Here is a 55,866-nt window from a genome sequence, read left to right as displayed (position 1 = left end):
CTGGTCGGCCTCGCCTGCGGGGCCGGCAGCTCCGCCGCGCGCGAGCAACCCGCGCCGGCCCAGCCCGCGCCGGTGCAACGGCCCCAGCCCGCTCGCGACGCCCAGAACAGCGTCGAGCTGGGGAAGACCGTCGTCCTCAAGACCGGTGACACGACCGAGGTCGCGTCGAAGGACGTCAGCATCCGCTTCGCTCGCCTGGTGTCCGATTCCCGCTGCGCCACGGGAATGGTCTGCGTCTGGGAAGGGGAGGCCGTGGTCGAGCTGACCTTGGCCGAACCGGGACGCGGCGAGCGGACGACGGCGGCCCTCGCTTCCACCGGACGTGGTGGCAGCCAGTCCGTCGAGTTCGCCGCCTGCCGGGTGGACCTGGTCGCCGTGAGTTCGGGGGGCGACCAGGTCACCCTGCGGGTGTCCAAGCCTTAGAGCGACTCGCCCCAACGGTCGAGATACGCGACTTCGGACAGCGGCACCCGCGCCGCGGGTTTGAAATCCGGCACCGTCGTGTAGGCGACCGGCAGCAGCCCGACCTGCGTGACGTCGGCGGGGATGCCGAGGATTCCGGCCGCCTCCGCCTCGTGGGTCAGGTGGTACGTCGTGAGCGTCGAGCCGAGGCCGCGTGACCGCAGCGCCAGCTGGAAGTTCCACACCGCAGGGAAGATCCCGCCGTAGAACGCGGCGTCGGTCGCGTTGTCGCCGCTCGGCCTGCCGGTCAGGCACGGGATGACGAAGACGGGCACCCGGTCGATCACGTCGATCAGGTGCTGGCCCGACGCGAACGCCCGCGCCACGGAAGGCTCGGTGATCGCCTCGCCCAGCGCCGCCGCGTTCGTCTCCAGGTACGCCTTCCCGACCCGCCGGAACAGCTCGGACAGCCGGTCCTTAACGCCCTGATCCCGCACGACGAGCCACCGCCACGCCTGCTGGTTGCCCGGTGTGGGTGCCTGCAGCGCGAGCCGGAGGCACTCGTCGAGCACCTCGGGTTCCACCGGCCGGTCCAGGTCGAGCTTGCGGCGGACCGCCCGCGTCGTGCTCAGCAGGTGGTCGGTGACCGAGGTGTCCATGTGCCGCCCTTCTACAGATGCTTCGCCAGGAAGCGGTCGATCAGGTCGCTGATCGGTTCGAGGTCCTCCTCCAGCGCGAAATGCCCGGTGTCGAAGAGGTGGACCTCCGCCGAGGGAACATCTTTCCGGAAAGCCTCGGCTCCCGCCGGGACGAAGAACGGGTCGTTGCGGCCCCACACGGCGAGTACGGGCGGCTGGGCCTCGCGCAGCCACGCCTGGAACTTCGGGTACGCGGGCGGGTTGTTCCGGTAGTCCCAGAACAGGTCCAGCATCGCCTCCGCGCGGCCGGGGCGCTCGAGGAAGTACTGGTCCAGCAGGTAGTTCGCGGGATCGATGGTCTCCGGGTCGCGGGCGCCGGTGTACTGGTAGCGGATCTGCTCCGGTTCGAGGATCGCCTCGAAGCCGCGCCGCGCCTCGGTTTCGTCGGTAAGGGAAGGGAAGTCCGGCATCGCCGGGCCGAGCCCCTCGACGTAGGCGTTGCCGTTCTGCGTGATCAGCGCCGTGATCTGGGAGGGCCGTGAGACGGCCAGCCGCAGGCCCGTCGGAGCGCCGAAATCGAAGACGTAGAGCGCGTATCGCCGCAGCTCCAGCGCGTCCACGAACTCGCCGACGACCTCCGCGAGCCGGTCGAAGGTGAACGTGAAGCCCTCGGGCGTGACGGTCTGCCCGAAGCCCGGCAGGTCCGGGGCGACGAGCCGCCACCGGCCGGCGAGACGCCGCATCAGCCGCACGAACTGGTGCGAAGACGTCGGGTAGCCGTGCAGCAGGAGCAACACGGGCGCTTCGGGGTCGCCGGCTTCCCGATAGAAGACCTCGACATCGCCGAGCTTGACGGAACGGTGCCGGATGGTCGCCATGAGCACTCCCTAATGGTTAAAACTGTCTCGAACCATTAGTACCTGATAGTGTCAAGGCATGCTCGATCTCGACTCGCTTCCCGGTGACGATCTCGCGGTGAACCTCGCCGACACGGTCATGCTGGCCGTCTCGCCGTCGATCGACCTGCTCGACGAGGGGCACGCCCGGTTCTGGTCGGCACAGGCTCTGCCGGAAGGCGCCCACGCGCCTTCGCCCGAGCAGACGAGGCGGCTGCGTTCGGCGGTGCGCGAGCTGCTGGAGGCGGTCGTGGCGGCGCGGGAGCCCGAGGCGTGGGCGGTGGAGCGGGTGAACGCGGCCGCGGCCGCCGTCCCGACCAGCCCGCGGCTGATCGACGGGGGAGTGGAGACGTGCTGGCACGGCGAGGACGGCGGGGAGATCGCCCTCGCCGCCGTCGCGGTCGCGGCGATCGACCTCGTGTCCGGGCCGCGCGCGGCTCAGCTGCGGCGATGCGGCGCGCACGACTGCTCGATGCTGTTCGTGGCGGCCAACAGCCGGCGGGTGTGGTGCACGCCGTCGCTGTGCGGCAACCGGGTCCGGGTCGCGCGCCACGCCGCGAAGGGCTAGAGCTCCAGCAGCATCCGGCTGTTGCCCAAGGTGTTCGGCTTCACGTACGGCAGGTCGAGGAACTCCGCGACACCCGGATCCGCCGAGCGCCGCATCTCCTCGTAGACCTCCTGGGTCACCGGCGTCCCGTCGATCTCGACGAACCCGTGCCCGGCGAAGAAATGGGTCTCGAAGGTCAGCACGAACAGCCGTTTCAGCCCGATCTCGCGCGCGAAGTCGATCAGCTGCCCCACCAGCGCGTGCCCGATGCCGCGCCCGCGGGAGTCCTTGTCGACCGCGATGGTGCGCAGCTCCGCGATGTCCTCCCACAGCACGTGGAGCGCGCCGCAGCCGAGCACGTCGTCGCCGTCCTCGACCACCCAGAACTCCTGGACGCTCTCGTAGAGGGTGACGAGTTCCTTCTCCAGCAGCACCGTCCCGGCGTCGGAGTCGACCAGCGCCTTGATCTTGCGGACGTCCGCGATCCGCGCCCGGCGGACGGTGGGGCGGCGGTGCGGGAGGGGGTCTGAGGGCACGTCCACCATTAAGCCATCCCCGGCGCCCGGCCCGGTCGAGGGCTCGCCCGAGCGAGCGATCGCCGACCCCGCGAACAGGCCAGCTACCCTAAGGCACGTGCCTTCTCCCACCACTGATCCTGTCGCCACCCGTCGCGTTTCCTTGTTGACCCTCGGTTGCGCCCGCAACGAGGTCGATTCCGAGGAGCTCGCCGGACGGCTGGCGGCGGGCGGCTGGGAGCTCGCCGCCGAGCCCGAGGACTCCGACGTCGTGGTCGTCAACACCTGCGGCTTCGTCGAGTCCGCGAAGAAGGACTCGGTCGACACGCTGCTCGCGGCGTCCGACACCGGCAAGAAGGTCGTCGCCGTCGGCTGCATGGCCGAGCGCTACGGCAACGAGCTGGCCGAGAGCCTGCCCGAGGCCGACGCGGTCCTGGGCTTCGATCACTACGCCGACCTCGCCGAGCGTCTTGACGACGTCGTGGCCGGCCGCAAGGTCGAGTCGCACACGCCCTCCGACCGCCGCAAGCTGCTGCCGATCAGCCCGGTCCAGCGCCCGACCGCCGCCGAGTCGGTCGAGGTGCCCGGGCACGCGCAGCACGGCTGGGGCCCGCGCGTGCTGCGGACCAGGCTCGACACCTCCCCGGTGGCCGCGCTGAAGATCGCTTCCGGCTGCGACCGCCGCTGCTCGTTCTGCGCGATCCCGTCCTTCCGCGGCTCCTTCGTGTCGCGGCAGCCGGACGAGATCGTCGCCGAGGCGATGTGGCTCGCGGAGAACGGCGTCAAGGAGGTCTTCCTCGTCTCGGAGAACTCCACCTCCTACGGCAAGGACTTCGGCCGTGACGGCGCCCGCGCGCTGGAGCTGCTGGTGCCGCGCCTGGCCGCGGTGCCCGGTATCGAACGCGTCCGCGTCTCGTACCTGCAGCCCGCCGAGACCCGCCCCGGCCTGGTCAAGGCCATCGCGACCACCCCGGGTGTGGCCGACTACTTCGACCTGTCCTTCCAGCACTCCAGCGAGACCGTCCTGCGCCGCATGCGCCGCTTCGGTTCCACGGACTCGTTCCTCGCGCTGTGCGACCAGATCCGGGAGTTCTCGCCGAACGCCGGTATCCGCACGAACGTCATCGTCGGGTTCCCCGGCGAGACCGAGGAGGACGTCGCCGAGCTGGAGCGCTTCCTCAACGGCGCGCGGCTCGACGCGGTGGGCGTCTTCGGCTACTCCGACGAGGACGGCACCGAGGCCGAGACCTTCGACGGCAAACTCGACGAGTCCGTGGTGGCCGAGCGGGTCGCGCGGATCTCCGCGCTGGTCGAGGAGCTGACCTCGCAGCGTGCCGAGGACCGCATCGGGGACTTCGTCGACGTCCTGATCGAGCAGGCGGAGGACGGCGAGGACCCGATCGGCCGCGCCGCGCACCAGGCCCCCGAGGTCGACGGCGAATGCGTCCTGATCGAGACCGAAGACCTGCCCAAGCTCGCGGTGGGCGACTTCGTCCGCTGTGAGGTCGTCGACTCCGAGGGCGTCGACCTGATCGTGCGGCCCGCGCCGCCCGAGGCCGACCGGTGAATGCCGCCCCGAGCGACGCCGGGGCCGGTGAGGGGACGGGCGGTGAGCACGCCCGGGTACCCGAGGCCACCCCGGTCCCGACCCTGAACCTGGCGAACCTGCTCACGATGTCGCGGCTGGTGCTGGTGCCGCTGTTCGTGATGGCGCTGTTCGCCGGCGACGGGGAGGACACGTTCTGGCGCGCGATCGCCACCGCGTTGTTCGCGATCGCGTCGTTCACCGACCAGGTCGACGGCTGGGTCGCGCGCAAGTACGGGCTGATCACCGACTTCGGCAAGATCGCCGACCCGATCGCCGACAAGGCGCTGATCGGCGCCGCGCTGATCGGGCTGAGCGTGCTCGGCGAACTGGGCTGGTGGGTCACCATCGTCATCGCGGTCCGCGAGATCGGCGTGACCCTGCTGCGGTTCTGGGTGATCCGGCACGGCGTCATCCCGGCCAGCCGGGGCGGCAAGGCCAAGACGCTCGCGCAGATCGCGGCCATCACCGCGTACCTGCTGCCCCTGCCCGCGTCGGCCGAGCCGGTGCGCTGGGTGCTGATGGGGCTCGCGCTGGTGCTGACCGTCGTGACCGGTCTCGACTACGTCGTACGCGCGGTCCGGCTGCGCGCGGCGGGACGGCGTGCCGCGGGCGCATGAATGCTGAGACGTTGATCACTCACCTGATCGAGCGTGGGGAGACGGTGGCGACGGCCGAGTCGCTGACCGCCGGCCTGGTCTGCGCGACGCTGACCGAGGTCCCCGGATCGAGTGCCGTCGTACGAGGCGGGCTGGTGGTCTACGCCACCGACCTCAAGGCGAAGCTGGCCGGGGTCGACGAAGACCTCCTCGCCGCGCATGGCGCCGTGCATCCCGAGGTCGCGGCGCAGTTGGCCGCCGGCGCGAGGGACCGGTGCGGCGCCACCTGGGGTCTCGGCCTGACCGGTGTCGCGGGTCCGGACGGACAGGACGGGGTCGCGCCCGGCGTCGTCCACGTCGGTCTCGCCGGTCCCGACGTCCTCACCGTCCGTACGCTGGGCTTGAGCGGTGATCGAGCCTCGGTCAGGGCCGGTGCCGTCTCCGGCGCGTTCGCCCTGCTGGGGGAACATCTCGCATGATCGCCGCGTTCGCCCTTGGCGTATTGCCGTGTCAACACCTGCGCCCAGGGCACCGCTCTGGGTAACGTAGGGGGTAGTCAGTCCTGGAAGGGAGGCGCGTGATGACCGTGCTGTTGCGCGAGGCGATCGGCGACCGGCTCCGACACGCCCGCACGAACCAGCGTCGAACGCTGCGGGACATCTCCCGCGCCGCCAGGGTGAGCCTCGGTTACCTGTCCGAGGTCGAGCGCGGGCAGAAGGAGGCGTCCAGCGAGCTGCTGGCGTCCATTTGCGAGGCCCTGGACCTTCCGCTCGGCGAACTCCTGCACAAGGTCGCGGCGGACGTCTCGGCGATGGACAACGTCGAGGTCGCCCCGGTGGACGAGAAGGTCGAAGCGGGCAAGAGGCGCGCTCCGGAGCGGGAAAGCGCCGAAGCGGGCGAGCTCGAAGGCGGCCGTCTGGTGTCCGAGCTGATCGGCAACGACCTGGCCGACCTGCGGATCTCGCCGCCGCCGCGGATGAGCCCCGCGCTGCGGACGACGATCTCCGCACCGAAGATGGTCGCCGCCTAGCGACGCTGTGAACGGAAGAGGCCCCAGGCAGTCCGCCTGGGGCCTTTCCCGTCAGTTGTCGAACGTGCCCGCCTGGTAGGAGCCACCCTTGGTGCGCGTGATCACGAGCAGCCGGTTGGCGGCGTTGATCATCGCGACCAGGTAGACCAGCGCGGTGACCTGATCGTCGTCGTAGTGCTTCCGCACGCGGGCCCAGGTCTCGTCGGAGACACCCGGGTGCGCGTCGACGATCCGGCTGCCTTCCTCCGCGAGCGCCAGCGCGGCCCGCTCGGCCTCGGTGAACACTGTCGACTCACGCCAGGCCGCCACCAGGTTGACGCGGACCGCGGGTTCCCCGGCGGCCGCCAGGTCCTTGGCGTGGGCGTCGACGCAGAACCCGCAGCCGTTGAGCTGGCTGGCCCGCAGCGACACCAGTTCCTGGGTGACCTTCGGCAGGGTCGAACCCTTGATGCCGACACTGACGTTCGCGAAGCGCTTGCCGAGCTTGGCGCCGAGCTCGGTGCCGTTCAGATCGAAACGGGAATCCATGATCTCGTCCTCTTTCGTGGTCGTGTGCCGAACGACCACCAGACGCCGCCGGTCAGGCGGCGCTGACAGGCTCGGGGCGTGACGAGCGCCACGGCTTCGACATGTCAGGAATCGGGGAGACGCGGCGTCTGGTGGGGGCCACGCGTCGCCGAGAACAGGAGCGAGTCCATGTCCGACACCGCCACGGAAGCGTTCGTCGCCCACCGGAACCTGCTGTTCACCGTCGCCTACGAGATGCTCGGTTCGGCCGCCGACGCGGAGGACGTCCTGCAGGAGACCTGGCTGCGCTGGTCGGGCGTCGACCTCGGCACCGTGGAGAACCCGCGCGCGTACCTCGTCCGCATCACCACCCGGCAGGCGCTCGGCAGACTGCGCACGCTCGGCCGCCGCAAGGAGTCCTACGTCGGTCCCTGGCTGCCCGAACCGCTGCTCACCAGCCCCGACGTGGCCGACGACGTCGAGCTGGCCGACAGCGTCTCGATGGCGATGCTGCTGGTGCTGGAGACGCTCACGCCGACCGAGCGGGCGGTGTTCGTGCTGCGCGAGGTGTTCGACGTGCCCTACGGCGAGATCGCCGAAGCCGTCGGCAAGACCCAGGCCGCGGTCCACCAGATCGCCCACCGGGCGCGGGCGCACGTCGCCGCCCGGCGGCCGCGCGGTGCCGCGTCCCCCGGCGAGACCAAGGACGTGCTCGACGCGTTCCACCGCGCGGTCCGGACCGGTGACCTGCAGGGACTGCTCGACGTGCTGTCACCGGACGTCGTCTTCCTCGGCGACGGCGGTGGCGTGGTGCAGGCCGTGCTGGAGCCGGTGGTGGGCGCCGCGCTGGTCGCGCCGCTGCTGGCCGCGAGCCGTCCGGTCCGCGACGAGGCGGCGACGATGGCCACGGCGCAGGTCAACGGCCATCCCGCGCTGATCCTCCGGCTCGGTGGGGAGGTCGACACGGTCGTCGCGCTGCGGGTCGAGGACGGTCTTGTCACCGGCCTCTACGCGGTGCGCAACCCCGAGAAGTTGTCACGTATGGACCAGGAGACCGTCCTGGGGCGTTGACTCCGGTCGTTTTCACCCACCGTCACCGGCAGGTGAACCCGAAAGGTCGTGGACGTCACAGTCAGGGGTATCCCTGAATTCCGTCGGGGTCGCCTGGAACGCGGGACGCCGACCTGACACGATGGAACTCAACGCCGGGGTCGGGACGTTGCAACATCACAGAGGGGACGCCCCACCTCGAGGTAACAGCCCGTGGGATGCGAGAAGGCAGGCGGAGGAGATGGCCAACCCGTTCGTGAAGTTCTGGAAGTACATGATGGCGGCGTTCTCGTCGAAGATCGACGAGCACGCCGACCCGAAGGTACAGATCCAGCAGGCCATCGAGGAGGCACAGCGCAACCACCAGGCGCTGACCCAGCAGGCCGCCTCGGTGATCGGTAACCAGCGTCAGCTGGAGATGAAGCTGAACCGCCAGCTCGGCGACGTGGAGAAGCTGCAGGCTTCGACCCGCCAGGCGCTGGTGCTCGCCGACGAGGCGCGTGCCAAGGGCGACGAGCAGAAGGCGACCGAGTTCGAGAACGCGGCGGAGAGCTTCGCCGCGCAGCTCGTCACCGCCGAGCAGAGCATCGAAGACCTCAAGACCCTGCACGACCAGTCGCTTCAGGCTGCGGAGCAGGCGAAGAAGGCCGTCGAGCGCAACGCGACCATGCTGCAGCAGAAGCTGGCCGAGCGCACCAAGCTGCTCTCGCAGCTGGAGCAGGCGAAGATGCAGGAGCAGGTCTCCGCTTCGCTGAACCAGATGAGCCAGCTGGCCGCGCCGGGCAACACCCCGTCGCTGGAAGACGTTCGCGACAAGATCGAGAAGCGCTACACCACCGCGCTCGGCTCGGCCGAACTCGCACAGAACTCCGTCCAGGGCCGGATGATGGAGGTCCAGGCCTCCACGACGCAGCTCGCGGGGCACTCGCGGCTGGAGCAGATCCGCGCGTCCATGAAGGGTGACTCCGTCGCTCAGGTGACCGACGGCAAGACCGCCGCCGCGCCGAAGGCGTCGAGCTCCGCGGACATTCAGCGTGAGATCCAGGCACGGGTTCAGGCCGAACAGGGCAAGAACCCCGCCTGACACACCAACTGGAGCCGGTCCCGCACCCCGCGCGGGTGCGGGACCGGTCTCACCAGAAGACAGGGGAGAGGGCATGGGGCAGGGCAGGCGCAAGGACTTCGGGGAGTTCACCGCCAAGCTTGAGAAGCACATCGAAAAGCTGCCCGACTACGCCCAGCGCGCGCAGGAGAAGCTGCAGCGCTACATCCCGCCGTCGGAACAGGGTTCAGCGCGGCCCGCTCAGCCGGCACCGCCCCGGCCGCGCCCCCAGATGCCGCAGATGCCCGCCATGCCGAAGATCTCGCAGCAGCTGACGTCGATGGCCGCCGGGCAGATCCCGGTCGTGGCCGACGCGAAGGCCAAATGGGCGCGCTGGAACGAACCCGCCGCCAAACTGGAGCGACGCAAACGCCGCGCCTCGCGGGCGCTGACGTTCTGGATCCTCCTCACCTTCCTTTGTGGACTGTTCGCCGTCGTCGCGGGCACCGGCCTGTTGAAGAACGGTGAGGCCGACGTCCTCCAGGCCATCGCGGGCGGCGCCTTCGCCGTCATCTTCGGGACTTTCGGGGTGAAGTCGGGGCTGCGGCTGCGGACGCTCAACCGCACGGTGCTGCCCGCCGCCCCCGCCACTCCGCCGCCGCTGCCCCCGGCGCGGTCGGTCGCGCGTGAGCCGATGGAGCGCCTCGCCGAGAGCGAGGCTTCGCTGGCGGAGCTGCTTCGCCAGCTTTCGCAGCCGACGTCGCTCGGCACCATGCCGGTCTCGGAGATCGCCGTCGCGGACGCCCGTACCACCGCCGCCGAGGCGGCACAGGCCCTGCGCGGGCTGGCGGGCCGGATCCAGGCCATCGAACGCGGCCGCGACGCCGCACCCGAGCGGGAACGCGGCGCCCTCGACGCCGCCATCAGGCAACTGCGCGACCAGCTCGAAGACGGTCTCGACGGCTACGGCGGTCTCGTCGCGGCCGCCGGGCACACCGTCGCCGCGAGCTCGGACGGCATGACGTCGTCCAAGGAATCCCTCTCCGACGCGACCGACAAGCTCGCCGGCCTCGCCATGGCCCTGCGCGAACTCTCCTGATCGCGGTCATGTCCGTCTGATCACGCGAGATCGCTGTTCAATCACGCGAGTTCCGCCTTCGATCACGCGAGATCCGGAAACGGGTACGGTCTGAGCAGGCGCTTTCCTGGACCATCGTCTCATTCGTCGTCGCTAATACTCCATTGCGTAACGACCTGCTCACTGTGTGGTACCGAAACGCTCGCGTGACCCGAATCCGCTGGTGACGGCGACCCGCGGTGCCTAACGTTTCTCCCATGCACGCAGTGCTCATCCCAGCCCGGGCCTGAACCCAGCCCGCGTGAGCGGGCGTCCCAGGGTGGCGGACCGGACACAGTGGATCTCGCGCAGTGGTCTTTCTCGTCCCCGCCGAGGAAAGGACGCCCAGTGACGACGCTCCCCCCGGAACCAGAGCCGACCCCCGTCCCGCCTCCCAGCTCCTACCAGCGCGTCATAGCCGCTTACGACCGGATAGCCGAAGTCGACCGCCCCGACGTCTGGATCACCCTCCGCCCGGTGGAAGACGCCCTCGTGGACGCGAAAGCCGTCGATGAACGGCTGCGCGCGGGCGCGGACCTGCCGCTCGCGGGCACCTTGGTGGCGGTCGCGGACGTGGTCGACGTCGCCGGTCTTCCCACGGCGGGCGAGGACGTCTGCTGTACCGGCGCCACCTCGGTGTCCCGGCTGACCGCGGCCGGGGCGGTCGTGATCGGCAAGACCAACTGCGACCGGTTCGGCAGCGACCTCGAGCACACCCGCAGCCCCTATGGCGCCGTGAGCGCGGCGCTGAACACCGCCCGGGTCTCCGGGAGCGCGAGCAGCGGCGCGGCCGTCGCCGTCGCGCTCGGCCTCGTCGATCTCGCGGTCGGCACGGACACGGCGGGCGCGGGCCGCGTTCCCGCTTCGCTCAACGGGATCGTCGGGCTGAAGCCGACACTGGGTCTCGTGCCGAAGACCGGCGCCGCGCCGTGCGGCGGGATCGCCCTGTTCGCCCGCAGCCTCACCTTGGGGCAGCGCGCGCTGGCACTGATGACCGGTCCCGACGGGATCGACCCGCTCGCCCGCGACTGGCCGCCGGACGTCCGGCTGTCGGCGGGCGACCGGCCGCGCGTGGCGATCCCGGGCTCCGACACGCTCACCGGCCTTTCGCTGCAGTCCCGATCCGCCTTCCTCGGCGCGGTTTCGGCGCTGAGGGCGTCCGGCGCCCTCGTGGAGACCGTGGAGGTCTCGGCGCTGCTGAAAGTCGGCGAGCTGATCCACGACGACGGCTTCACCGCCGACAGGCACCGTGTCGCCGAGGCCGGGATGCTCGCGCTCCGGATGCTGTCCGAGTACGACGCCCTCGTGCTCCCGACCGTCGCGGACCATCCCGAAGTCTCCGAGGCGTTGTCCGATCCGGACGGTGTCTCGAAGCGGCTGGAGCGCTTCACGGCGTTCGTCAACCTGCTCGACCTCGCCGCCGTCACGGTTCCGGCGTCACCGTCGGATCTCGGGCCGTACGGGGTGTCGGTGGTGGTGCGGCCGTTCGACGACCAGGTCGCCATCGACCTGGCCGCCGTGCTCACCGACGAACAGGCCGATTTCCCTTACCCCGCACCGGGTGCGGATCTCGTCGTATTCGGCGCGCATCTGCGCGGTCAGCCCTTGAACGGAAGCCTGGTCCGTGCCGGGGCGCGGTTCACCGGGCTGGTCCAGACCGCCGAGGGCTACCGGATGTTGTTGCTGCCCACCGATCCGCCCCAGCCGGGGGTGGTGCCGGTGAGCGCGACGGGCGAGCACACGATGCTTTCGGGTGAACGCTGGCGGCTCTCGCCCGCCGCTCTCGGCGCCTTCGCGGCCACGCTGCCCGCGCCGTTCGTCCTGGGCCGGATCCGGCTGGAGAACGGGGAAACGCCGCTGGCCGTCCTGTGCGACCAGGCGGCCACCGCGACGGCGACGGAGCTGACGCGGTACCAGTGCTGGCGTGCCTACCTCAGGTTCGTCAGTACGGCCGGGCCGCGAGACCTCGGGCGACCCGCTTGACCAGACCGGGACCGTGCAGGGCGAAACCGGTGTAGAGCTGGACGAGACCGGCGCCGGCGTCGAGCATCCGTGCGGCGGCGCCGGCGTCGAAGATCCCGCCGACGCCGATGATCGGCAGCTTGCCGCCGGTTTCGTCGTGCACGAACCGCACCACCTCGACCGAGCGCGCGGTGAGCGGACGGCCGGACAATCCGCCCGCCTGCTCGCCGACGGCGGCCTCGGGCGGGGCGATCCCTTCGCGTGACAACGTCGTGTTGGTCGCGATCAGCCCGGCGACCCCGTGCTCGAGGCAGACCTCCAGCAGTTCCGCGAGCGCTTCGTCGGTGAGGTCGGGGGCGACCTTCACCAGCACCGGCGTCGGCTTCGCGTCGCCGGCGAGTTCGGCCGAGGTCTCGCGCAGCTCGGCGAGCAGTTCGGCCAGCGCGGACTTGTCCTGCAGCGCGCGCAGTCCCGGGGTGTTCGGGGAGCTGACGTTGATCGCGAAGTAGTCGGCGTACGGGTACAAGGCCCGCAGCGAGAACCGGTAGTCCTCGACGGCTTCGTCGAGCGGGGTCACCTTGGACTTGCCGATGCTGACGCCGAGCGGCACCGGCGGCTTCCCGGTCGCGGCGAGACGGGCGGCGAGCGCTTCGGCGCCTTCGTTGTTGAAGCCCATCCGGTTGATCACCGCGTCGGTCTGGGCGAGGGTGAACAGCCGCGGTTTGTCGTTGCCCGGCTGCGGATGCCGGGTGACGGTGCCGACCTCGACGAAACCGAAACCGAGCGCGGGCCACGCGTGCAGCGCGCGCCCGTTCTTGTCCATCCCGGCGGCGAGCCCGACCCGGTTGGGGAAGCGCAGGCCGAGGAAGGTGACCGGATCGTCCGTCCGGTAGACGCGGCCGAGCGCGGCGAGCGCGGGGGAGACCCGGCTCAGCCTGGCGAGCGAGCCGATGGTGCGTTCGTGCACGGTTTCGGGGTCGCTGCCGGAGACCCGGTAGAGAGCGGGGCGGACGATCTTGTCGAAGAGCACGGCCCCATCATGCCTGGTGAGCTCTAGCGCTTCGCCTTCCACTCGTCTTCGAGCATCGCGAAGACGAGTTCGTCGGTCCATTCACCCTTGACGACCTCGTTCTCGCGCAGATGCGCCTCCTTGCGCATGCCGAGGCGTTCCATCAGCGCGGCCGACGCGGTGTTGCGTCCGTCACAGCGGCCGATGATCCGGTGCAGGCCCAGTTCTTCGAAGCCGAGGCGCAGCAGTTCGGTGGCGGCCTCCGCGGCGAACCCCTTGCCGTGGTGATCGGGATGGAAGACGAACCCGATCTCGCCCTGACGGTGCTCGCTGCTGAGGTACTCGAGGTTCAGGTCACCGATCAGCTGCCCGGTCTCGGTCAGCTCGACGGCCACCGCGAGGAGCTGGCCTTCCTTCGACAGGCTGCTGCTGTGCACCCGTTTCGCGAGCGCGGCGGCGGATTCGGCCCGGCTGCGCGGGCCCCAGTAGAGGTAGCGGGCGACGTCGGCGCGGGACTGGAAGGAGTTGAGTTCGTCGAGATCCGCGGAGGTGAAGGCGCGGAGGGTCAGTCGCTGGGTGATGATCGGGAAATCGGGCCTCAGCATGGCGTCAATCTATCCAGTCCGCGGGGTTTCCGGGGGCGGAACCGCGGCGGACGGTCTTCTGGAGCGCCGGGCGGCACCCCGGGAAATAGGGGTACCCCCGAGGCGGCTCCCGGACGCCTGAATCGGCGTCCGGGCCCGAGCCGGACCGGTGCTCGGGAACCTCGGGGGCCCGGTGACTGCCTGGTATTCGCTAGCAGGCATCACGCGAAGCAGAGACGACGAGCCGAAGGTGGCTCCAACTTGCGTTGTATCGCTGCTCTGAAGTCCTACGCGTGGGGTCCGCTAGCGGACAGCCACCTCACGAGTCCTGTTGGAATACAACTTTGGACCACCTCCTCTCTCGTGTACCGCCACGCTATGCGAGGAGTTCGGGGTCCTGCAACAAGATTTCGTCGATCTCCCGCAGCAGTGCGGTCTTGTCCGCCGAGGGCAGAAAAGAGGCTTCCACGGCGTTCTTCGCGAACAGGGCGATTTCGGCCGGCGTCAGCCCGAGGGCCTTGGCCACCGCCACGTACTCGCCGTCGAGGGTGGCGCCGAACATCGGCGGGTCGTCGGTGTTGAGCGTGACGGTCACCCCGTGGTCGAGCAGCCGCCGCACCGGATGCGCCGCGATCGAGGGGAACTGGCCGGTGCGGAGATTCGACGTGGGGCACACCTCCAGCGGTATCCGTTGCACGGCAAGGTATTCCAGCAGCGCCGGATCGGTGTGCGCGCCGACGCCGTGCCCGATCCGTTCGGCGCCGAGATCGTGCACCGCCGACCAGACGGTGGCGGGTCCGGTGGTCTCGCCCGCGTGCGGGACGCTGTGCAACCCCGCCTCCCTCGCCGCGGTGAAGAACGGGGCGAACTGCGCGCGGCCGACACCGACCTCGGGGCCGCCGAGCCCGAAGGACACCAGCCCTTCGGGGCGTTCGCGGAGCGCGAACACGACCGTCTCGCGACCGGCGACGACCCCTTTCTCGCCGGGAATGTCGAAGCACCAGGCCAGTTCCACCCCGTGGTCGGCCCGCGCCGCGGCCCGTCCGGTGGCGAGCCCGGTGAGGAGATCGTCCGTCGACATCCCGTCGAGCACGTGGTTGTACGGCGTCACGGTCACTTCGGCGTACCGGGCGTTCTGCGCGGCCAGATCGGCCGCCAGCCCGGTGACGAGGGTGTGGACGTCGCGGGCGTCGCGCACGAGCGACGTCACCGCCAGGTAGTTGCGGAGGAAATGCGGGAAATCGCGGAAGGTGAAGAACTCGGCGAGTGCCGAAGGCTCGGTCGGCACTCCCGCGGAAGGCCGTCGGCGGGCCAGTTCCAGCACCGTGGGCAGGCTCGCCGAGCCGACGAGGTGGACGTGCAGTTCGACCTTGGGCAGGGCGTGCACGAACGCGCGCAGCGCCCCGCCCGTGAGGATTCCGGGCATGACAAAGCTCCCTGGGAGAAGTGAAAGGTGACGTGCGGAGAAAGCGGACGGCTCAGGGAGCGAGGTCGCCGCGTTCGGTGTCGGCCCCGTAGAGCGGGAGCTTGAACAGCGTCACGGGTCCAGCTTAGCCGCCGGGAGCGGGCCCGGACTGGCATTTCGGGCAGAACCAGGTCGGCCTCGCCTGGTGTCCCGGCCCTTGGGACGCGACCTTGAGCCGTCCGCCGCAGCGGAAGCAGCCTTGTTTGGTCCGTTCGTAGACCCAGTGTTCGCGGCCGCGCCGCAGATCCCCGGTGGTGGTCTGCGAGGTGCGCCAGGCGTTGCTCTTCAGCAGTTTGCGGCCGAGCGCGACCGCTTTCGCCGTGTCCACTTCGGACACCGGTGTCCAGGGCGTGACGCCGAGCAGGAAGCACATCTCGACCTTGTACATGTTCCCGATCCCGGCCATGATCCGCTGGTCCAGCAGGGCATCGCCCAGTTCGCGGTCCGGGTCCGCGGCGAGCGCGGCCGCCGCCCGCTGCGCGAGTTCATCCGTCCATTGTGGATCGAGCAGATCCGGGCCGAGGTGGCCGACCAGGCGGTCTTCCTCATCCGTGGGCACGAGTTCGAGGTCGTGCACGCGGAAGCCGATCGCCTGCAGCTCGTCGGTGGCCAGGATGACCCGCGCCTGATGCGCCGGATGCCGCCAGCGCGCGCCCGCCCGGTAGACGTCCCATTTGCCGTCCATCCGCAGATGGCTGTGCAGGGTGAGGTCACCGGAGAGACGGGTCAGCAGATGTTTGCCGACCGTGCCGACGCCGAGCACGTCACGGCCGGCGAGATCCGTCGTGGCCAGCTGGGGGACCCGGAACTCGCCGCGCAGCAAGGTCTTGCCCGCCAACGCCTTGTCGAGGACCTTGCCGGCGAGGAAGACGGTGTCGCCTTCGGGCATCGGCGGCTATCCCGTGCCGGTGTCGCTCAGCTTGGCGGGCGCCTCGGTGGTCTCGGGTTCTTCCTCGCCGCGGACGCGATGCCGTCCGGCCCGGCTGGAGCGCAGGACCTTCGCCAGCACCATGTTGAAGGTGAGTGCGATCTCTTGCGCGCCGGGGGAGTGCCATTCGTGGATCGGGCTGCACGCGCCCTGCGCCTGCTGCACGGCGAGCCGGTCCGGGATGGCCGTCGGCATCACCAGCGGGCCGAAGTTCTCCCGCAGTTCGGCCACGCGGAACTGGTGCTCGTAGGAGCGCACCCGGAGTTTGTTGACCACGACGCCGATCGGCCGCAACCCCGGGTTCTGCTCCTCGCGGATCTTCTCGATCGCGTCGAGGGCGCGGCGCGCGCCGGAGACGGCGTACATCGTCGGCTCGGTGACGATCAGGGCGCTGTCCGCGGCCACCAGCGCGGAGCGGGTCAGCCTGCCCAGAGACGGCGGGCAGTCGAGGATCACCAGTTCGTAGGGTTCCTCGCGCAACGGGTTCGTGTGCAGCTCGTCGAGCGCGCGGGAGAGGTTCTCCAGGCGGCGGCTGTCGGCGTCGGGCTCGTTGAGCATCTCCAGCTCTTCGGCGCCGACGAGCACGTCGATCTGGTCGCTCCACACGCTGGGCGCGATCGCGCGTTCGAGTACCGAACGCACCGGCGTCTCGAGGACGTCGGCCAGTGTGCGATCGGTGAAGGGCGGGTCCAGCGAGGTGGTGGCGTTGCCTTGCGGGTCGAGGTCGGCCACGAGGGTCCGGGCGCCCCTACGCAGCGCGGCGGACGCGACACCGAGGGCGACCGTCGTTTTACCGACGCCACCCTTCAGGCTGAGAACAGCGACCGTGTGCACTCGATACAGCCTACGGGCAGTCCGCGGGGTGGCCCCTTGGCAAGGTGTCGAACACCGCATCGGACTACACCCGACGGGCCGGCGAAGGCGGGCATTACCCTGTGCGTTTATGAAGACGGACACCGTGGCCACGCGGGGATCGGGGGCGGTTCGCCGGGTTCTCGAAGCAGAACTCCGGGCCGCACGGGCGCGAGGCGCACAACAGCCGCACGTCGTCGACGTCGGCGGCGGCAGCGGCGGCTGGGCGGTGCCGCTGGCCTCGGCGGGCTGCCTGGTGACCGTGGTCGAACCGAACCCCAACGCGCTGGCGACCCTGCGCCGCCGCGCCGAAGAAGAGGGCGTCTCCGGAAGCATCACGGTGATCGCCGACGACTCCGACGCGCTCGGAGCCCACGTCGCCGCCGGATCGGCCGACCTCGTCCTCGCGCACGGCCTGCTGGAGGTCGTCGACGACCCGGCGCTCGTGCTCGCCGCGCTGGCCGCCGCGGTCAAACCCGGCGGCGCGGTTTCGGTGCTGGTGGCGAACCGGCACGCCGCGATCCTGCAGCGCGCGCTGGCCGGACGTCTCGGTGAGGCGCGGGAGCTGCTCGCAGCCGAAAGCGGCGTGCTCGGCGGCGGCCGGGAGACCGTGCTGCGGCGCTTCGACGCCGAGGCCCTGCGCGCCCAGCTGGTCGAGGTCGGCCTCGAGGTGACCTCGCTGCAGGGCGACGGCGTCGTGGCGGACTTCGTGCCCGGCGGGGTGCGGGAAGAGGACCTGGCCGAGTTCGAGCTGGCGGCGGCGTCGGTCGCGCCGTTGCGGGACATCGCGAGCCGGCTGCACCTGCTGGCCCGCCGTCCGGCCTGATCGTCGCGGAGCCCTTCCGGATGTCATGAAAGGGTCGTTCAGGACGAGAAATGTCCTGAACGACCCTTTCATGACACTCGAAGCGGGGAACTGTCGGTGGCCCGGGCTAGCGTCTGCCCGTGGGACGAAACGCTGAACTGCCCGGAGGGATGGCCCGCTACCGCGTGACGACCGGGGCCACCACCTGGCCCGACGACACCGGCTGCGGCCTGCTGCACGTCGACATGGACGCCTTCTTCGTGTCCTGTGAGCTGCGCACCCGCCCGGAGCTGGTGGGCAAGCCGGTGGTCGTCTCCGGTGGCGGCCCGAGGTCGGTCGTCGCCGCCGCGAGCTACGCCGCGCGCGAGTTCGGCGTCCGGTCGGCCATGCCGTTCTCGACGGCCAAACGGCTCTGCCCGCAGCTGATCTGCATTACCCCGACACCCGGGCTCTACGGCGAGGTGTCCCAGGGCGTCATGGGCATCTTCCGCGAGCTGACGCCCCTGGTGGAGCCGCTGAGCCTGGACGAGGCCTTCCTGGACGTCAGCGGGGCGCTCAAACGGCTGGACTCCTCGCCCGCGCGGCTCGGGGCCTGGATCCGCGAGCGGGTGGCCGCCGACTTCGGGATCAGCTGCTCGGTCGGCGTCGCGAAGGTCAAGTTCGTCGCGAAGCTGGCCTCCGGGATGGCGAAACCGGACGGCATGGTCGTCGTCCCGGCGGCCGAGACGCTCGCGTTCCTGCACCCGCTGCCCGTGTCGGCGCTGTGGGGCGTCGGCAAGCGCACCGAGGAGCATCTGCGGCAGCAGGGGCTCGACACCATCGCCGACGTCGCCGCCGCCCCGCTGTCCAGGCTGCGGCGCTCGCTCGGGCGGGCACTGGGGGAGCATCTGTACGCCCTCGCGAACGGGCACGACGACCGCAAGGTCATCCCGGAGTCACCGGACAAGTCGGTCGGCGCCGAGGTGACCTTCGACGTCGACCTCCACGACCGCTCGGCGCTCGGGCTGGAACTGCTCCGGCTGTCGGAGCGCGTCGCCGCCACCTTGCGCCGCCGGGGCCTTCGCGGGCGGACGGTGTCGATCAAGGTCCGGTTCGCGGATTTCAAGACCATCACCCGTGCCAGGACAACCGCCGTCCCGGTGGATGTGGCCCGCGACATCCACCGCACGGCCGTCGAGCTCCTCACCGAGCACGCGCCGACGGGCGCAGTCCGCCTGATCGGCGTAAGAGTCGAGGGATTGGACACGGAGAGTAGTGGAGAACAGCTGCTTTTCGCATCTCCCGAACCCCGTTGGCGGGATGCGGAAGTCGCCGCCGACGTCGCGAGGTCGAAGTTCGGTGCCGCCGCGGTGCGGCCCGCGTCACTGCTGACCCCCCGTGACCAGTGACATCGCCTGCTCGGTCGTCTTCGAGAGAGCCGAGTCGGGTGGTTTCGGCCAATTCGATCCCTTCTGGATACGGGATCGGGTAGTCGGACGAGCGCGGGGCTCGTATCCTGGACAGAGACACCCCGCCTGGGGTTGTCTGTTGGGTCCATGACGTTGCGCGGCCCGGCGCCCGCGACAGCTGTGCCGGAGGAGGAAAGATGCCACTCTCCGAGCATGAGCAGCGGCTGCTCGATCAGATCGAGCGCGAGCTCTATGCCGAGGACCCCAAGTTCGCATCCACGGTGCGAGGCACCCGGTTGCGCCGCCCCGCCCGCCGACGGCGTTTGCAGGGCATCGCCCTGTTCGTAGTGGGCGTCGCACTGTTGGTGCTCGGCGTGGTGGTCAACATCCGGGTGGCCGAGATCCCAGTGATCAGCGTGCTCGGGTTCCTCGTGATGTTCTTCGGAGTCATGATGGCCGTCACATCGATTCGGCAAGGAGCCGAAGCGGAGGGCGGTAAGGACAGCGGTGGCCCGGGTGGCGGCGGAGGTGGCGGCGGTAAGTCGTCCACGCGCCGGAGCTCGTTCACCCAGCGCATGGAAGAGCGCTTCCGCCAGCGCTTCGAGGAGCAATAGCTCTCACACACGCGAACATGCCGGCAGGGCGATGCCCCTGCCGGCATGTTCGCGTTGTCCTGCCCGGGCTCTAGCGCGTGAAGGCCTCCTTCCCTCGGCTCAGCCGAGGGAAGGAGGCCTTCACGCGCACTCGGGTGCTACTTGTCCCGCCGCCGCAGTGAACGCGGGAACAGGCGGCCCTTCCACGACATCGGCGCGTTCCGCTTCAGGCTCTTGCGCACTTCGTCGAAGGCCGGGCCCAGCGTCTGGTCGTCGGCCGGCTTGTCCGAGTACCACGACCGCTCCACGACGCCGATGACCGTCCGCAGCCCGGAGCGGCCCTCTTCGTCCAGCCGGTGCTTTTCGACGACCTTCCGGCCCGCCACGCGCACCGTGTCGCCTCCGGACAGCGGCAGGCCGCGGTCGGCGCATTCGTCCATCAGCTCGCGCCACGCCGCGTCGGCCGCGGCGGGGGAGCGGGACGCGATCTTCTGCAGCCGCAGCCGCCGCTTGATCTCCCGGATCGCCGTCGGCGTCCCGAGCCCGCCGAGGACGACCACAAGCGCCAGCGCGAACCACCACGACACCCACGCCGCCAGGAACGCGAACGCCGCCACCCACAGCGCGATCGCGATCAGCGGCAGCCAGTTCGTCACGTTCTGGTTGTCGAGGAACCCGTGTTCCGGTTCCGGTGCGCCCGGGGAGGACGACGACCTCATCAGCGCCCGGTATCTCAACCGCGACCGCACGATCGCGACCACGGTCAGCGCGGCCGCCAGCCCGCCGAGGATCCCGGCGAGGATCGCGGGCCACAGCGGCTCCTCCTCCTGCTGGCCCGTGCCGCCGTCGGCACCGAGGTCCTCGCCCTGGTCGCGGGGGGTGCCGGTGGCGGGGGCGCTCGACGCGGGCGCGCTCGGCACTTCCTGGGTGTCGTTCGTCGTGGAGCTGCCGGCGTCGTTCTGCAGGTACGGCGGGACGACCGCGCGGCCGTCGAGCAGCGGGGTCGGGTCGAAGCTGACCCAGCCCTTCGTCTGGAAGTAGACCTCGACCCACGCGTGGGCGTCTTCGGAGCTGATCGAGACGTGATCGCCCTTCGGCGTCCCGGAGGTGAAGCCGATGGCGACCCGCGACGGGATGCCGACCGCCCGCAGCATCACGGCCATCGCGGACGCGTACTGCTCGCAGAACCCGCGTTTGCCGTTGAGGATGAAGTCGGCGAGCGCGTCGGAGTCGGTGGCGTCGGCCGTCTTGGTGTCGTACACGAAACCGTTCTGCGCGGTGAAGAACGACCAGAGCGCCTGCGCCTTGTCGAAATTGTTCGACTCGTTCTCCGTCAGCTGCTTGGCCTTCGCGACCACACGGGGATCGACGCGGTCGACCTGGGTGAACTGCGGCGGCACCTCGGCCAGGCGGGGGTCGTCGAGCCGGAGTTCGTCCTTCGACGGTTCCTTGATGGACGCGGTCTCGGTGTAGGCGGGCGCGTTCTGCTTGGTCGTGGTGAACACGGCACCGCCGACCGGGTCGTACAGCCAGTTGTCGGCCAGCCCGTTGAGCGCCCTCGGCGCGCCGTAGATCGGCAGCCAGTTGTCGACCCAGTTCGTCGGCTCGATCCGGATCTCGCGTCCGGGCCCGGCGCCGTCGTCACCCGGAGCGGGCGGAAGCCCCTTGTTGGCCTGCACGCCCTGCTGGGCGCGGCCGTTCTGCGCCAGCCCCCAGCCCTTGTTCGGGGTGTAGGTGTCGAGGGTGAACGCGCGCAGCAGCCGTTTGTCCGCGCCCAGCCCGTAGACCTTGAACAGCTCCACGTTCTCGCCCTGGTCGAGCAGGCCACGCAGCTGGGTGAACGGCTCGACGCCGAAGCCGCCCGCGCCACCGCGGCCCGAACCCTGGCCGCCGGGAAGGCTGCCGACGGTGCCGACCCCGGTGACGGCGGTGCCGATCACCAGGCCCATCGCGATCGCGGCGGCCACCACGCCGACGGGCGCCGACAACGTGCTCGCCGAATTGCCCAGCCCGGGCGCGTCCCGGTTGCGCCAGCGGCGATGGCGGTGGTTGCCGTCGACGGCGAGCAGACCGGCGAACGCGGCCGCGCCGAGCAGGAACGTCCACCACGGCAACATGTCCTCGGCCAGCGCTGCCGGGACGGCGTACACGCACAGCAGGACCAGTCCGGTCGCGGCGGGCGCGGCGGCGGCCACGGCCAGCGTGTCGACCAGGACCGCGACCAGGCCGATCGCGATGGTGATCAGGCAGAGGATCGGCGGGGTGCCCTCGACCGGCGGCAGACCGACACGGATCTGCTCGGCCGCGGCGGCGAGGACACCGCGCAGTTCGTCGAGGGCGTCCGGGCCGGGGAAGATCTTCAGGATCCCGCTGGTGGTGAACGCCCCGGTGATCAGGAGCAGCAGCACCAGCAGCTGCGCCAGGCCGACGACGATGGTCGGCGCGCGCAGCGAGCGCAGGGCGAGGCCGGTCGAGGCGATCAGCACGACGGCGACCAGCAGATAGCCGAACCACGCCCAGCCGGAGACCACGCCGGTGAGCGAGGTCGAGGCGAACAACGTGGCGAGCCCGGCGGCGACCGGCGCGAGCACGCTGCTCGTCCAGACGGGCGGCGGGGCGGCGGGACGCGGTTTGGGGGTGTGCCGCAGGGGCGGCGCGGTCGCGGTCACAGGCCGCCTCCGATCAGCGTGCCCCGGCGGGTGGCCGTCTGGCAGAGCTCGGCCCAGACCTGCGGCATGGGCGATCCGGGACCGGCGACGACGACGCCCCAGCCCGCGGCTCGCAGCAGCGCCACCGACTCCTCGGTGGCGGCGGCACGGTTTTCGGGCCGGTTGACGCCGGACGACCAGCCGGGGGTGTCGAGCAGCACGGCGAGGCTCCGGATCCCGCGCGGGCGGTACCGGGACAGCTCGTGCACGGATTCGTTGCTGACGGTGCCGAGCACCGCGATGAGTTCCTGTCCCTCGGCCGGGTCGTGGCCGAGGGTGATGTCGCGCTGGTGCGCGGGCTGGAGCGCGGCGAGGACGTCGAGCACGACGTTGTCGTAGTGCTCGCCACCCTCGCCGGGAGTGTCGGCCAGGGTCAGGCCGTGTTCGGTGATCAGGCGGACCCGGTGCCCGGAACGCCGCAGGTGCAGGGCCACGGAGGCGGCGAACGAGACGGCCCATTCGAGGCTCGCCGCGGGGCCGGTGCCGTGATGCGCGGCCGCGCGGTGGTCCAGCAGCACCGTGGTGCCGCCGCGCCACGGCCGTTCCTCGACGCGGACCATGATCTCGTCGCGGCGGGCGGTCGAGCGCCAGTGGACCTTCCGCAGGTCGTCGCCTTGGCGGTACTGCCGGACGATCACATCCGACTCGCCCTGCCCGGCGTGCAGGCGGATGCTGCCGTCGTCGCCCGCGCCGATCCCGGCGCCGCTCGGCAGGCCCCACAGGCCGACCACCTTCGGCACGACGACCAGCCGGGAATGCGCGATCAGCTCACGTTCGAACTCGCAGAGCCCGAACGGGTCGGTGATCGTCGCCCGCAGCGGGCCGACCTGCTGGATCCCGCGCAGCACCGGCTGCAGCGGATACCGCAGCGCGACCCGGCGGTCGTGGGGGAGGCGTTCGACGACGAACCGCGGCCGCGAACCGAGCGCGTAGGGCACGCCGTCTTCGAGCAGCACCTCACCGGCCGGGAGCCTGCCGTTCCGCCAGAGTTCGAGCTGGACCTCGCCCGGCGAGCCGACCGAGACCCGCTCCGGGCGCAGCGAGCGGGCCGCGCCCAGCCGCAGCCGGGTCGCCGAGATGAAGAAGGCGACCAGCAGCGGCAGGGCGATCACGAACACCGCGACCCGCAGCAGATCCCGTTCGTTGAGCACGAACGAGCACGCCGCCGCGGCGACGCCGGCGGCGAGGAGGCAGCGGCCGCGTGTGGTCAGGCCGGACAGAGCACGCAGCATGCGCCGTTTCCCTTTGTCAGCGGTTGTTCGAGCCCTGCGGTACGGGAACGCGGTGCAGGATCGCGCGGACCACGTCGGTGGCCGACCGGCGGGCGGCGTGCGCCTCGGTGGTGAGCACCATGCGGTGGGCCAGCACCGGCACCGCGACCGTGTGCAGGTCGTCCGGGACGACGAACTCGCGGCCGGACAGCGCGGCCTGCGCGCGGGCGGCGCGCACCAGCTGCAGGGTCGCCCGCGGCGAGGCGCCGAGACGGATCTCCGGCACCTGACGGGTCGCGGCCACCAGGTCGACGGCGTACCGGCGGATCTCCGGCGACATGTGCACCGAGCGCACCGTCTCGATCAGCCGCTGCACCGACTCGCGGTCGGAGACGGGCTCGAGGTCGGCCAGCGGGTTGTGCCCGGCGTGCTCGTCGACCATGGCCAGCTCGGCCTGCTGGTCGGGGTAACCGATGGACACCCGCGCGGTGAACCGGTCCCGCTGGGCCTCGGGCAGCGCGTACGTGCCCTCCATTTCGATGGGGTTCTGGGTGGCGATCACCATGAACGGCTCTTCGAGATGGTAGGTCGAGGTGTCGACGGTGACCTGGTGCTCTTCCATGCATTCGAGCAGGGCCGACTGCGTCTTCGGCGAGGCGCGGTTGATCTCGTCGCCGACCACGATGTTCGCGAACACCGGGCCGGGACGGAACTCGAACTCGCCGCTCTGCCGGTTGTAGATGGACACCCCGGTGACGTCGCTGGGCAACAGGTCGGGGGTGAACTGGATCCGGCTGACGGTGCAGTCGATCGAGCGGGCCAGCGCCTTCGCCAGCGAGGTCTTGCCGACCCCGGGGACGTCTTCGACGAGGAGGTGGCCTTCGGCGAGCAGGGTCACGAGCGCGATGCGGATGACGTCGGGTTTGCCGACCAGTACCCGCTCCACGTTGGCGGCGATCCGCCGCGCGGTCTCGTGCAGTTCGTCCAGCGACGCTGGGGCTTCACGGCCGTTCTGCCGGCCGCTGACCGAGCCGGCGCCCGTGGGGTACGGGGCCTGCCCGGTTGCCTGCTCGCCCTGGTGTTCGCCGGGCGTCGCAGACTGGATTCTCGACGTCACTCGACCTCCTGATGCCGCGTGGCTGGATTTCCGCTGGGTCCTCTGCCGGACCGTTCAGTCCCCCGGGCAGCGGTCAGCCTCCCACGAAGTGTGTCAAACTCGGGCGAACTCGTGGGGGGAACCCCGCCAACCCCAGTCGATGACTCTGTGCAACCAGAGACCTTACCTCGATCGGGTGAGGTGAGCGCGTTTTCGGGTGCTCCCGCTGACACCTTGTTTTGTCGTATGCTCCGGTGCGAGGTCGCTCGACTACGGAGAGGCGTAATCGCATATGAGCGAGGTGAGTACCGCCAAGCCGAGGTTCGATCTGAGCGGGTTCGCGGTCGCGCCGGAGCTGGCCGCCGACGCCCACGTGAAGATCTCCGCCCTGCAAGACGTGGTCGGCCAGATGGTCCGCGAGGCGAAGGTGCTCGGCCGCACGGTTCCCCTCGGCGGGGGATACGCGGACGAGGTCGGCAAGTTCATGGCGCAGTACGGGATCGGCGCCGAAGGCTCCGCGGTCGAGGCGCTCACCGCGTTCGGCAAGGAACTCGAGGCGCTCAAGAACCGGATCGAGAAGGCGCTGGCGAAGTACACCCGACAGGATGAACAAGCGGCGGCGGATGTGGATTGTGTCGGCGGCTGACCCCATGAAGTCCGGCCTCTCCGCGCTCGGCGTCCTGGTCGTCCTCACAGTGTCCGCCTGCGGGCAAGGGGCCGCGGGCCAGACGCCGGTTCCGGCCGCCGACGGCGCCCCGGCTCCCGTGTCTTCGTCCTCGGCTCCCGCGCCGGATCGCGGCGTGGATCCGTGCACGCTGCTCGACCCGAAGGACAGGTCGACCGCCGGGATCACCGTGCTCGGCGTCGCGAAGGAGATCAACGGCGCCCGCGCCTGCGACTGGACGGTGCCCGCCACGTTCGGCGTCACCATCACCGTGGACGAGAAGAACGGCCTGGCCGATCTCGAGGTCGCGCGCAAGACCGCCACCAAGACCAAGGTCGGCGGCCGGGAGGCGCTCAAGGTCGCCGACAAGAAGGCCGCCGACGGGACCTGCGCGGTCCTGCTCGGCATGGGGGAGAAGGCGAGCGTCCAGATCGACGTGAGCAACACGAACTTCGCCGACACCCCGCTCGCGTGCGAGCGCGCGGTGACGGTGGCGGGATTGGCCGAACCGAAACTGCCTTAGGAGTGACAGTGCCTGATGGAGAGACGCCGGGACGCGAGGTCCCGGTCGCGGCCACGCGGTACGAGGCGTACAGCCACGAAGCGCTGGCAGCCGAGGTCGAAGCGGGCAACGACCCCGAGGCCGCGGGCGGTATCGGCGCCGGCTGGGACGCGCTCGCGCGGCGCATGCAGGACGCGACGTCGGAACTGGCCGGGCTGGTCGGCAGCAGTGAGGAGAACTGGCGCGGGGAAGCGGGCGACGCGCTCCGCGGGGTGCTGGCCACGGCGTCCGGCTGGCTGGCGTGGTCGGCGGACCTCTCGTCCTCGCTCGGGAAGGCCGTGTCCGGACAGGCCGAGGCGGCGGCGCGGGCCCGCGCCGACATGCCGCCACCGGTGGACTACGACCCCGGCGCGATGATTCGCGGCGCCGCGGCGGGCGGGAACCTCGCGCTCCTGGCCGCGCTCGCCGACGAGATGGAGGCCAAGCACGCGGAAGCCGAAGAGGCCCGCCGCAAGGCCGTCGACGTCATGAACACCCGCGATGCCTCGTTGCGTTCGCTGACCCCGCGGGTCTCCTTCGGGAAGCCGCCCGAGCTGGGGCGGTCTTGATCCGCGTTTCCGCGTCGGCGTTCGACGTCCTCTGGACCGATCTGGGACACGCGGCCCCGCCGTGGCCGCTGTCCGTGCGCAGCGTCGGCACCACGGAAGCGGAACGCGCCGAGATCCGCGGCGCGGTCTACGACAACCTCGCCGAACGAGGCCTCTATGACGGGGACCGGCTCGACGCCGCCCTGGAAGCGCGGCTGGACCTGCTCGCGCGCGCCGAGGTCTACGTCGAATGCGAGGCGCTGGCCGACATGACGGCTCCGGCGCCGTTCCGCGCGGTCGCGGCCGCGCGCGGGCGGCACGGCGTGCTGGCCACGCAACCCGAGCAGACCATCGCGCTCTCCGGGATCGGCGACGGCGAGGTGTTCGGCGCGATCGTCGACGTCCTGCCCGAACTGCGGCCCGGCCCCGGTTACGGCATCAGCCTGCCCGCGGCGCGCTTCGGCGACGCCCTGGAGGATCCGGTGTTCGGCGACGGCGGGCGATCGTCGGCTTCGGACAGCCAGCTGCGTGAGGTGCTCGCGATCCAGGCGCGGCCCGTCTACAGCGCGGGCCAGTTCACCGTGCGGACCCGCGACCGCGACGGCCGGGCGCACCGGGCGGGCGGGCTGACCTGGTTCGACACCGACGTCGGCGCGTACTGCGCGGCACGCACCGAGGGCCGCGGCGGGCAGACGTGGGTGAACGTGTCCCCTGTGGACGGTCCCCGGCTGGCCGCGCGACTGGCTTCGCTGCTGGACCCGGACCGCTAAGTTGTGACGAGACGAAAGCCTGAGGGGGCCTTCGGGAAGTGGGGGTTTCGGAATGAGCGTGCCGTTCGGTGGCCACGTGCGGGATCCGCAGGAGTGGATGCGGGAACAGGAGCGGCGCAGCGCCGCTCTGCTCGCCAAGGCGGAACAGGCGAAGGCCGATCTGGAGAACAACGTCGTCACGCTGAGCAGCCCGGACCGGCTGGTCACCGTGACGGTCAACCCCGGTGGGGGACTGACGTCGCTCTCGCTGTCCCCGCAGGCACAGGAGCGTCCGCCCGCCCAGCTCGCGTCGCTGATCATGAGCACCTACCGCAAGGCGACGACGCGCGCGGCGGACCGGACGCTGGAGATCATGGCCGGGCTGACCGGCGAAGACTCCGACGCGGTGGACTTCATCAAGAGCACCTTGCCGCCGAGGGAAGAAACGCAGCCCGCTCCGGAACCGGACGACTCCGCACGCTTCGGCGTCCCGGCCGAACCGCCGTCCGCTCCGCCCGCGAAACCCCGGCCGTCCCGTCCTGTGTCCGATGAGGACGACGGCGAGGACTTCCAGCACGTCGACTGGACCGGCCGCTCGTGAGCGGGCCCGGATACGGCGTCTCGCCGGAACGCCTCAAAGCGCACGCGGACCAGGTCACCGACCTCGCCGACCGCATCCGCGGCGCGGCCTCGGCGGCGAACCAGGTCGGGATGGGCGGCTTCCAGGGCTATGGCCTGCTGTGCGCGGTGCCCGTCGGCGGGGTCCTGCAACTGGCCCAAGGTGACGCGGACGAGCTGATGACCAGCGCGGCGAATCTCGGCGACGCGTTGTCCGACGCGCTGCGGAAGGCGGCCACGGACTACACGAAGATCGACGACGACGCGGCGCAGCTCGGCCGGGACCTGGGGAAGAAGCTGTGAGCGAAGGACCTGCCGCGGGCCCGAGGGAACAGAACCTGGTCGCGCAGAAGAACGAAGAGAAGAAGAACTTCAAGGGTGGCGGCCTGGCGGACAGCCTCGAAGGGCTGGCCGGCACCCTGAACCCCGATCAAGACCAGGACATCGACTCGTTCGCGCTCGCCATGGACGGGGTCTCGGTCGGGCTGGACCTGCTGTCGATGGGCTTGAATCCGCTCGGTGAGCTGGTGAAGGCCGGAGTCGGCTGGCTGATGGAGAACCTTGAGTTCATCCGCGAACCACTGGAGATCCTCACCGGTGATCCCGATCTGGTCCAGCAGGCGGCACAGACCTGGAACAACATCGCGACGGAACTCGAGGCGGTGGCGGGCGACTACGAAGGTGCGCTGAGCACGACATCCGGGTGGGACGGTGACGCGGCGATCGCGTACCGGCGGATCGCCCTGCAGTACACGCAGTCCTTGCGCGATGTCGCGGCCGAGGCGAAGGATTCGGCCCACTGGATCACCACGGGCGGGATGGTGGTGGCGACCGCGCGGGCGCTGATCTTCGACATCATCGCCGGCTTCATCAGCGATGTGATCACCCGTGCGCTCCTGGCCCTCGCCTCATCGTGGTTCACCCTCGGCGGTTCCGTCGCCGCGTTCACCGCGAGCATCTTCGCCGACGCGGTCAAGGTCATGGCGAAGATCCAGAAGAAGCTCGGCAAGCTGCTCAGTGCCATCCAAAAGTTCGTGAAACGGTTCGAAGGATCGAGCGACCGGGCCCGGGAGGCGGCACGGGCCCTGGGGCGTAAGGCTTCGGACCTGGGCCACGAGGCCAATCAGGCGATCAAGGCCAGTGACAAGACACTGGACGCTTTCAAAGCCGACAACCTCAAGCTCGCGAAGAAGGCCTTGGACTCCGACGCGACAGGTGCCGAGCGTGTGCTCAAACACGCGCGGGGCGGGATGAACCGGATGGAGAACACCGTCGCGGGCAAGATCGCGGACAACACCTACCTGAAGGTCGGGAAGGAAGCAGGCAAGGCCGCCGCGGAGAATCGCGTCCAATACGACGGCGGATCGGCCGAGCGCGGCAGGGTCACACCGCCCACCACCGGCAGGATCAGCGGAACGCTCGACGACGACGATGACTGAACGGACCGGACAAGACGAGCGGCCGGTTCGGAAACGGCGAGGCCGGGTCAGTCTGAGGGTGCTCTCCGGTGTCGTCGTCGCGGTGGTGACCGCGTGGTTCATGTTCTCGCTGGGGTTGTCGCTGGGAATCAGCGACACGGGGAAAGTGGACCGGTTCGGGGTGGCGCGCATCCAGGAATGCCACCGCAGCCCGCTGCGGTTCTGGCTGATCCATGTCTGCCAAGCCGAGGTGACTTGGGATCGGAAGGCGCCGGGCAAGCCCCTCGTCAGTTCCGCTGTGATCGGTTCGGTTTCGAACCTGTCTGGCGAGGTGAACGTCGTGTCCTACCAGTCCGCGGGCCGCTATGGCGGGTCGCAGTACAACGCCGTCCCCGTCGAGCGCCCAAGGCCGCTGTTCCCGTTCGGTTGGTGGTTCTTCTTCACTGTCGTGAGCTTGGTCCCCGGGTATGTCGCCGGCTGGTTCGCGGGCAAGGGCGTCGACCGGCTCCTGCCGGAACCGACGGAGAAACCCAAGGACTGGCGCGGTGTCAGCCGTCGCGCCACATCGGGAATGAACGGACGCCGGCGACGGCGGGGCCGCTGATGCCCGAACAGACGACGAGCCCGGCCCGCCGGACTCGGTGGTGGCCCCCAGGCGTGATGGGCGCCGTCGGCGTGATCCTCACGTTGTGGCTGATGTTCTCCCTGCAGTGGGTGGTCGGGTTCGAGCCGTGGGGCAAGCCCATCCGGACGGGTACCGCGCAGATCGGGCAGTGCCAGCGGAACCCGGTTCACACCTGGATGACTTTCCGGTGCGAGGCGGAAGTCAGCTGGGACAAGGTTCCCCGAGGCGGAGAACAGGTCTCGACCGCGTGGGTCACCGCGGTTTCCGCGCTCTCGGGCAGGGTGCCGGTGGAGGAGTACAAGTACCGGAAGAAGAACAGTTCGAGAGGTGGGTTTTCCGTCGTCCCGGTCGATCGGCCGTCGTGGCCGGTCGCCGACGGCTGGTGGATCCTTCTCGTCTTCGTGAGCGTGATCCCAGGGTGGATCGCGGGCTTCTGGGTGGGTGACCGTCTTGGCCGGCTCCTGCCTGAACCGAAGGAGAAACCCAAGGACTGGCGCGGTGTCAGTCGTCGCGCCACACCCGGAATGAACGGACGCCGTCGCAAGCGCAACCGCGGCTGACCCTGGGATGCCCGCCTTGGCGATCAGGTCGCGAAAGCCACTTTCGCGACGTCTGATGTCCCGAAAGTGGCTTTCGCGACACGCCTGCCCGAGCCTTCACGAGGACGAGGGGCGAGAGTCCTTTGTCGACCCCGGGTCATGGGATGACCCGACGGCCACCCTCCACTGTGTCCTCGGCCGTCCCCACCGCCCCCCACCGGATTCCCCACTTTCACCCCCACTTCGCGCCACAGCAGGGTTCCGGCGGCCGATATCCGGACGTGTCAGGCATGGATGAGGTTGCTTCGATACCCGCCCAGGGGGATCTTGGCCACCGTCCCCCACCGAGCCCCCACCAGGCCCCACCTGGCTGACCAGCGAAAACGTCTGACACGACGGAGTGGTCGCGGCTTTTGCCGCGTTGACTGTGGTGAAAAGTGGGGTACGGTGGTGCGCAGTGGGGCAGAAGGGAGCCCCGTGGCCGGGCTTGGCTGTTCGCAGCCGGGATCGGTAGGGAGGTGGAGCCGGTGTTCCTCGGCACCCACACCCCGAAACTGGATGACAAGGGGCGGCTCACGCTGCCCGCGAAGTTCCGCGACGCGCTCGCCGGTGGGCTGATGGTCACCAAGGGACAGGATCACTGTCTCTTCGTCTTTCCCCGGGCCGAGTTCGAGCAGATGGCGAGGAAGGTCGCCGACGCCCCGTTCACGAACGAGGCGGTCCGGGCCTATCAGCGTTATCTCTTCGCCGGGACGGACGAACAACGCCCGGACGGGCAAGGACGTATCGCGATCGCGTCCGAGCTCCGACGCTATGCCGGGCTGAACAAGGAGTGCGTGGTGATCGGGGCGATCACCAGGCTGGAGATCTGGGACGCCCAAGCGTGGCAGGGCTACCTGGACGAACACGAGGACAGCTACGCGAAGGCTCGAGAGGAAGTTCTGCCGGGCGTCTTCTAGACGTGGCCGAGGAAGCACCCACGCCGTCGGGGGGCGCGGGTTCACGCTTCGGACACGCCGGGAACCGTCCACACGGATGCCGTGAGGCCTCTGTCCGCTCAGTGGCCCTGGTACACCTTCCCCGGTACCAGGTCAGCAGGCGGGCGGACAGGGACCTGACGGCATCCGGCATCTTCCCCGGCACTACAGGAAAGGGGGGAAGACATGGCAGACGAACACGAGCACGTCCCGGTGCTGCTCGACCGCATCGTCGAACTGTTCGCGCCGGTCTTCTCCGACCGCGAGGCCGTGCTGGTCGACGCGACCGTCGGGCTCGGCGGTCATTCCGACGCGCTGCTCACCGCGTTCCCCCGGCTGCGCCTGGTCGCCCTCGACCGTGATCCCAACGCGCTGGAGCTTTCCGCTAAACGTCTTGCGCGGCACGGTGATCGTGTCGACTTCGTGCACGCGGTCTACGACGAGATGCCGTCCGCGCTGCAGGGTCTCGGACTGTCCAGAGTGGACGGGATCCTGTTCGACCTCGGGGTCTCCTCGATGCAGCTCGACCGGGCCGAGCGCGGTTTCGCCTATTCCAAGGATTCCCCGCTCGACATGCGCATGGACCCGACCACCGGGTTCACCGCGGCCGACGTGCTCAACACCTACGCCCCCGGCGAGCTGATCCGGATCCTGCGCGACTACGGCGAGGAACGGTTCGCCCAGCGGATCGTCAAAGCCGTTGTGGCGGAACGGGAGAAGGAACCCTTCACGCGCAGCGGACGGCTGGTGGAACTGCTGTACGACGCGGTCCCCGCGGCGAGCAGGCGCACCGGCGGGCATCCGGCGAAGCGCACCTTCCAGGCGTTGCGGATCGAGGTCAACGGCGAACTGGAGGTGCTGCGGCGGGCGATGCCGCGGGCGCTGTCCTGCCTGGCCGTCGGCGGCCGCATCGTCGTGGAGTCCTATCAGTCCCTCGAAGACAGGCTGGTCAAGCAGGCCTTCGCGGAACTGGCGAAATCCCGGACGCCGGAAGGGCTTCCGGTGGAACTGCCGGGCCACGGCCCGGAACTGAAACTGCTCACCAGAGGGGCCGAGAAGGCCGGCGAGGCGGAGACCGAACAGAACACGCGGGCCGCCTCCGTGCGGCTACGGGCCGCCGAACGGATCGGAGACCGAGCACGATGACCGCTCCCGCGAAGTCCCGCGGCCGCCGGACACCGCCGCCCGGACGGCGTGCCCGCGCGACCGCCACCGCCGACCAGGCGACCGACACCACCGAGACCACGACGTCCCGCGCCTCCCGTGGCCGGACGTCGGCGGCCGAGCGCGCCTACGCCCGCCGTGCCCAGCGCGCCGACCTGCTGCAGCGAGACCAGCAGCGCAACCGTCCCGACGCGGAAGGCGGCGCGGGCAAGGAAGAGCCGAAGAAGAAGCTCAAGCTGCGCTGGCCGCGTTCGCGCGCGTCGTTCGTGCTGATGATGATGGGCATGCTGGCCGTCGGTGTGGCGTGCACGTTGTGGCTGACCACGCAGGCCATCGCCGATTCGTACCGGCTCGAACAGCTCCGCACGACCAACGCCGGGCTCGCCGAGGCGAAGGAACGGCTGCAGCGCGAGGTCGCGAAGGCCGAGTCGCCCGCATCGCTGGCGCCCAAGGCCAGGGAACTGGGCATGGTGCCCGGCGGCGACCCCGCGCATATCGTGGTCGGCCCGGATGGACAGTCCACTGTGGTCGGTGAGCCGAAGAAGGCCGAAGGGGAGGCGCCCGCCGCCTCGACCGAATCGACGGCGCCCCCGCCCGCCGAGGGAACGCAGCAGGGCACCCCGTACGAGGGCGACCAGCCCGCGGTGCCGCAGGAGAACGCGGCGACCCCGGCGCAGGGAGGTCAGTGATGTCGCCCGGCCGCCCGGCTCAGGCCAGGGCCAGGTCGGCGGGAAGCGCGCGGCGGACCTACGCCGCCGGGACCCGTCGTGCCACCGCCCGCCGGGGCAACGGCGGGAACCGGAGCCGGTTCACCGGTGTCCGGATCCTGCTGATCGTCGTGATGGTGCTCGCCGGTCTCAAACTGGTGCAGGTGCAGTGGTTCGAGGCCGGCGCGCTGTCCGAGGCGGCGGAACGGCAGCGGACGTCGGTGATCGAAAGTCCCGCGCAGCGCGGCTCCATTCTGGACCGCAACGGGACGAAGATCGCGTTCAGCGTCGAGGTCCGGACGCTCGCGGTGAGCCTGAACTGGCTCCACAAGACGATGGACGACTTCGCCGCGAAGAACCCGACCAAGGGCAAGAACTTCGAGTCCGAGGTGGCGGGCGCGGCGAAGCTGATCGCGGCCAAGCTGCCCGGGGTGATCACCGAGCAGGAACTGCTGGACAAGTTCCACAAGCCGGACGGCTTCACCTACCTGGTCCACGACATCGAACCTTCGGTCGCCGAGGCGATCGTCAAGGAATACCCGTGGATCAGCGTCGAGAAGCGTTCGAAGCGGGAGTATCCCGGTGACTCGGTCGGCGCGAACATCGTCGGCTACGCGAACTGGCGCACCGACGACAAGGACGTCTCCAAGCACAACCTGCACGGTGGCTACGGTCTCGAAGCCTCGCGGGACAACGATCTCGCCGGAACACCGGGCCGCAAGATCGTCAACACCCGGAACGGCAACGACAATCTCGTCATCCCGGGTACCGAACGGGACATCCAGAACGCCGTCCCCGGTTCGGACCTGCAGCTCACGATCGACACCGACCTGCAGTACGAACTGCAGCGGCAGCTGAGCGATTACGTCGCCAAGTCGAAGGCCAAGGGCGGCCAGGCGGTCATCCTGGACTCGAAGACCGGCGAGGTCTACGCGCTGGCCAACGACAAGACCGTCAACCTCAACGACCCCGCTTCGCGCAGCGAGACGGAGAACCTGAACAACCGCGCGGTGACCACGCCGTTCGAACCCGGTTCGGTGAACAAGATCGTCACCGCCGCGGGCGCGATCGACGCGGGGATCACCACGCCGGAGGCCTCGCTGCCGGTGCCGGGTTCGTTGCAGGTCGCGGACAAGATCGTCAAGGACGCCTGGCACCACGGCACCCAGCAGTTCACCACCACCGGCATCTTCGCGAAGTCGTCGAACGTCGGCACCCTGTTGCTGGCGCAGAAACTCGGCGAGGACCGGTACGCGGATCTGCTCAAGAAGTTCGGTCTCGGCCAGCGCACCGGGCTCGGCCTCCCCGGTGAGAGCCCCGGCGTCGTGCCGCCGCGCAACCAGTGGTCGGCCACGACCTTCGGAAACCTGCCGATCGGACAGGGACTTTCGATGACCGTCGTGCAGATGGCCGGGATGTACCAGGCCATCGCGAACGACGGCCTGCGGGTGGAACCCCGGGTGGTCAAGGCGAAGGTCAACCCGGACGGGACCCTCGTCCCGGAGCCGGCGCCGAAGACCGTCCAGGTCATCAGCCCGCAGGCGGCGAAGACCGTACGCGAGATGATGCGCGCGGTGACGCAGAAGGGCCGCGGGCAGCAGAGCGGCACCGGGCCGAAGGCGGCGCTGGAGGGCTACCAGATCTCGGGCAAGACGGGCACCGGCCAGCAGGTCGACCCGCAGACGAAGACGTACAGCAACCATCTGTACAACATCACCTTCGCCGGGATCCTGCCCGCCGACAACCCGCGTTTCGTGGTCGGCATCCGGCTCGACGCGCCGGACGCCACCCTGCAGCAAGGACTCTCGGCCGCTCCGCTGTTCCATTCGGTGGCCGCGTACCTGGCGCAGCGGTTCCAGATCCCGCTGTCGGACGGTCCGTCGCCTCAGGTGCCGTTGGTGCTTTCCTGACGTGACACGCGTGTCCTGAGCCGTAACTCGCGTGCTTGAAGGCGTAACTCGCGTGATCGGGGCCGGATCTCGCCCAGCGGGAGCGCGCTGGGGCTCGCTGTCCTCAAGCGACAGTCGGAAGCCCTTGCGTGCCAAGGAGAGCTCGCGAAACCCATTACCACGAGCATGATCGCCGCGCTCACACCCCGCACCGCTTCAGTCACCCGAATGCCGCGCCGGTAACCTCCTTGGCTGTGTCGGTGCCTACTTCAGATCCCCGCAGCGGTCCCGCCGTCGAAAGCGGGTCCGGCGCGACGGCTGCCCAGGTCCCGGACAGCCCGGTCAAGGCCGTCGCCGCACCCCCTCGTCCGGCCAGGATCGAGCCGATGCCGCTGGGCACGCTGCTCGCCAGGGCGGGCGCCCGGCTCGTGGTGGGTGGCGACGACTACCCGGCCGCGGCCGAGCTGACGGTCACGGGCAGCACGCTCCGCGCCCAGCACGTCCTCCCCGGTGACCTCTTCGCCGCGCTTCCCGGTGCTCGCGCCCACGGCGCGGACTTCAGCGACCAGGCCATCGCGGCCGGCGCGGCCGCCGTGCTCACCGACGAGGCCGGTGCCGAGCGTCCGGTGCTCCGCGACGCCGGCGTGCCGATCCTGGTGCACCCGGACCCGCGGGCCGCCCTCGGCGAGATCGCCGCCTGGATCTACGGGGAGCCGTCGCTGGAGCTGTCGGTCCTCGGCATCACCGGGACGTCCGGCAAGACCACGACGTCGTACCTGGTCGACGCCGGGCTCAAGGCCGCCGGGCTCACCACCGGGCTGATCGGCACGGTCGAGACCCGGATCGCGGGGGAGCGCCTCGCCAGCGGGTTCACCACCCCCGAGGCGCCGGATCTGCAGGCCCTGTTCGCGGTGATGGTGGAGCGCGGCGTCACGCACGTCCCGATGGAGGTCTCCAGCCACGCGCTGTCGCTGGGGCGGGTCAACGGCACGCGCTTCGCGGTCGGAGCATTCACCAACCTCTCCCAGGACCACCTGGACTTCCACAAGGACATGGAGGAGTACTTCGCCGCCAAGTCGCTGCTGTTCGACGGCCGGTCCACCGCCGAGGTGGTCGTCGTCGACAGCGCCTGGGGCCAGGCGCTCCTCACCCCGCACACGGTGACCGTGTCCACCGAGCCGGGAACGGACGCGCTGTGGCGCGCCACCGACCTCACCCCCACCCCGGCGGGTGAGCAGACCTTCACCCTCCACGGCCCCGAGGGCCTCACCGCCGCGGCCAAGATCCCGCTGCCGGGTGAGTTCAACGTGGCCAACGCCGTGCTCGCGGCCGGGATCCTCAACACCGCCGGTGTCCCGCTCGACGCCATCGTCGCCGGGCTCGCCGCGGTCGAGGTGCCGGGCCGCATGGAGCGGGTCTACCTCGGCCAGCCGTTCACCGCGGTGGTCGACTACGCGCACAAGCCCGCCGCGGTGGCGCAGGGGCTCGACGCGCTGCGTGCCCGCACCGAGGGCCGGATCATCACCGTCCTCGGCTGCGGCGGGGACCGTGACACCGCCAAACGCCCGGTCATGGGCGAGGCCGCGGTCCGCCGCAGCGAGGTGCTGATCGTGACCGACGACAACCCGCGGTCGGAGGATCCGGCCGCGATCCGGGCGGCGATGCTGGCCGGCGCCCGCAACGCCGGGCCTGCCCTGGGCGGCGAGATCCTCGAGATCGCCGACCGCCGGGAGGCCATCGCCCACGCGGTCGAGCTGGCCCGGCCCGGCGACATCGTGCTCATCGCGGGCAAGGGCCACGAGACCGGCCAGGAGGTCCAGGGTGTCGTGCACCCGTTCTCCGACCGGGAAGAGCTGGCCGCCGCCATCCGCAGACGTCTGGAGACAGTGTGATCGTGCTCAGCCTGGCCGAGATCGCCGCCATCGTCGGCGGGCGGCTGCATCGGACCGACGGGACCGCCGAGGTCACCGGAAGCGTCGAATTCGACACCCGTGAGGTCACTCCCGGCGGTCTGTTCATCGCGCTGCCCGGCGCGAAGGTCGACGGCCACGACTTCGCCGCGCGGGCGGTCGAGTCGGGCGCCGTCGCGGTGCTCGCGGCCCGTGAGGTCGACGCCCCGGCCGTGATCGTGCCGCCGCTGGAGCCCGGCGAGGGGCACGAGCGTGCGTTCGCGCTGGTCTCGGACAAGGACGGGGCGGGTGCCGCGGTGCTGGCCGCGCTCGCCAAACTCGCCCGGCACGTGATCCAGAAGCTCGCGGGTGACCACCTGACCGTCGTCGGGGTCACCGGTTCGGCGGGCAAGACCTCCACCAAGGACATCATCGCCCAGCTGCTGGAGCCACTCGGCCCGACGGTGGCGCCGCCGGGCTCGTTCAACAACGAGCTGGGCCACCCCTGGACGGCGCTGCGGGCCGACGACTCGACGCGGCAGCTCGTGCTGGAGCTCTCCGCCCGCGGGCCCGGCCACATCGCCGAACTGGCGGCCATCGCGCCGCCGCGGATCGGGGTCGTGCTCAACGTCGGCACCGCGCACGTCGGCGAGTTCGGCTCGCGCGAGGGCATCGCCAAGGGCAAGGGCGAGCTCGTGGAGGCGCTGCCGAGTGCCGAGGACGGCGGTGTCGCGGTCCTGAACCTCGACGACCCGTACGTCGCGGCGATGGCGAGCCGGACGAAGGCCCGGGTCGTGTTCGTCGGCGAGAGCGAGTCCGCGCAGGTCCGCGCGGTCGACATCACCCTCGACGACGAGGCGCGCGCGTCGTTCCGCCTGGTCACCCCGGACGGCGAGGCGCCGGTGAAGCTGCCGCTCTACGGCGAGCACCAGGTCGGCAACGCGCTCAGCGCGGCCGCTGTGGCCCTGGAGATGGGCTCGACGGTCGAGGAGGTCGCGGCCCGCCTGTCGGGCCTGGAGCGGCGCTCCGAGCGCCGTATGGAGGTCACCACCCGCGCCGACGGCGTCACGGTCCTCAACGACTCCTTCAACGCCAGCCCCGAGTCGATGCGGGCCGCGCTCAAGGCGCTCGCGTCGATGAGCGCGAACCGCCGCTCCTGGGCCGTGCTCGGCGTGATGGGCGACCTCGGCGAGAACTCGGTCGCCGCGCACGACGGCATCGGCAGGCTCGTCGTCCGGCTCAACATCGACAAGCTCGTGGTCATCGGCCAGGCCGCCGCGGCCACCCATCAGGGTGCCCAGCACGAGGGTTCCTGGGGTGAGGAGTCGGTACTGGTACCCGACGTCGACGCCGCCATCGCCCTGCTGCATGATCAGCTCCGCGCGGGAGACGTGGTGCTGGTGAAGGCGTCCAAGGCCGCCGCCCTGTGGCGGGTGGCCGACGCCGTGCTCGCCGCTCCCGTAACCGACGCTGAATCCCTTTCCCCCTCTCACGAACGCTCGAACGGTGGTGACGCGTGATCAGCATCCTGATCGCGGCCGCGGCGGGCCTGCTGGTCTCCATCCTCCTCACTCCCTATCTGATCCGGGTGTTCTCCCGGCAGGGCTTCGGCCAGGAGATCCGGGAGGAAGGACCGCAGGGACACAAATCCAAACGCGGTACCCCGACGATGGGTGGTGTCGCGATCATCGTCGCGATGGTCGTCGGGTATTTCGTGGCGCATCTGATCAGCGCGCTCAGCGGCGGCAACGGCACCGGCGGCCCGTCCGCCTCGGGGCTGCTGGTCCTCCTGCTGGCCGTCGGCCTCGGGCTCGTCGGGTTCCTCGACGACTTCATCAAGATCCGCAAACAGCGCAACCTCGGGCTGAACAAGACCGCGAAACTGGTCGGCCAGCTCGTGGTCACGATCGCCTTCGCGATCCTGGCGTTGCAGTTCGCCGACGAACGCGGGCTCACCCCGGCGTCGGAAAGCCTGTCCTACGTGCGGGACCTCGCGCTGATCACCTTCCCGTCGGTGTTCTTCGTGATCTTCTGCTACATCGTCATCTCGGGCTGGTCGAACGCGGTGAACTTCACCGACGGCCTCGACGGTCTCGCCGGCGGCACCGCGGCGATGGTGCTGGCGACCTACGTCGTCATCGCCTTCTGGCAGACCCGCCTCTCGTGCGCGGTCACCCCGCAGGCCGCCTGCTACGACGTCCGTGACCCGCTGGACCTGGCGGTGGTCGCCGCCGCGGCCACCGGCGCCTGTGTCGGCTTCCTGTGGTGGAACGCCGCACCGGCGAAGATCTTCATGGGTGACACCGGTTCGCTGGCCCTCGGTGGCCTCGTCGCCGGTCTGTCGATGACCACCCGCACCGAACTGCTCGCCATCGTCATCGGCGGTCTGTTCATGGTCGAGATGATCTCGGTGGTCGCGCAGATCGCCGTGTTCCGCACGACCCGGCGGCGGCTGTTCCGGATGGCCCCGTTCCATCACCACTTCGAGCTCGCGGGCTGGGCCGAAACCACCGTCATCATCCGGTTCTGGCTGCTTTCGGCCATCTGCTGCATGTTCGGTCTCGGCCTGTTCTACAGCGAACAGCTCGGTCTCGGGGGTTAGCAAGTGGAACTGGCCGGGCGTCACGTCCTCGTCGCCGGAGCCGGGGTCACCGGCAAGTCGATCGTCCCCGTCCTGGCGGAGCTGGGCGCGCGGATCACCGTCACCGACGGCAACGCCGAACGGCTGGCGGAGCTCGAGGGGCTCGGCGCCGAGCTGGTGCCGGGCCTGACTGAGCCGCCCGGAGACGTCGAGCTGGTCGTCACCAGCCCCGGCTGGAAGCCGACGTCGCCGCTGCTGGTGGCGGCGGCCGAAGCGGGGATCGAGGTGATCGGCGACGTCGAGCTGGCGTGGCGCGTCGGGCAGTTGCGCGACAAGCCGCCGGTGTGGCTCGCGATCACCGGCACCAACGGCAAGACCACCACGGTCGGGATGCTGGAGTCGATCCTACGTACGGCCGGGGTCGACGCCGTGGCCTGCGGGAACGTCGGCTTCGCGGTGCTCGACGCGGTGCGCGCCGGGCACGAGGTGCTGGCCGTGGAGCTGTCGAGCTTCCAGCTGCACTGGTCGTCGACGCTGGCCCCGCTCGCGTCGGTGGTGCTGAACCTGGCCGAGGACCACCTCGACTGGCACGGCTCGATGGAGGAGTACGCGGCGGCGAAGGGCCGGGTCCACACCCACTCCCGCACCGTCGTGCACAACCTGCACGAGGAGTGGTCCGCCCGGCTCGCCGACGAACACGCGCCCGCCGACGCGCGCCGCGTCGCCTTCGGTATGGACACCCCGCGCCCCGGCGAACTCGGGATCGTGGAAGACCTGCTGGTCGACCGTGCCTTCGTGGCCGACCCGGCGACCAGCGCCGACGAACTCGGCACGCTGGCCGACGTGCGTCCCGCCGGTCCGCACAACGTCTCCAACGCGCTCGCCGCGGCGGCGCTGGCCCGCGCGTACGGCGTCACCGGCGAGGACGTCGCCAAGGGCCTGCGCGAGTACCGGCCCGCCCCGCACCGGGCCGAAGAGATCGGCGAAATCGACGGCGTCCGCTACATCAACGATTCCAAGGCGACCAACCCGCACGCGGCGAGCGGTTCGCTGCGCGCGCATCTGAACGTCGTCTGGATCGCCGGTGGCCAGCTCAAGGGCGCTTCCGTGGACGAACTCGTCGGTTCGATCGCCGGAAGGCTGCGCGGAGTCGTGCTGTTCGGCGTGGATTCACCCGTGATCGCCGCCGCTGTCGCGCGACACGCGCCGGATGTCCCGGTGAACAGCCTCCCTTCGGGTGACGATGACACCATGACTGCGGCGGTGAAGGCGGCCCGCGCCCTGGCGCGCCCTGGAGATGTGGTGCTGCTGGCCCCCGCCGCGGCGTCGTTGGACATGTACTCGAGCTATGGCGCACGCGGCGACGCGTTCGCGAGCGCGGTCCGTGTCCTGCGCGACGGTGCGGGGGAGACCAGTGACGGCGGTTGAGGAAAGAAAACGCGAGCCCGCGCAGCGCAAGCGCCGTGAACGCAAGGAAAGCCCGTTCGTCACGTTCCGGACCGCGCTGACGGCCTGGCTTTCGCGGCCGCTCGCATCGTTCCACCTGGTCCTGGCGCTCACCGGCGTGCTGACCGTGATCGGCATCGTGATGGTGCTGTCCGCGTCCTCGGTCGCCTCGTACAACCCCAAGACCGGCACCGGCGTGTACGCCCAGTTCAGCAAGCACCTCATGTTCGTCGCGATCGGCGCCGTGGTGTTCTGGATCGGGCTGCGGGTGCCGCTGGAACGCGTCCGGCGGCTGTCGGCGACGGCGACGGTGGTGTGCCTCGGGCTGCTCGTGCTGGTGCTGACCCCGCTCGGGTCCACGGTCAACGGCTCGCAGGGCTGGTTCCGGCTCGGGGGGTTCGCCTTCCAGCCGGTCGAGGCGGCGAAGGTCGCGCTGGCCTTCTGGGGCGCGCACATCCTGGTGATCAAGTACAACATCATCAACCAGTGGCGGCATCTGCTCGTCCCGGTCGTGCCGATCGCCCTGCTGATGTTCGCGCTGGTCATGATGCAGCCCGACCTCGGCGGCACGATCACCCTCGCGGTGGTGCTGATGGCCCTGCTGTGGTTCGCGGGCGCGCCGAAACGGCTGTTCGGGGTCATCCTCGCGGGTGGCCTTGCCGGGATCCTGGTGCTGGCGATCATCGCCCCGTACCGGCTGGCGCGGGTCATGTCGTTCGTCTCCGGCGACCCGGACACCAGCGCGGACGGTTTCCAGGCCAACCAGGCGAAACTCGCGCTCGCCGACGGCGGGTTCCTCGGCAAGGGCCTCGGCCAGGGCCAGTCCAACTGGGGCTACCTGCCCAACGTGCAGAACGACTTCATCTTCGCCCTGATCGGCGAGGAACTCGGCTTCATCGGCTGCGCGGTGGTGCTCGGGCTGTTCGCCGGGGTCGCCGTCGTCGGCCTGCGGATCGCCACCCGCAACCTCGACCCGTGGATCCGCATCGTGTCCGGCACGTTGACCGTCTTCCTGGTCGCGCAGGCCGGCATCAACATCGGCTACGTCGTCGGCCTGCTGCCGGTCACCGGGGTCACGCTGCCGTTGATCTCCTACGGCGGGACGTCGCTGGTGATCACCATGCTCATCATGGGGATCCTGGCCAACGCCGCCCGGCACGAACCGGAGGCGGTGGCCGCACTGCGCTCGCAGGGGCCAGGTAAATTCGGACGCCTGCTGAGGCTTCCCGCGCCCGAGCCGTACCGCCCGCCCGCCAAGCGCAAGGGCGGCGCGGCCAGGGGAGGCGCCGCCAAGGCGGCGAGGCCCGCGCCGAGGACGGCGAGGCCTTCGCCCGCACAGGAGCGGCGCCGTTCGGTACGGGAGCCCGGCAGGAGGACGGCCGCGCGAACGGCGGTGAACCGCGGTACCGCGAAACGGGGTACCGCAAACCGGAGAGGTCATAGGTGAACAACCCCGTCAGAGGTGGCGTTTCAGGCGAGGTCGCCGGCAAGGCGCCGGTGGTCGTGGTCGCCGGCGGTGGGACCGCCGGGCATATCGAACCGGCACTCGCCCTCGCCGACGCGGTGATGCGCCTGCGTCCCGACGCGAAGGTGGTCGCGCTGGGGACCCAGCGCGGACTGGAGAACAAGCTCGTCCCGGCGCGCGGGTACCCGCTGGAGCTGATCCCGCCGGTGCCGATGCCGCGCAAGCCGACGCCCGAGCTGCTGAAGATGCCGCTGAAGGTCCGCGACTCGGTCAAGCGCACCCGTGAGGTCCTGGACCGGGTCGGCGCGGACGTCGTCGTCGGCTTCGGCGGCTATGTCGCGCTTCCGGCGTACCTCGCCGCGCGCGGCCGCACGCCGATCGTCGTGCACGAGGCCAACGAGAAGCCGGGCCTGGCGAACAAGGTCGGCGCGCGGTTCGCCGTCCGCGTCGCCGTCGCCGTCCCGGGGACGCCGCTGGCGAAGGCCGAGGTCATCGGCATCCCGCTGCGCCGCTCCATCACCTCGCTCGACAGGGCCGCGCTGCGCGCCGAAGCCCGCGAGCACTTCGGGCTCGACCCCGACGCCCCGACCCTGCTGGTCTTCGGCGGTTCGCAGGGCGCGGTGTCGATCAACGGCGCCGTCTCCGGCGCGGCCAAGGAGTTCGCGGACGCCGGCGTCGGTGTCCTGCACGCCCACGGACCGAAGAACACGCTGGTCGTCCAGGAGTTCCCCGGACGGCCCGCGTACGTGCCGGTGCCGTACCTGGAGCGCATGGACCTCGCGTACGCCGCCGCCGACGCGGTGCTGTGCCGCTCCGGCGCGATGACCGTCGCCGAGGTGTCCGCGGTCGGCCTGCCCGCGGTGTTCGTCCCGCTGCCCTACGGCAACGGCGAACAGGCGGTCAACGCCCGGCCCGCGGTCGACGCCGGTGCCGGCCTGATGGTCGACGACGCCGACCTCACTCCCGCCAAGGTCGCGGAGCTGGTGATCCCGCTGGTGTCCGACGCCGACCGGGTCGCGAAGATGAGCGCGGCCGCGGTCGGCCTCGGTCACCGCGAGGCCGACGAGACCCTTGCCAAGATCGTGCTGGAGGCCGCAGGTGCCTGATCAACTCCCCGACACGCTCACGCGTGCCCACCTGATCGGGATCGGCGGCGCCGGGATGAGCGGCATCGCCCGTATCCTGCTCGCCCGCGGCGTCCAGGTGTCCGGCTCCGACGCCAAGGAGTCGCGCGCATTCCTTTCGCTGCGTGCCCAGGGCGCCGAGATCGCCGTCGGCCAGCGCGCCGAGAACCTCGACGCGTTCCCCGAAGGCCCGTCCTCGGTGATCGTGTCGACCGCGATCAAGGACGACAACCCGGAACTGATGGCCGCGCGGGAACGCGGGATCACCGTGCTGCACCGCGCGCAGGCGCTGGCCGGGCTGATGGAGGGGCACCGCGTCGCCTGCATCGCCGGGACGCACGGCAAGACGTCGACGACGTCGATGCTGACCGTCGCCCTGCAGCAGTGCCGTCTCGACCCGTCGTTCGCCATCGGCGGCGACCTCAACGAGTCGGGCGCGAACGCCCATCACGGCGAGGGCGGCGTCTTCGTCGCCGAGGCCGACGAGAGCGACGGATCGTTCCTGGCGTACTCGCCGTCGGTCGCCGTGGTGACCAACGTCGAGCCGGACCACCTGGACCACCACGGCACGGCCGAGGCGTACGTCTCGGTGTTCGCCGACTTCCTCGGCCGGATCGTGCCGGGCGGGTTGCTCATCGTGTGCGGTGACGACGAGGGCGCCGGGAAGCTGGGCGCACTGGCCGAGGAGCGGGGCATCCGCGTCCGCCGCTACGGGCGTTCGGTCACCGGCGCGGACGACGCGAAGGTGCTCGACTACGTTCCCGCGCCGGACGGCGGCGTCGTCCGGATCTCGGTGCGGGGCGAGGAGATCGTCCTGCGGGTCGCGGTGCCGGGTGAGCACATGGCGCTGAACGCGATCGCCGCGCTGCTGGCCGGGATCGAGCTCGGCGCGCCGGTCGAAGGACTGGCCGAAGGGCTGGCCGCGTTCGGCGGCGTCCGGCGGCGGTTCGAGTTCAAGGGCCGCGCGGGCGACGTCCGCGTGTACGACGACTACGCGCACCACCCGACCGAGGTCGACGCGCAGCTGCGCGCGGTGCGGACGGCCGCGGGCACGGGTCGCGTCGTCGTGGTCTTCCAGCCGCATCTGTACTCGCGCACGAAGGCGTTCTCGAAGGAGTTCGCGGCCGCGTTGTCGCTGGCCGACGAGGTCGTCGTGCTGGACGTCTTCGGGGCGCGCGAGAAGCCGGAGCCCGGGGTGAGCGGCGCGCTCATCGCCGACCAGATCTCCGGTGTCCCCGTGCACTACCAGCCCGCGTTCGACGTCGCGGCGAAGCTCGCGGCGGATCTGGTCGAACCCGGTGACCTGCTGGTGACCATGGGTGCCGGCGACGTCACGCAGCTCGGCCCGGAGATCCTGGCCGAACTGGACCGGCGGGCGGGCTAGCCCATGACACAGACCGGGGAACGCCGCCGCCCGGCCGAACCCGGTCGGCGTCCGCGCTCCGAACGGGTCAAGCGGACCCCACGGGCCGAACGGACTCAACGGCTGAAGCAGCGGCGCGGCAGGCGGTCGATGGACGACCGCCGCCGTTCCGCCCGGCCGACCCGGCACAAGGAGCTGCGGCGGCGCTGGGTCGCGCTGCTTTCGGTGCTGACCGCCGTCGCCCTCGTCTACCTGCTGTGGTTCAGCTCGATGCTGGGGGTGCGGCAGGTCGACGTCGTCGGGGCGAGCTCCGTGCCCGCGGACCAGATCCGCGCCGCGGCGGCGGTGCCGGACCAGAAGCCGATGCTGCGCCTGGACACCGACGAGATCCGCGACAAGGTGGCGCAGATGCCCGGTATCGCGACCGTCGACGTCTCCCGGTCGTGGCCGAGCACCCTCGAGATCACCGTGACCGAGCGGACCGCGATCGCGTTCTTCGACAGCGGGCCCGGCGGTGACGGCGTGCACCTCGTCGATGGCGGGGGAGTGGTGTTCAAGACCGTCAAGGAACGGCCAGCCGGGCTGCCCGAGCTCAAGCTGCCGTCGGTGTCGGCCGACGACCCGGTGACCCGCGCGGTGACCGGCGTCCTCGGCGTGATCCCGCAGCAGTTGCTCAAGCAGGTCACCACCGCGACGGCGAAGACCCCCGGCAGCGTCGAGTTCGCGCTGGCCGACGGGAAGACCGTGCGGTGGGGGACCTCGGCCGACACCGAACGCAAGGCGAAGGTCCTGGCCGCGCTGCTCACCCGCGAGGGCAAGGTCTTCGACGTCTCGGCCCCCGATCTGCCCACCGTCTCCTGACGCGTTTCGTCCTCTGGATGCGATAGTTCGTATCCCCGACTACCGCATTCAGAGGACGAAATGCGGTGCGCTCAGCGGGTGACGAGGGCTTCGATGCCGTCCAGCATGCGTTCCAGGCCGAACGCGAAGGTCTCGTCGGCGGCTTCGCAGGTGTCCGCTTCGTAGCCGCCGCTCTCCCAGATCCGCGTCATCGCCGGATGCCGCGCCACGTCGAAGTACTTCTCCCAGAACACCGACCGCTGCCCCCACCAGGCGTCCGTCGACTCCCCGGTCTCCTGCTCCACCTGCGCCGTCTCGGCGAAAAGCGTCGCGTTGGCCTGCACGTAGATCTCGATGCTGTTCGCGGCCGCGGCCGCCTCGCGCGGTCGCAGCCCGATGTCCGACACCGCCGCGATCACGTACTCCTGGCCCGCCATCAGTCCGGGCCCGAGCACCGGCCGCACCATCGACGTCGAACGCAGCCACGGGTGCGCCCGGAACACGGCCAGTGTGCGCTCGGCGTAGAGCCGCACCTGCTCGCGCCAGCCGTCCGGCCGCGGGTCGCCGGGGCCGGGGAGGTTCCGTTCGGCGAGCACGGAGTCGACCATGAGATCGAGCAGTTCCGTCTTGCCGGGGACGTAGGTGTAGAGCGTCATCGTGCCCGCGCCGAGTTCCTTGGCGATCTGGCTCATCGACACGGTCGCCTCGCCCGCCCGGTCGGCGAGCGCGACGGCGGTGGCGATCACCTGGTCGAGGGTCAGTTTGGGTTTTCGTCCCCTGCTCGGCTGCCGGGCTTCGCCGCGGTCACGCCACAACAGATCGAGGCTGCGCTCGAAGTCCATCCACACTCCACTCGGCCGTGAAGCTGGATTCTACATTCTCGTATGCGGTACGGTTAAACTGATCCCGTAGGGCGTACGAAAAGGAGTGGGGAATCGTGACGATCCTGGTGACCGGTGCGACCGGAAGCGTCGGCAGGCTGCTCGTCGACGAACTGGTGGAGGCCGGGGCGCCGGTGCGGGCGTTGACCGTCAACCCGGCGAAGGCGGCACTGCCCGAGCAGGTGGAGTTCGCCAAGGGCTACCTGGGCAAGCCGGAGACGCTGCCGGAAGCCCTCAAGGGCATCGAGACCGTGTACCTCGCGCCGCTCGCGGCGAAGGTGGACGACTTCGTGAAGCTGGCGAAAGAGGCCGGAGTGCGCCGCGTGGTGGCGCTGTCGGGCAGCAACGCCGACGACCCGGTGGAGAACTCGAGCGGCGTGGACTACGCGATCATCGAGAAGGCCGTCCGGGAGGCGGAGTTCGACTGGACGTTCCTGCGGCCGGGCGCGTTCATGAACAACACGCTCGGCTGGGCGGAGACGATCAAGGCCGAGCGGGTGGTCCGCGAGGCCTACCCCGAGGCACGGATGACGCCGATCGACCTCGCGGACATCGCCGCCGTCGCGGCGCACGTCATCCTGACCGAGGGACACGTCGGCAAGAAGCACACGCTGAGCGGGCCGACGGCGATCAGCCAGCGCGAACAGGTCGCCGCCATCTCGGCCGCGCTCGGCGAAGAGGTGGTCTTCCAGGAGCTCACCAGGGAAGAGGCGAACAAGCAGTGGGCGGCCGCCGGGGTCCCGGCCGAGATCGCCGAGTGGCTGCTCGACGGCTTCGCGTACTTCACCGAGAACCCCGACAAGCCGACCGGCGTCGTCCAGGAACTCACCGGTCGGCCCGGCGTCACCTACGCGGAGTGGGCGGTGGCGAACGTCGAAGCCTTCCGCTGAGCCGTCACTCGCGTGATTGAAGCCGTGACTCGCGTGATTGGAGACGTTCCGGCTTCAATCACGCGAGATACGGCCTGGAACACGCGAGATACGGGTTGCCGACGCGTCAGCGGGCCCGGCGGGGGAGGCGGGTCGGCAGCGGAGCGCCCGGCGGCTGGTCCGAAGCGGGTGGCGGGGACGATCGCTGCGGCTGAGGCAGGGGCGGCGGGGCCTGAGCGGGCCAAGCCGGGGTGATCATCGCCTGGGCCCCGACCCGGCGGACGGGCAGCCCGTGTGACTTCCGGGCGGGCAGGCCGGGCCAGATCTCGCCCGCCTCCTTGGCGGCGTCGCGGATGGCGGTGCCGTCGAGCGAGGTGCGCGACTCCTCGATGTCGCGGTCGAGCCACTGGACGATGAACTCCAGCGGCCCGTCGGGCGGCAGCGGCCAGAGGAAGATCTCGTGGTCGACATGGAACGCCGAACCGCCCAGCCCCTGCGCGCGCAGCACCGGCTGATCCGGTTTGGTGGCCGACGGCACGGAGATGGTCTCCGAACTGGCCCGCCTCCCGTCGGGGAACAGCACCCCGACCAGCAGCGCGTTGTAGTCCGGGACCCGGCGGTGGTCGATCAGGCCTTCGCCGGGTTCGTCGAGCAGGAGATCCCGGGAGTACACCGACAGCTGGAAGGACACCGACTCCGGCCACACCTCGATGCCACGCAGCGCCACGATGGTCCGTTCGGCGCGGCCCAGCGGCATCGACCAGGGCAGGATCGCCGGGACGATGTACTCGTGCGGCGTCTCCACCCAGGGGCGGCCGTTGTAGCCGAACAGCTCCTGTTCCGGCACCGGGAACAGGGGGCGGCTGCGCGGACCGTCCGTGAAGAAGCTCATCGTGGCGCGGCGGAACGCGGGGTGAAGCTGTCCGACCTGCCGTTCACGCCGTCGACTACCACCATGCGCTCACGGTAGCCGATGACCATGCCGGTACTGAACGGTTTCAAAGCACCTTTCGCGTCACCCGAAGCCCTTGATCTTCACCTTCGTGCCCTTCGGCACCTTGGTACCGGGCTGCGGATCCTGCTCCAGGACGAAGTCGAAACCACCGTTTCCGCCGCCGTGACCGTTCCCGTTTCCGCGACCCTGACGGTCCGGCTCCAGACCCGCCTGTTTCAGGATCTGGATCGCCTCCTCCATCCGCTTGAAGGTCACGTTCGGTACTTCGACGGCGTTCGAAACGAACACGCCGATCCGGCGGTTGCTCGCCTTGCCGCCGCCCTTCGGGTCGGTGCGGATCACCTGACCGGCGGCGAACTGGTCGGAGAACTCCTCGCCGGCCTGGAACGGCTGGAAGCCCGCCTGCTGCAGGATCTGGAACGCGGCGTCCTTGCTCTGGCCCGTGACGTCCGGGACCGGCGGCAGCGGCTCGGGACCCTTGGACAGGATGATCGTGACCTGCCCGCCGATGTTCAGCTGCGAACCGGGGCCCGGGTCGACGCGAACCACCTTGTTCTTGGCGACGTCGCTGTACTCCTGCTCGCCCTGGACCGGCGTCAGCTGCGCGGCCTTGATCGCCGTCTCCGCGTCCTGCTGGCTCGTCCCGGCCTGGATGTCGGGCACGATCGGACGGCCCTTCGACAGCACGACGTTGACCGTGGTGCCCGGCGCGAGCGACGTGCCCTCCGCGGGGTCGGAGCGGATCACCGTGTGCTGGGCGGCGGTGTCGCTGTACTCCTCGGTGTAGGCCGGGGTCAGCTTCGCCGACCGGAGCGCGTCACCGGCGGCGGCCTGGTTCATCCCGGTCAGCTTCGGCACCGACGACGACGTCGGGCCGGAGTCGTTGAGGATGAAGGCGAACGCGCCGATCAGGCCGCCGAGCACCAGCACCGCGGCCGCGATCATCAGGTAGAGCCGTTTGCGTGACCCCGGCTGCTCGTCGCCGGCGGCCGGTTTGGGCCGCGGGGGAGGCGTGCGGGGCGGCTGCGCGGCCGGGATCTGCGGCTCGCGGTGCAGCGCCTGCGTTCCGCGCGGCCCGGTGACCGGAAGGGTCGCCTCGGCGACCGGGGGCAGCACGGTCGTCGCGGCGGCGGCCGGAGCCACCGCAGGGACGGCGGGGATGCCGGGCGTGGTGCGCTCGGCGTCGGTCTCGCGGTCGGCGTCGGCGGGCAGCGGGACGGGCACCGGGACCGCCGGGACGCCGAGGACGGTGCGCAGATGGTTCAGCTCGGCGAGGAACGCCGCGGCGTCGGCGGGTCGCTGCTCGGGGTCGCGGCGAGTGGCGCGCAGGATCAGCTCGTCCAGCTGCGGCGGGATACCCGGCCGCAGCTCGCTCGGGCGCGGGACGTCGTCGTTGACGTGCCGGTACGCCACCGAGAGCGCGGTGTCGCCGGTGTACGGCGGGCGTCCGGTGAGCATTTCGTAGAGCAGGATCCCGGCCGAGTAGACGTCGCCGCGCGAGGTGGTCGCGCCGGTCGCGACCTGCTCGGGCGAGACGTAGGCGACGGTGCCGAGGATGACGCTCGAACTCGTGGTGCCCGCGCTCGCGACCGCGCGGACCAGCCCGAAGTCGCCCACCTTGACCACGCCACCCGAAAGCGCGGTGCCCCCGCGGCCGATGAGGACGTTCTCCGGTTTGACGTCGCGATGCACCAGACCGGCGGCGTGCGCCGCGGCCAGCGCGGAGAGGACCGGTTCGGTGATGCTCAGCGCGAGCGCGACGTCCAGTGGACCGCGTTCGGCGAGCAGTTCGCGCAGGGTGCCGCCGTCGACGAGTTCCATGACCAGGAACGCGCGGCCGGACTCCTCGCCGCCGGGGGTGTCGAAGCCCTGGTCGTGCACCGCCACCACGTGCGGGTGGTGCAGCCGGGCCGCCGAACGGGCTTCCCGTTCGAAGCGTTCGACGAAGGACCTGTCGTCGGCGAACCGCGGGTCCATGATCTTGATGGCGACCTGGCGGTCCAGGCGGGTGTCGACGCCGCGGTACACCGACGACATCCCACCGCGTGCGAGCAGCTTGTCCACCCGGTAGCGGCCCTCGAGCAGAGTGCCCACCAGCGTGGGGTCCGTGCGTGTCACGGCTATGGATCGTACGGAAGTACCCATGTTCTGGTGTACGGGACCTGGGTCGCCGGGGATCACGATTCCCGGTATTTCGTCGAATCGGCGGTATCCGTGACCATGCGGGCACTGTCCGTCATGACTCGTGGCAGTCACCCATGCGCACTAACGGAGGGGGAGACGGAATGTGGCACAGTGTCACCTGTGAGTGGTATTCCCGTCGCCGACGACGTTCTCGATGCAGATGTGGCCGTTCTCCCGCTTCCGGAGGTCGCGACCGCGCTGAACGTTTCGGCCAACAAGGTCCGCCAGATGCTGCGCGACGGCCACCTGATCGCCGTCCGGCGCAAGGGCGAGCTGTACGTCCCGGCCGCGTTCCTGGTCAAGGACGGCGTGGTCAAGGGCCTGGCGGGCACCATCACCGTGCTCGCGGACTCCGGGTTCAGCCGGACGGAGATGCTGCGCTGGCTCTTCGCCGAGGACGAGACCCTGCCCGGCATCACCCCGGTCAACGCGCTCCGCACCAGCCACGGCACCGAGGTCAAACGGCGCGCGCAGGCGATGGCGTTCTAGTCCGCCCGGACGTTCTGACCAGTACATACGCCGCAGCCGCGAGAAGCTGGAATCCCGCCGCGGCACCCAGCGCGGCGGTTACGGAGAGTGCGCTCAACGGCCCCGCGACCGCGGCTCCGACCGCGAGTCCGGTGATCTTCACGCTCGCCGCCGTCGTGAAAACCTGTGCCCGCACCGCAGCGGGTGCTTCGCGGTGCCGGATGGCGAACAGCGCCGAAAGCTGGGGTCCTTCCGCGAAACCGGCGAGTACGGCGGCGGCCAGCAGGAGCGCCACGCCGTGGCCCGCCGCCGCGAGCAGGAAGCTCGCGCCCAGCAGGACGGTGCTGGCGAGCACGGTGCGATCCGGCGGTGGTGGCCTGCGGGCCAGTACGGCGTTCGCGACCAGTGACGCGGCGGCCAGCACGGTGAGCAGGAGCGCGCCGAACCCCGGGCTCCCCAGCCGCTGGGCACCGAGCAGCGGATAGCAGACCACGGCGATCCCGATGCCGACGAAGGACACGGTGGACGTCGCGGTGGCCCGCAGCAGCGCGCGGTTGCGGAAGAGGACCGCGAACCCGTCGGCGAGCTGACGGCGGATCGGTCTCGTGGGCTTCGCCTCGGTGGCGGGCAGCGACCATGCCGCCGGGAAGGCGGCCGCGACCAGCGTGATCGCGAGCGCCACGGCGGCCGGGGCGCCGGCGTACGCGGCCACGAGCCCGGCGAGTCCCGGCCCGGCGAGGCTCGCGGCGGTGAACGTCATCGCGTCCAGCGTGCTCGCCCGCTCCAGTGGCGTGCCGCCGCTGACCTGCGGCAGCTGCGCCGTCCAGCCGCCGGCCAACGCGGGGTTGAGCAGTCCCGCCGCGACGGCCACCACGATCGCCGCGGGGAGTTCGACCAGCGCGAGCACCGCGCCGAGCCCGCCCGCGTACGCGAGCAGCGCCCACGCCAGCAGCCGTCCAGGCCGGGGACTGCGGTCGAGCAGGGCGCCGAGCAGCGGCCCGCCCGCCGCCGCGGAGATCGTCAGGCCCGCGAGCAGCGCGGACCCGGTCGCGGCCGAGCCGTCGACGCTCAGTCCCAGCAGGAGCAACGCAGGCCCGGACAGCTCGTCGCCGGTCCTGGCGACCGTCGCGCCGGTCAGGTAGACGGCGAGCCTGTAACGGCTTCTCATTGCTGAGACGTTACAGTGGGATATGACTTCAGCGCAGCGGGATTTCCTGCCCGGCCGGTCGGCGCGGGCGGCGGCGCAGCGGGCGGTGGATCTGATGGTCGTGCTGCTGGCGCCGGATCCGTCGGCTTCCTCGGTTCGTTCCGTGCTGGAAGCGCACGGGGAGACCTCGGTCGAGCTGGCGCCGTCGGATGTGGCGTCGTTGCGCGAGGCGGCCTCGCAGCTGCGGGAGGTGTTCGCGGCGCGGGATGTCGCGGAGGCGGCCGACGTGCTCAACCGGCTGCTGGCCCGCTACGCGCATCCGCCGCGGCTGACCGATCACGCGGACGGGTTCGGCTGGCATCTCCACGTGGACGCCGACGACGACGGGCCGTGGGGCGCGTGGCTGGTGACGTCGTCCGCCCTGGCGCTGGCCGTGCTGCTGGCGGACCGTCAGGCGCCGCCGGGTGGGCTGTGTGCTGCTTCGGGCTGCGGGAAGCCGTTCGCGCACTTGGGCGGTGGGAGCCCGCGGCGGTACTGCTCGACGCGGTGCGCCACTCGGGAGCGGGTGGCGGCTCACCGTCGCGATCGGTCCCGGATGTCATGAAAGGGTCGTTCAGGACATAAAACGTCCTGAACGACCCTTTCATGACATTTGCGAGCGAGTCAGGACTGCTGCTTGTCCCGCCACTGGATCCAGGACCGCAGCTTGTCGAGGTTGTAGTCGGGCCCGCCGGTCGCCACGGTGAACAGCGAGACACCCAGGTCCAGCAGCTTCGGGCCGAGTTCCTCGGGCTCGCCGTCGACGGCGACCGAACGCTCGATCTCCTTCGGGTCGCGCCCGACGTCGGCGCAGTGCTGGTCGAGGATCTTGACCTTGCGCTCCACCACCTCCGGGTCGCCGAAGCCGTGCCAGATGTCGGCGTGCTTCGCGACCAGGCGCAGCGTCTTCTTCTCGCCGCCGCCGCCGATCAGCACCGGGATCTTGCGGGTCGGCGCCGGGTTCAGCTTGCCGAACCGGCTCTCGATCCGCGGGAGCGCCTCGGCCAGGTTGTCGAGCCGCCCGCCCGCGGTGCCGAACTCGTAGCCGTACTCGTCGTAGTCCTTCTCGAACCAGCCGGAGCCGATGCCGAGGATCAGCCGTCCGTCGGAGATGTGGTCGACGGTGCGGGCCATGTCGGCGAGCAGTTCGGGGTTGCGGTAGCTGTTGCACGTCACCAGCGCGCCGATCTCGACCCGCGACGTCGACTCCGCCCAAGCGCCCAGCATGGTCCAGCACTCGTAGTGCAGTCCTTCGGGCTCGCCGTAGAGCGGGTAGAAGTGGTCCCAGTTGAAGACGATGTCCACACCGAGGTCTTCGGCCTCCGAAGCCGCCCGGCGGATCGCCTTGTACTCGGCGTGCTGGGGCTGAAGCTGGACGCCGATCCGGATCTTCCTGTTCGAAGCAGAAGTCATGATCGCAGCCTAAGCCTGGAGTTGCTCCACTTGCTCGCCAACAGCCTCGGGAGAGCGACACCCAGCCGGCGGCGGCGGGGGACGACCGCGCGGGTGTTCAGCACGTCGTACCCGAGGGCCACGATCTCGTCGAGGATGCCTTCGTAGAGCACGAGCGCGGTCCGCACGCAGTCGCGGGATTCCTCACGCAGCAACGGGATGCCCGCTTCGGCGCGGCGGTACACCGCCCGGTTGCGTGCCACCGCGACGGCGAGCGCGCGCCGCACCCGCCGGTCGGGCAGGCCGCGGGCGCGGGAGAATTCGAGCAGTTCACGGTCGACGCCGAACGCGGCCAGCTCTTCGGTCGGCAGGTACAGCCGCCCCCGGTCGAGGTCCTCGCCGACGTCGCGCAGGAAATTGGTCAGCTGGAACGCCTCGCCCAGCGCGGCGGCGCCGGGCACGGCTTCCTCGACCGGGACGACGGTGCCGAAGATCGGCAGCATCTGCAGGCCGATCACCTCGGCCGAACCGTGGACGTACTCCCGCAGGTCGGCGTAGGTCGCGTATTCGGTGATCTTGAGGTCCATCGCCATGGACCGCAGGAACGCGTCGAACAGGTCGCGGTCGAGGCCGTGGCGCCGCACGGTGTCGGCGAGCGCCGTCAGCACCGGATCGGCGGGCGTGTCACCGTCGAAGACTTGCGCGACCATCGTGGCGACCTCGTCCAGCGCGACCGCCGGATCGGTACCGGGCGCGGGATTGTCGACCACTTCGTCCGCCATGCGGGCGAAGCCGTACAGCGCGTGCGCGAACGGCCGCGTCCGCGGCGGCAGCAGCCGGGTCGCGAGGAAGAAGGTGCGGCCGTAGTGGGCGTTGACGCGGCGGCATTCGGTGTACGCGGCCCGCAACGCCGGTTCGGTGATGCCCGCGGCGTCGAGTTCGCTCATCGGCCGGTGACCCTTCCCGCCGCGAGCCTGCCGGAGATCACCACCGGCGGGATGCCGACGCCCGGCGTGGTCCCGCAGCCTGCCAGCACGACGTTGTCCACCGCCCGCATCAGGTTCCCCGGCCGGAACGGGCCTGTCTGGGCGAAGGTGTGCGCGAGCGAGAACGGCGTGCCTGCGGTGAGCCCGCGCTCCGCCCAGCCCGCCGGGGTGATCATCTCGTCGACGGAGAAGTCGTCGGCGAAGCCGGTGAGGCCGCGGTTTTCCAGCGTGTGCAGGAGTTCCGCGCGATACGCTGGCCCGACCCGGCGCCAGTCGATCTTGCCCCGGGTGAGGTTCGGCGCCGGGGCCAGTACCGAGATCACCTGGTCGCCGCCGGGGGCGAGGGCCGGGTCGGTCGCCGTCGGCCGGGTCACCAGCAGCGAAGGATCGCTCATCAGCTTGCCTTCGCGGATGATCTCCGAGAACGTCTTCTCCCAGGCGTCGCCGAAGAAGATGGTGTGGTGGCCCAGATCCGGCCACGTTTTCGGCGCGTGCCCGTGCAGCACGACGGCCGAGGGCGAGTACCGCAGCGGCAGCGGACGCCGGGGGCGGGCACCGAGCAGCCGGTACGCGGTGCCGAGTTCGGTCGCGAGAACCACGGTGTCGCAAGGGATCCGCTCACCCGTGCGGGTCCGCACCGCACGCACGCGCGAGGAAACCCTTTCCAGCCAAGCGGCTTCGGTGCCGAAGCGCAGCTCCGCGCCGGCGCGTTCGGCCGCGTTCGCCATCGACCGCGCGATCTCGCCCATCCCACCCGACGGGTAGTAGACCCCGCCGACGGTGTCCATGTAGGAGATGACGCCGTACGCGCCGATCGCGCGCGCCGGATCGAGCCCCGCGTAGAGCGCCTGGAAGGAGAACAGCCGGCGCACCCGGTCGTCGCGCAGGAACCCGCCGATCTTCGGGCCGAGCCGCCCGAAACCGCCCAGCGTGGCCAGTTTCGCCAGCTCCGGGCGCACGAGATCGAACGGCGAATCGAAGTTCGCGCCGATGAAGTGGTCCTTCTGCACCGCGTACAGCTCGGTCAGCCAGCGCCGCAGCCGCCGGTAGCCCTCGGCCTCGGCCGGACCGGCGGCCTCGCGGATCTCGGCCTCCATCGCCGCCGCCTCGGTGTGCACGGCGATCGTGCTCCCGTCCGCGAATCGCGCGCGATACGCGGGGTCGAGGCGGGTCAGCGTGAGGTTGTCCGCCAGGGATTTGCCGACGGCGGAGAAGGCTTCGTCGAGCAGTTCCGGCATGGTCAGCACGCTGGCACCGGTGTCGACGGTG

At 70.5% G+C, this 55,866-nt stretch carries 56 protein-coding genes (2 of these 56 only partly in view); 37 read left to right on the top strand and 19 right to left on the bottom strand.

Features of this window, described 5'->3' with window-relative positions; translation table 11 throughout:
- Positions 1 to 423: the 3' portion of a hypothetical protein gene (locus tag DMC64_RS40870; RefSeq protein ID WP_125737876.1), read on the top strand. It extends 36 nt beyond the left edge of the window; only the last 423 of its 459 coding nucleotides appear in the window; its start codon lies beyond the left edge, outside the window; its stop codon occupies positions 421 to 423.
- On the opposite strand, the gene DMC64_RS40865 is transcribed toward DMC64_RS40870, so the two are convergent.
- Positions 420 to 1,061 carry a nitroreductase family protein gene (locus DMC64_RS40865; protein WP_125737875.1) on the bottom strand — a complete coding sequence of 214 codons (642 nt, stop codon included), beginning with the start codon at positions 1,059 to 1,061 and terminating at the stop codon, positions 420 to 422. The genes DMC64_RS40870 and DMC64_RS40865 overlap by 4 nt on opposite strands.
- Before the next feature lie 11 nt (positions 1,062 to 1,072).
- Complete coding sequence (locus DMC64_RS40860) at positions 1,073 to 1,918, bottom strand: alpha/beta fold hydrolase (RefSeq protein ID WP_125737874.1); 846 nt, start codon at positions 1,916 to 1,918, stop codon at positions 1,073 to 1,075.
- A gap of 58 nt (positions 1,919 to 1,976) precedes the next feature.
- Here DMC64_RS40860 and DMC64_RS40855 point away from each other — a divergent pair, with 58 nt between their 5' ends.
- Positions 1,977 to 2,504: an ABATE domain-containing protein gene (locus DMC64_RS40855; RefSeq protein WP_125737873.1), complete on the top strand. Its 528-nt coding sequence runs from the start codon at positions 1,977 to 1,979 to the stop codon at positions 2,502 to 2,504.
- On the opposite strand, the gene DMC64_RS40850 is transcribed toward DMC64_RS40855, so the two are convergent.
- Positions 2,501 to 3,028 (bottom strand): amino-acid N-acetyltransferase, encoded by a 528-nt coding sequence (locus DMC64_RS40850; protein ID WP_016332644.1) that lies wholly within the window; start codon positions 3,026 to 3,028, stop codon positions 2,501 to 2,503. The genes DMC64_RS40855 and DMC64_RS40850 overlap by 4 nt on opposite strands.
- A gap of 88 nt (positions 3,029 to 3,116) precedes the next feature.
- On the opposite strand from DMC64_RS40850, the gene rimO reads away from it, so the two are divergent.
- The 4 genes from rimO to DMC64_RS40830 all read left to right on the top strand — a co-directional run bounded on the left by rimO (position 3,117) and on the right by DMC64_RS40830 (position 6,212).
- Positions 3,117 to 4,565, top strand: coding sequence for a 30S ribosomal protein S12 methylthiotransferase RimO (gene rimO / locus DMC64_RS40845; RefSeq protein WP_125737872.1), 1,449 nt, complete (start codon positions 3,117 to 3,119; stop codon positions 4,563 to 4,565).
- On the top strand, positions 4,562 to 5,203 hold the full coding sequence (gene pgsA / locus DMC64_RS40840) for a CDP-diacylglycerol--glycerol-3-phosphate 3-phosphatidyltransferase (RefSeq protein WP_037343142.1): 642 nt from the start codon (positions 4,562 to 4,564) through the stop codon (positions 5,201 to 5,203). The genes rimO and pgsA overlap by 4 nt, the downstream gene beginning before the upstream one ends.
- Entirely contained in the window at positions 5,200 to 5,661 is a 462-nt protein-coding gene (locus DMC64_RS40835; protein WP_125737871.1) for a CinA family protein, read from the top strand. The genes pgsA and DMC64_RS40835 overlap by 4 nt, the downstream gene beginning before the upstream one ends.
- 101 nt (positions 5,662 to 5,762) lie before the next feature.
- Positions 5,763 to 6,212, top strand: a complete 450-nt coding sequence (locus DMC64_RS40830) for a helix-turn-helix domain-containing protein (protein WP_037343144.1) — start codon at positions 5,763 to 5,765, stop codon at positions 6,210 to 6,212.
- A gap of 51 nt (positions 6,213 to 6,263) precedes the next feature.
- Here the strand turns inward: DMC64_RS40830 and DMC64_RS40825 are convergent, their stop codons facing one another.
- On the bottom strand, positions 6,264 to 6,740 hold the full coding sequence (locus DMC64_RS40825) for a carboxymuconolactone decarboxylase family protein (RefSeq protein ID WP_125737869.1): 477 nt from the start codon (positions 6,738 to 6,740) through the stop codon (positions 6,264 to 6,266).
- Between the two features lie 168 nt (positions 6,741 to 6,908).
- On the opposite strand from DMC64_RS40825, the gene DMC64_RS40820 reads away from it, so the two are divergent.
- From DMC64_RS40820 to DMC64_RS40805, 4 genes are all read left to right on the top strand, one after another.
- On the top strand, positions 6,909 to 7,790 hold the full coding sequence (locus DMC64_RS40820) for an RNA polymerase sigma-70 factor (protein ID WP_125737868.1): 882 nt from the start codon (positions 6,909 to 6,911) through the stop codon (positions 7,788 to 7,790).
- Positions 7,791 to 8,010: 220 nt separating this feature from the next.
- Positions 8,011 to 8,853 (top strand): PspA/IM30 family protein, encoded by an 843-nt coding sequence (locus DMC64_RS40815; RefSeq protein ID WP_007029352.1) that lies wholly within the window; start codon positions 8,011 to 8,013, stop codon positions 8,851 to 8,853.
- A 73-nt stretch (positions 8,854 to 8,926) separates the two neighbouring features.
- Positions 8,927 to 9,910: a hypothetical protein gene (locus DMC64_RS40810; protein WP_125737867.1), complete on the top strand. Its 984-nt coding sequence runs from the start codon at positions 8,927 to 8,929 to the stop codon at positions 9,908 to 9,910.
- A gap of 366 nt (positions 9,911 to 10,276) precedes the next feature.
- Complete coding sequence (locus DMC64_RS40805; protein WP_125737866.1) at positions 10,277 to 11,911, top strand: amidase family protein; 1,635 nt, start codon at positions 10,277 to 10,279, stop codon at positions 11,909 to 11,911.
- On the opposite strand, the gene DMC64_RS40800 is transcribed toward DMC64_RS40805, so the two are convergent.
- The 5 genes from DMC64_RS40800 to DMC64_RS40780 all read right to left on the bottom strand — a co-directional run bounded on the left by DMC64_RS40800 (position 11,871) and on the right by DMC64_RS40780 (position 16,710).
- Complete coding sequence (locus DMC64_RS40800) at positions 11,871 to 12,920, bottom strand: quinone-dependent dihydroorotate dehydrogenase (RefSeq protein ID WP_125737865.1); 1,050 nt, start codon at positions 12,918 to 12,920, stop codon at positions 11,871 to 11,873. The genes DMC64_RS40805 and DMC64_RS40800 overlap by 41 nt on opposite strands.
- A 23-nt stretch (positions 12,921 to 12,943) precedes the next feature.
- Positions 12,944 to 13,504 carry a GNAT family N-acetyltransferase gene (locus tag DMC64_RS40795; RefSeq protein WP_037343152.1) on the bottom strand — a complete coding sequence of 187 codons (561 nt, stop codon included), beginning with the start codon at positions 13,502 to 13,504 and terminating at the stop codon, positions 12,944 to 12,946.
- Positions 13,505 to 13,859: 355 nt separating this feature from the next.
- Positions 13,860 to 14,909, bottom strand: coding sequence for an adenosine deaminase (add, locus tag DMC64_RS40790; protein ID WP_125737864.1), 1,050 nt, complete (start codon positions 14,907 to 14,909; stop codon positions 13,860 to 13,862).
- A gap of 124 nt (positions 14,910 to 15,033) precedes the next feature.
- On the bottom strand, positions 15,034 to 15,837 hold the full coding sequence (locus DMC64_RS40785; protein ID WP_125737863.1) for a DNA-formamidopyrimidine glycosylase family protein: 804 nt from the start codon (positions 15,835 to 15,837) through the stop codon (positions 15,034 to 15,036).
- 6 nt (positions 15,838 to 15,843) lie between these two features.
- On the bottom strand, positions 15,844 to 16,710 hold the full coding sequence (locus tag DMC64_RS40780) for a ParA family protein (RefSeq protein WP_007029346.1): 867 nt from the start codon (positions 16,708 to 16,710) through the stop codon (positions 15,844 to 15,846).
- Between the two features lie 109 nt (positions 16,711 to 16,819).
- Here DMC64_RS40780 and DMC64_RS40775 point away from each other — a divergent pair, with 109 nt between their 5' ends.
- From DMC64_RS40775 to DMC64_RS40765, 3 genes are all read left to right on the top strand, one after another.
- Positions 16,820 to 17,554, top strand: coding sequence for a methyltransferase domain-containing protein (locus DMC64_RS40775; RefSeq protein WP_125737862.1), 735 nt, complete (start codon positions 16,820 to 16,822; stop codon positions 17,552 to 17,554).
- A 149-nt stretch (positions 17,555 to 17,703) separates the two neighbouring features.
- Positions 17,704 to 18,921 (top strand): DNA polymerase IV, encoded by a 1,218-nt coding sequence (gene dinB, locus DMC64_RS40770; protein WP_125737909.1) that lies wholly within the window; start codon positions 17,704 to 17,706, stop codon positions 18,919 to 18,921.
- 197 nt (positions 18,922 to 19,118) lie between these two features.
- Complete coding sequence (locus DMC64_RS40765) at positions 19,119 to 19,535, top strand: DUF3040 domain-containing protein (protein ID WP_037343159.1); 417 nt, start codon at positions 19,119 to 19,121, stop codon at positions 19,533 to 19,535.
- 137 nt (positions 19,536 to 19,672) lie between these two features.
- Here the strand turns inward: DMC64_RS40765 and DMC64_RS40760 are convergent, their stop codons facing one another.
- The 3 genes from DMC64_RS40760 to DMC64_RS40750 are packed head-to-tail and all read right to left on the bottom strand — an operon-like array spanning position 19,673 to position 24,550.
- A complete protein-coding gene (locus DMC64_RS40760) occupies positions 19,673 to 22,183 on the bottom strand; it encodes a DUF3488 and transglutaminase-like domain-containing protein (protein ID WP_125737861.1) in 2,511 nt (836 codons plus the stop codon).
- Entirely contained in the window at positions 22,180 to 23,454 is a 1,275-nt protein-coding gene (locus tag DMC64_RS40755) for a DUF58 domain-containing protein (RefSeq protein WP_037343164.1), read from the bottom strand. Before DMC64_RS40755 ends, DMC64_RS40760 begins: the two co-directional genes overlap by 4 nt.
- Positions 23,455 to 23,470: 16 nt before the next feature.
- Complete coding sequence (locus DMC64_RS40750) at positions 23,471 to 24,550, bottom strand: MoxR family ATPase (RefSeq protein ID WP_199755259.1); 1,080 nt, start codon at positions 24,548 to 24,550, stop codon at positions 23,471 to 23,473.
- Between the two features lie 271 nt (positions 24,551 to 24,821).
- On the opposite strand from DMC64_RS40750, the gene DMC64_RS40745 reads away from it, so the two are divergent.
- From DMC64_RS40745 to DMC64_RS40645, 21 genes are all read left to right on the top strand, one after another.
- A complete protein-coding gene (locus DMC64_RS40745; RefSeq protein WP_037343168.1) occupies positions 24,822 to 25,175 on the top strand; it encodes a hypothetical protein in 354 nt (117 codons plus the stop codon).
- Positions 25,176 to 25,179: 4 nt separating this feature from the next.
- Entirely contained in the window at positions 25,180 to 25,716 is a 537-nt protein-coding gene (locus DMC64_RS40740) for a DUF3558 domain-containing protein (RefSeq protein ID WP_125737860.1), read from the top strand.
- Between the two features lie 8 nt (positions 25,717 to 25,724).
- Positions 25,725 to 26,303 carry a PPE domain-containing protein gene (locus DMC64_RS40735; protein ID WP_125737859.1) on the top strand — a complete coding sequence of 193 codons (579 nt, stop codon included), beginning with the start codon at positions 25,725 to 25,727 and terminating at the stop codon, positions 26,301 to 26,303.
- Positions 26,300 to 27,052 (top strand): ESX secretion-associated protein EspG, encoded by a 753-nt coding sequence (locus DMC64_RS40730; protein ID WP_037343174.1) that lies wholly within the window; start codon positions 26,300 to 26,302, stop codon positions 27,050 to 27,052. The genes DMC64_RS40735 and DMC64_RS40730 overlap by 4 nt, the downstream gene beginning before the upstream one ends.
- 52 nt (positions 27,053 to 27,104) lie before the next feature.
- Entirely contained in the window at positions 27,105 to 27,632 is a 528-nt protein-coding gene (locus tag DMC64_RS40725; RefSeq protein ID WP_125737858.1) for a YbaB/EbfC family nucleoid-associated protein, read from the top strand.
- The gene (locus DMC64_RS40720) at positions 27,629 to 27,952 is read left to right on the top strand and encodes a type VII secretion target (RefSeq protein ID WP_038516452.1); all 324 of its coding nucleotides are present in this window, start codon (positions 27,629 to 27,631) and stop codon (positions 27,950 to 27,952) included. The genes DMC64_RS40725 and DMC64_RS40720 overlap by 4 nt, the downstream gene beginning before the upstream one ends.
- Positions 27,949 to 29,088, top strand: coding sequence for a WXG100 family type VII secretion target (locus tag DMC64_RS40715; protein WP_125737857.1), 1,140 nt, complete (start codon positions 27,949 to 27,951; stop codon positions 29,086 to 29,088). Before DMC64_RS40720 ends, DMC64_RS40715 begins: the two co-directional genes overlap by 4 nt.
- Before the next feature lie 82 nt (positions 29,089 to 29,170).
- The gene (locus tag DMC64_RS40710) at positions 29,171 to 29,671 is read left to right on the top strand and encodes a hypothetical protein (RefSeq protein WP_125737856.1); all 501 of its coding nucleotides are present in this window, start codon (positions 29,171 to 29,173) and stop codon (positions 29,669 to 29,671) included.
- Positions 29,671 to 30,252: a hypothetical protein gene (locus DMC64_RS40705; RefSeq protein WP_233629996.1), complete on the top strand. Its 582-nt coding sequence runs from the start codon at positions 29,671 to 29,673 to the stop codon at positions 30,250 to 30,252. Before DMC64_RS40710 ends, DMC64_RS40705 begins: the two co-directional genes overlap by 1 nt.
- A 506-nt stretch (positions 30,253 to 30,758) precedes the next feature.
- On the top strand, positions 30,759 to 31,190 hold the full coding sequence (gene mraZ, locus DMC64_RS40700) for a division/cell wall cluster transcriptional repressor MraZ (RefSeq protein WP_005156436.1): 432 nt from the start codon (positions 30,759 to 30,761) through the stop codon (positions 31,188 to 31,190).
- Between the two features lie 204 nt (positions 31,191 to 31,394).
- Positions 31,395 to 32,354: a 16S rRNA (cytosine(1402)-N(4))-methyltransferase RsmH gene (rsmH, locus tag DMC64_RS40695; protein ID WP_038516446.1), complete on the top strand. Its 960-nt coding sequence runs from the start codon at positions 31,395 to 31,397 to the stop codon at positions 32,352 to 32,354.
- Entirely contained in the window at positions 32,351 to 33,061 is a 711-nt protein-coding gene (locus DMC64_RS40690; protein WP_037343185.1) for a hypothetical protein, read from the top strand. Before rsmH ends, DMC64_RS40690 begins: the two co-directional genes overlap by 4 nt.
- Positions 33,061 to 34,989: a penicillin-binding protein 2 gene (locus DMC64_RS40685; protein ID WP_037343188.1), complete on the top strand. Its 1,929-nt coding sequence runs from the start codon at positions 33,061 to 33,063 to the stop codon at positions 34,987 to 34,989. Before DMC64_RS40690 ends, DMC64_RS40685 begins: the two co-directional genes overlap by 1 nt.
- A 365-nt stretch (positions 34,990 to 35,354) precedes the next feature.
- Complete coding sequence (locus tag DMC64_RS40680; RefSeq protein ID WP_125737906.1) at positions 35,355 to 36,860, top strand: UDP-N-acetylmuramoyl-L-alanyl-D-glutamate--2,6-diaminopimelate ligase; 1,506 nt, start codon at positions 35,355 to 35,357, stop codon at positions 36,858 to 36,860.
- Positions 36,857 to 38,377: a UDP-N-acetylmuramoyl-tripeptide--D-alanyl-D-alanine ligase gene (gene murF, locus DMC64_RS40675; RefSeq protein ID WP_125737855.1), complete on the top strand. Its 1,521-nt coding sequence runs from the start codon at positions 36,857 to 36,859 to the stop codon at positions 38,375 to 38,377. The genes DMC64_RS40680 and murF overlap by 4 nt, the downstream gene beginning before the upstream one ends.
- The gene (mraY, locus tag DMC64_RS40670) at positions 38,374 to 39,459 is read left to right on the top strand and encodes a phospho-N-acetylmuramoyl-pentapeptide-transferase (protein WP_016332673.1); all 1,086 of its coding nucleotides are present in this window, start codon (positions 38,374 to 38,376) and stop codon (positions 39,457 to 39,459) included. Before murF ends, mraY begins: the two co-directional genes overlap by 4 nt.
- Positions 39,460 to 39,462: 3 nt before the next feature.
- Positions 39,463 to 40,866 carry a UDP-N-acetylmuramoyl-L-alanine--D-glutamate ligase gene (gene murD / locus DMC64_RS40665; protein ID WP_037343195.1) on the top strand — a complete coding sequence of 468 codons (1,404 nt, stop codon included), beginning with the start codon at positions 39,463 to 39,465 and terminating at the stop codon, positions 40,864 to 40,866.
- On the top strand, positions 40,853 to 42,331 hold the full coding sequence (ftsW, locus tag DMC64_RS40660; RefSeq protein ID WP_125737854.1) for a putative lipid II flippase FtsW: 1,479 nt from the start codon (positions 40,853 to 40,855) through the stop codon (positions 42,329 to 42,331). Before murD ends, ftsW begins: the two co-directional genes overlap by 14 nt.
- Positions 42,328 to 43,455 (top strand): undecaprenyldiphospho-muramoylpentapeptide beta-N-acetylglucosaminyltransferase, encoded by a 1,128-nt coding sequence (murG, locus tag DMC64_RS40655; protein WP_125737853.1) that lies wholly within the window; start codon positions 42,328 to 42,330, stop codon positions 43,453 to 43,455. Before ftsW ends, murG begins: the two co-directional genes overlap by 4 nt.
- Entirely contained in the window at positions 43,448 to 44,857 is a 1,410-nt protein-coding gene (murC, locus tag DMC64_RS40650; RefSeq protein ID WP_125737852.1) for a UDP-N-acetylmuramate--L-alanine ligase, read from the top strand. Before murG ends, murC begins: the two co-directional genes overlap by 8 nt.
- A gap of 3 nt (positions 44,858 to 44,860) precedes the next feature.
- Positions 44,861 to 45,697, top strand: coding sequence for a cell division protein FtsQ/DivIB (locus tag DMC64_RS40645; protein WP_037343205.1), 837 nt, complete (start codon positions 44,861 to 44,863; stop codon positions 45,695 to 45,697).
- Positions 45,698 to 45,768: 71 nt separating this feature from the next.
- On the opposite strand, the gene DMC64_RS40640 is transcribed toward DMC64_RS40645, so the two are convergent.
- Complete coding sequence (locus DMC64_RS40640; protein ID WP_125737851.1) at positions 45,769 to 46,518, bottom strand: TetR/AcrR family transcriptional regulator; 750 nt, start codon at positions 46,516 to 46,518, stop codon at positions 45,769 to 45,771.
- 95 nt (positions 46,519 to 46,613) lie between these two features.
- Here DMC64_RS40640 and DMC64_RS40635 point away from each other — a divergent pair, with 95 nt between their 5' ends.
- Positions 46,614 to 47,447 carry an NAD(P)H-binding protein gene (locus DMC64_RS40635; protein ID WP_125737850.1) on the top strand — a complete coding sequence of 278 codons (834 nt, stop codon included), beginning with the start codon at positions 46,614 to 46,616 and terminating at the stop codon, positions 47,445 to 47,447.
- Between the two features lie 106 nt (positions 47,448 to 47,553).
- On the opposite strand, the gene DMC64_RS40630 is transcribed toward DMC64_RS40635, so the two are convergent.
- Positions 47,554 to 48,318, bottom strand: coding sequence for a hypothetical protein (locus DMC64_RS40630; RefSeq protein WP_125737849.1), 765 nt, complete (start codon positions 48,316 to 48,318; stop codon positions 47,554 to 47,556).
- 123 nt (positions 48,319 to 48,441) lie between these two features.
- Positions 48,442 to 50,499: a Stk1 family PASTA domain-containing Ser/Thr kinase gene (gene pknB, locus DMC64_RS40625; RefSeq protein ID WP_125737848.1), complete on the bottom strand. Its 2,058-nt coding sequence runs from the start codon at positions 50,497 to 50,499 to the stop codon at positions 48,442 to 48,444.
- 186 nt (positions 50,500 to 50,685) lie between these two features.
- Here pknB and DMC64_RS40620 point away from each other — a divergent pair, with 186 nt between their 5' ends.
- Positions 50,686 to 51,054, top strand: a complete 369-nt coding sequence (locus DMC64_RS40620) for an Rv2175c family DNA-binding protein (protein ID WP_125737847.1) — start codon at positions 50,686 to 50,688, stop codon at positions 51,052 to 51,054.
- Here the strand turns inward: DMC64_RS40620 and DMC64_RS40615 are convergent.
- Positions 51,023 to 52,201: an MFS transporter gene (locus tag DMC64_RS40615; protein ID WP_125737846.1), complete on the bottom strand. Its 1,179-nt coding sequence runs from the start codon at positions 52,199 to 52,201 to the stop codon at positions 51,023 to 51,025. The two genes, DMC64_RS40620 and DMC64_RS40615, sit on opposite strands and share 32 nt — an antisense overlap.
- A 22-nt stretch (positions 52,202 to 52,223) precedes the next feature.
- Here DMC64_RS40615 and DMC64_RS40610 point away from each other — a divergent pair, with 22 nt between their 5' ends.
- On the top strand, positions 52,224 to 52,784 hold the full coding sequence (locus DMC64_RS40610) for a CGNR zinc finger domain-containing protein (RefSeq protein ID WP_125737845.1): 561 nt from the start codon (positions 52,224 to 52,226) through the stop codon (positions 52,782 to 52,784).
- A gap of 59 nt (positions 52,785 to 52,843) precedes the next feature.
- On the opposite strand, the gene DMC64_RS40605 is transcribed toward DMC64_RS40610, so the two are convergent.
- The 3 genes in view from DMC64_RS40605 to crtI are tightly spaced (each overlapping or abutting the next) and all read right to left on the bottom strand, a layout consistent with a single transcriptional unit that may run on beyond the window.
- The gene (locus tag DMC64_RS40605) at positions 52,844 to 53,632 is read right to left on the bottom strand and encodes an LLM class F420-dependent oxidoreductase (protein ID WP_037343216.1); all 789 of its coding nucleotides are present in this window, start codon (positions 53,630 to 53,632) and stop codon (positions 52,844 to 52,846) included.
- Positions 53,629 to 54,558 carry a phytoene/squalene synthase family protein gene (locus DMC64_RS40600; protein WP_125737844.1) on the bottom strand — a complete coding sequence of 310 codons (930 nt, stop codon included), beginning with the start codon at positions 54,556 to 54,558 and terminating at the stop codon, positions 53,629 to 53,631. The genes DMC64_RS40605 and DMC64_RS40600 overlap by 4 nt, the downstream gene beginning before the upstream one ends.
- Positions 54,555 to 55,866 carry the 3' portion of a phytoene desaturase family protein gene (gene crtI / locus DMC64_RS40595; protein WP_125737843.1) on the bottom strand. 164 nt of this gene lie beyond the right edge of the window, so only the last 1,312 of its 1,476 coding nucleotides appear in the window; its start codon lies off the right edge, out of view — the gene reads right to left on this strand; its stop codon occupies positions 54,555 to 54,557. The genes DMC64_RS40600 and crtI overlap by 4 nt, the downstream gene beginning before the upstream one ends.

It is taken from the genome of Amycolatopsis sp. WAC 04197 (assembly GCF_003947475.1).
Lineage (GTDB): Bacteria > Actinomycetota > Actinomycetes > Mycobacteriales > Pseudonocardiaceae > Amycolatopsis > Amycolatopsis japonica.
Note: the sequence above shows the minus strand (reverse complement) of the source record. Positions and strands in the feature narration are given on the sequence as shown.

Bases quoted from the DNA above. Each gene is read 5' to 3' on its own strand.
- DMC64_RS40865 (WP_125737875.1), bottom strand. From the start codon at position 1,061: ATGGACACCTCGGTCACCGACCACCTGCTGAGCACGACGCGGGCGGTC.
- DMC64_RS40860 (WP_125737874.1), bottom strand. From the start codon at position 1,918: ATGGCGACCATCCGGCACCGTTCCGTCAAGCTCGGCGATGTCGAGGTC.
- DMC64_RS40855 (WP_125737873.1), top strand. From the start codon at position 1,977: ATGCTCGATCTCGACTCGCTTCCCGGTGACGATCTCGCGGTGAACCTC.
- DMC64_RS40850 (WP_016332644.1), bottom strand. From the start codon at position 3,028: ATGGTGGACGTGCCCTCAGACCCCCTCCCGCACCGCCGCCCCACCGTC.
- DMC64_RS40835 (WP_125737871.1), top strand. From the start codon at position 5,200: ATGAATGCTGAGACGTTGATCACTCACCTGATCGAGCGTGGGGAGACG.
- DMC64_RS40830 (WP_037343144.1), top strand. From the start codon at position 5,763: ATGACCGTGCTGTTGCGCGAGGCGATCGGCGACCGGCTCCGACACGCC.
- DMC64_RS40825 (WP_125737869.1), bottom strand. From the start codon at position 6,740: ATGGATTCCCGTTTCGATCTGAACGGCACCGAGCTCGGCGCCAAGCTC.
- DMC64_RS40820 (WP_125737868.1), top strand. From the start codon at position 6,909: ATGTCCGACACCGCCACGGAAGCGTTCGTCGCCCACCGGAACCTGCTG.
- DMC64_RS40815 (WP_007029352.1), top strand. From the start codon at position 8,011: ATGGCCAACCCGTTCGTGAAGTTCTGGAAGTACATGATGGCGGCGTTC.
- DMC64_RS40810 (WP_125737867.1), top strand. From the start codon at position 8,927: ATGGGGCAGGGCAGGCGCAAGGACTTCGGGGAGTTCACCGCCAAGCTT.
- DMC64_RS40795 (WP_037343152.1), bottom strand. From the start codon at position 13,504: ATGCTGAGGCCCGATTTCCCGATCATCACCCAGCGACTGACCCTCCGC.
- add (WP_125737864.1), bottom strand. From the start codon at position 14,909: ATGCCCGGAATCCTCACGGGCGGGGCGCTGCGCGCGTTCGTGCACGCC.
- DMC64_RS40785 (WP_125737863.1), bottom strand. From the start codon at position 15,837: ATGCCCGAAGGCGACACCGTCTTCCTCGCCGGCAAGGTCCTCGACAAG.
- DMC64_RS40775 (WP_125737862.1), top strand. From the start codon at position 16,820: ATGAAGACGGACACCGTGGCCACGCGGGGATCGGGGGCGGTTCGCCGG.
- dinB (WP_125737909.1), top strand. From the start codon at position 17,704: ATGGCCCGCTACCGCGTGACGACCGGGGCCACCACCTGGCCCGACGAC.
- DMC64_RS40765 (WP_037343159.1), top strand. From the start codon at position 19,119: ATGCCACTCTCCGAGCATGAGCAGCGGCTGCTCGATCAGATCGAGCGC.
- DMC64_RS40755 (WP_037343164.1), bottom strand. From the start codon at position 23,454: ATGCTGCGTGCTCTGTCCGGCCTGACCACACGCGGCCGCTGCCTCCTC.
- DMC64_RS40745 (WP_037343168.1), top strand. From the start codon at position 24,822: ATGAGCGAGGTGAGTACCGCCAAGCCGAGGTTCGATCTGAGCGGGTTC.
- DMC64_RS40740 (WP_125737860.1), top strand. From the start codon at position 25,180: ATGAAGTCCGGCCTCTCCGCGCTCGGCGTCCTGGTCGTCCTCACAGTG.
- DMC64_RS40725 (WP_125737858.1), top strand. From the start codon at position 27,105: ATGAGCGTGCCGTTCGGTGGCCACGTGCGGGATCCGCAGGAGTGGATG.
- DMC64_RS40705 (WP_233629996.1), top strand. From the start codon at position 29,671: ATGCCCGAACAGACGACGAGCCCGGCCCGCCGGACTCGGTGGTGGCCC.
- rsmH (WP_038516446.1), top strand. From the start codon at position 31,395: ATGGCAGACGAACACGAGCACGTCCCGGTGCTGCTCGACCGCATCGTC.
- DMC64_RS40690 (WP_037343185.1), top strand. From the start codon at position 32,351: ATGACCGCTCCCGCGAAGTCCCGCGGCCGCCGGACACCGCCGCCCGGA.
- DMC64_RS40685 (WP_037343188.1), top strand. From the start codon at position 33,061: ATGTCGCCCGGCCGCCCGGCTCAGGCCAGGGCCAGGTCGGCGGGAAGC.
- DMC64_RS40680 (WP_125737906.1), top strand. From the start codon at position 35,355: ATGCCGCTGGGCACGCTGCTCGCCAGGGCGGGCGCCCGGCTCGTGGTG.
- DMC64_RS40645 (WP_037343205.1), top strand. From the start codon at position 44,861: ATGACACAGACCGGGGAACGCCGCCGCCCGGCCGAACCCGGTCGGCGT.
- DMC64_RS40640 (WP_125737851.1), bottom strand. From the start codon at position 46,518: ATGGACTTCGAGCGCAGCCTCGATCTGTTGTGGCGTGACCGCGGCGAA.
- DMC64_RS40630 (WP_125737849.1), bottom strand. From the start codon at position 48,318: ATGAGCTTCTTCACGGACGGTCCGCGCAGCCGCCCCCTGTTCCCGGTG.
- DMC64_RS40615 (WP_125737846.1), bottom strand. From the start codon at position 52,201: ATGAGAAGCCGTTACAGGCTCGCCGTCTACCTGACCGGCGCGACGGTC.
- DMC64_RS40610 (WP_125737845.1), top strand. From the start codon at position 52,224: ATGACTTCAGCGCAGCGGGATTTCCTGCCCGGCCGGTCGGCGCGGGCG.
- DMC64_RS40605 (WP_037343216.1), bottom strand. From the start codon at position 53,632: ATGACTTCTGCTTCGAACAGGAAGATCCGGATCGGCGTCCAGCTTCAG.
- DMC64_RS40600 (WP_125737844.1), bottom strand. From the start codon at position 54,558: ATGAGCGAACTCGACGCCGCGGGCATCACCGAACCGGCGTTGCGGGCC.